Origin of the sequence: Pectobacterium betavasculorum (assembly GCF_000749845.1) — a bacterium.
Lineage (GTDB): Bacteria > Pseudomonadota > Gammaproteobacteria > Enterobacterales > Enterobacteriaceae > Pectobacterium > Pectobacterium betavasculorum.
In genome coordinates, this window is record NZ_JQHM01000001.1 from 403699 (window position 1) to 461369 (window position 57671).

General features: G+C 53.2%; 43 protein-coding genes and 2 pseudogenes (1 of these 45 running past the window's edge). 20 read left to right on the forward strand and 25 right to left on the reverse strand.

Annotated features, from left to right (window positions below; genetic code table 11):
* Together KP22_RS01805 and fdhF are read right to left on the reverse strand one after the other, a co-directional pair.
* A protein-coding gene (locus tag KP22_RS01805) for a CitMHS family transporter (RefSeq protein ID WP_039322036.1) crosses the window boundary here: on the reverse strand, positions 1 to 308 show its beginning. Its footprint begins 1006 nt before the window's first position; the window shows 308 of its 1314 coding nt (coding positions 1-308); the start codon lies at positions 306 to 308; its stop codon lies off the left edge, out of view.
* 895 nt (positions 309 to 1203) lie between these two features.
* Complete coding sequence (gene fdhF / locus KP22_RS01810) at positions 1204 to 3354, reverse strand: formate dehydrogenase subunit alpha (protein ID WP_039322038.1); 2151 nt, start codon at positions 3352 to 3354, stop codon at positions 1204 to 1206.
* Between the two features lie 536 nt (positions 3355 to 3890).
* On the opposite strand from fdhF, the gene KP22_RS01815 reads away from it, so the two are divergent.
* The 8 genes from KP22_RS01815 to KP22_RS01850 all read left to right on the forward strand — a co-directional run bounded on the left by KP22_RS01815 (position 3891) and on the right by KP22_RS01850 (position 13827).
* A complete protein-coding gene (locus KP22_RS01815) occupies positions 3891 to 5570 on the forward strand; it encodes a methyl-accepting chemotaxis protein (RefSeq protein ID WP_039322040.1) in 1680 nt (559 codons plus the stop codon).
* Positions 5571 to 6093: 523 nt separating this feature from the next.
* A complete protein-coding gene (locus KP22_RS01820) occupies positions 6094 to 7998 on the forward strand; it encodes an FTR1 family iron permease (RefSeq protein ID WP_039322044.1) in 1905 nt (634 codons plus the stop codon).
* A gap of 120 nt (positions 7999 to 8118) precedes the next feature.
* Positions 8119 to 8646 carry an iron transporter gene (locus tag KP22_RS01825; RefSeq protein ID WP_025918878.1) on the forward strand — a complete coding sequence of 176 codons (528 nt, stop codon included), beginning with the start codon at positions 8119 to 8121 and terminating at the stop codon, positions 8644 to 8646.
* A 157-nt stretch (positions 8647 to 8803) separates the two neighbouring features.
* The gene (locus KP22_RS01830) at positions 8804 to 10201 is read left to right on the forward strand and encodes a Fe-S-containing protein (RefSeq protein WP_039322047.1); all 1398 of its coding nucleotides are present in this window, start codon (positions 8804 to 8806) and stop codon (positions 10199 to 10201) included.
* Positions 10202 to 10203: 2 nt separating this feature from the next.
* Positions 10204 to 11493 (forward strand): ABC transporter permease, encoded by a 1290-nt coding sequence (locus KP22_RS01835; protein WP_039322050.1) that lies wholly within the window; start codon positions 10204 to 10206, stop codon positions 11491 to 11493.
* Positions 11483 to 12622: an ABC transporter permease gene (locus tag KP22_RS01840; RefSeq protein WP_039307460.1), complete on the forward strand. Its 1140-nt coding sequence runs from the start codon at positions 11483 to 11485 to the stop codon at positions 12620 to 12622. The genes KP22_RS01835 and KP22_RS01840 overlap by 11 nt, the downstream gene beginning before the upstream one ends.
* Before the next feature lie 4 nt (positions 12623 to 12626).
* The gene (locus tag KP22_RS01845; RefSeq protein WP_039307461.1) at positions 12627 to 13343 is read left to right on the forward strand and encodes an ABC transporter ATP-binding protein; all 717 of its coding nucleotides are present in this window, start codon (positions 12627 to 12629) and stop codon (positions 13341 to 13343) included.
* The gene (locus KP22_RS01850) at positions 13330 to 13827 is read left to right on the forward strand and encodes a TlpA family protein disulfide reductase (RefSeq protein WP_039307463.1); all 498 of its coding nucleotides are present in this window, start codon (positions 13330 to 13332) and stop codon (positions 13825 to 13827) included. The genes KP22_RS01845 and KP22_RS01850 overlap by 14 nt, the downstream gene beginning before the upstream one ends.
* A 51-nt stretch (positions 13828 to 13878) precedes the next feature.
* Here KP22_RS01850 and KP22_RS01855 read toward each other — a convergent pair whose 3' ends face one another.
* Positions 13879 to 14856, reverse strand: coding sequence for a DMT family transporter (locus KP22_RS01855; RefSeq protein WP_039307464.1), 978 nt, complete (start codon positions 14854 to 14856; stop codon positions 13879 to 13881).
* Between the two features lie 394 nt (positions 14857 to 15250).
* Here KP22_RS01855 and cbl point away from each other — a divergent pair, with 394 nt between their 5' ends.
* Positions 15251 to 16204: an HTH-type transcriptional regulator Cbl gene (gene cbl, locus KP22_RS01860; protein ID WP_039307465.1), complete on the forward strand. Its 954-nt coding sequence runs from the start codon at positions 15251 to 15253 to the stop codon at positions 16202 to 16204.
* A 422-nt stretch (positions 16205 to 16626) separates the two neighbouring features.
* Positions 16627 to 17943, forward strand: a complete 1317-nt coding sequence (gene gltP / locus KP22_RS01865) for a glutamate/aspartate:proton symporter GltP (RefSeq protein WP_039307466.1) — start codon at positions 16627 to 16629, stop codon at positions 17941 to 17943.
* 83 nt (positions 17944 to 18026) lie between these two features.
* On the opposite strand, the gene KP22_RS01870 is transcribed toward gltP, so the two are convergent.
* From KP22_RS01870 to KP22_RS01885, 4 genes are all read right to left on the reverse strand, one after another.
* A complete protein-coding gene (locus tag KP22_RS01870) occupies positions 18027 to 19130 on the reverse strand; it encodes an iron-containing alcohol dehydrogenase family protein (RefSeq protein WP_039322053.1) in 1104 nt (367 codons plus the stop codon).
* Positions 19131 to 19247: 117 nt separating this feature from the next.
* Positions 19248 to 20114 carry an ABC transporter permease gene (locus KP22_RS01875; RefSeq protein ID WP_039322056.1) on the reverse strand — a complete coding sequence of 289 codons (867 nt, stop codon included), beginning with the start codon at positions 20112 to 20114 and terminating at the stop codon, positions 19248 to 19250.
* Positions 20074 to 20940, reverse strand: coding sequence for an ABC transporter ATP-binding protein (locus KP22_RS01880; RefSeq protein WP_039322058.1), 867 nt, complete (start codon positions 20938 to 20940; stop codon positions 20074 to 20076). Before KP22_RS01880 ends, KP22_RS01875 begins: the two co-directional genes overlap by 41 nt.
* 57 nt (positions 20941 to 20997) lie before the next feature.
* A complete protein-coding gene (locus tag KP22_RS01885; RefSeq protein WP_039322061.1) occupies positions 20998 to 22020 on the reverse strand; it encodes an ABC transporter substrate-binding protein in 1023 nt (340 codons plus the stop codon).
* 314 nt (positions 22021 to 22334) lie between these two features.
* On the opposite strand from KP22_RS01885, the gene KP22_RS01890 reads away from it, so the two are divergent.
* The 4 genes and pseudogenes from KP22_RS01890 to cuyB all read left to right on the forward strand — a co-directional run bounded on the left by KP22_RS01890 (position 22335) and on the right by cuyB (position 25440).
* Positions 22335 to 23357: a malate/lactate/ureidoglycolate dehydrogenase gene (locus tag KP22_RS01890; protein WP_039322063.1), complete on the forward strand. Its 1023-nt coding sequence runs from the start codon at positions 22335 to 22337 to the stop codon at positions 23355 to 23357.
* Between the two features lie 58 nt (positions 23358 to 23415).
* Positions 23416 to 23689, forward strand: a pseudogene (locus KP22_RS01895) (taurine ABC transporter substrate-binding protein); the annotation flags it as partial.
* A 24-nt stretch (positions 23690 to 23713) separates the two neighbouring features.
* Entirely contained in the window at positions 23714 to 24727 is a 1014-nt protein-coding gene (gene cuyA, locus KP22_RS01900; protein ID WP_039307478.1) for a D-cysteate sulfo-lyase, read from the forward strand.
* A complete protein-coding gene (gene cuyB, locus KP22_RS01905) occupies positions 24724 to 25440 on the forward strand; it encodes a cysteate racemase (protein ID WP_039322071.1) in 717 nt (238 codons plus the stop codon). The genes cuyA and cuyB overlap by 4 nt, the downstream gene beginning before the upstream one ends.
* Positions 25441 to 25670: 230 nt before the next feature.
* Here cuyB and KP22_RS01910 read toward each other — a convergent pair whose 3' ends face one another.
* Positions 25671 to 27011 (reverse strand): anaerobic C4-dicarboxylate transporter, encoded by a 1341-nt coding sequence (locus KP22_RS01910; protein WP_039322075.1) that lies wholly within the window; start codon positions 27009 to 27011, stop codon positions 25671 to 25673.
* A gap of 1116 nt (positions 27012 to 28127) precedes the next feature.
* On the opposite strand from KP22_RS01910, the gene KP22_RS22310 reads away from it, so the two are divergent.
* From KP22_RS22310 to ygjG, 3 genes are all read left to right on the forward strand, one after another.
* The gene (locus KP22_RS22310) at positions 28128 to 28295 is read left to right on the forward strand and encodes a hypothetical protein (protein ID WP_156103764.1); all 168 of its coding nucleotides are present in this window, start codon (positions 28128 to 28130) and stop codon (positions 28293 to 28295) included.
* A gap of 112 nt (positions 28296 to 28407) precedes the next feature.
* Positions 28408 to 29832, forward strand: a complete 1425-nt coding sequence (gene patD, locus KP22_RS01915; protein ID WP_039307486.1) for an aminobutyraldehyde dehydrogenase — start codon at positions 28408 to 28410, stop codon at positions 29830 to 29832.
* 330 nt (positions 29833 to 30162) lie between these two features.
* Positions 30163 to 31569, forward strand: a complete 1407-nt coding sequence (gene ygjG / locus KP22_RS01920) for a putrescine aminotransferase (RefSeq protein ID WP_197061591.1) — start codon at positions 30163 to 30165, stop codon at positions 31567 to 31569.
* A 97-nt stretch (positions 31570 to 31666) separates the two neighbouring features.
* Here the strand turns inward: ygjG and KP22_RS01925 are convergent, their stop codons facing one another.
* Positions 31667 to 32653, reverse strand: a complete 987-nt coding sequence (locus KP22_RS01925) for a class I SAM-dependent methyltransferase (protein WP_039307490.1) — start codon at positions 32651 to 32653, stop codon at positions 31667 to 31669.
* A gap of 119 nt (positions 32654 to 32772) precedes the next feature.
* Here KP22_RS01925 and KP22_RS01930 point away from each other — a divergent pair, with 119 nt between their 5' ends.
* The gene (locus KP22_RS01930; RefSeq protein ID WP_231566891.1) at positions 32773 to 33711 is read left to right on the forward strand and encodes an AraC family transcriptional regulator; all 939 of its coding nucleotides are present in this window, start codon (positions 32773 to 32775) and stop codon (positions 33709 to 33711) included.
* Between the two features lie 286 nt (positions 33712 to 33997).
* Entirely contained in the window at positions 33998 to 35500 is a 1503-nt protein-coding gene (gene proP / locus KP22_RS01935; RefSeq protein ID WP_039307496.1) for a glycine betaine/L-proline transporter ProP, read from the forward strand.
* A 112-nt stretch (positions 35501 to 35612) separates the two neighbouring features.
* Here the strand turns inward: proP and KP22_RS01940 are convergent, their stop codons facing one another.
* The 10 genes and pseudogenes from KP22_RS01940 to KP22_RS01985 form a co-directional block, all read right to left on the reverse strand.
* Positions 35613 to 37073, reverse strand: a complete 1461-nt coding sequence (locus KP22_RS01940; protein WP_039322079.1) for an AMP nucleosidase — start codon at positions 37071 to 37073, stop codon at positions 35613 to 35615.
* Positions 37074 to 37191: 118 nt separating this feature from the next.
* Positions 37192 to 38970 (reverse strand): ABC transporter permease subunit, encoded by a 1779-nt coding sequence (locus KP22_RS01945; RefSeq protein WP_039322081.1) that lies wholly within the window; start codon positions 38968 to 38970, stop codon positions 37192 to 37194.
* A gap of 37 nt (positions 38971 to 39007) precedes the next feature.
* The gene (locus tag KP22_RS01950; RefSeq protein WP_039322085.1) at positions 39008 to 40519 is read right to left on the reverse strand and encodes an ABC transporter substrate-binding protein; all 1512 of its coding nucleotides are present in this window, start codon (positions 40517 to 40519) and stop codon (positions 39008 to 39010) included.
* Between the two features lie 10 nt (positions 40520 to 40529).
* Positions 40530 to 41777, reverse strand: coding sequence for an MDR family MFS transporter (locus KP22_RS01955; protein ID WP_039322088.1), 1248 nt, complete (start codon positions 41775 to 41777; stop codon positions 40530 to 40532).
* A gap of 295 nt (positions 41778 to 42072) precedes the next feature.
* Positions 42073 to 42900 (reverse strand): ABC transporter ATP-binding protein, encoded by an 828-nt coding sequence (locus KP22_RS01960; protein ID WP_039322092.1) that lies wholly within the window; start codon positions 42898 to 42900, stop codon positions 42073 to 42075.
* The gene (locus tag KP22_RS01965) at positions 42897 to 43751 is read right to left on the reverse strand and encodes an ATP-binding cassette domain-containing protein (RefSeq protein WP_156103765.1); all 855 of its coding nucleotides are present in this window, start codon (positions 43749 to 43751) and stop codon (positions 42897 to 42899) included. Before KP22_RS01965 ends, KP22_RS01960 begins: the two co-directional genes overlap by 4 nt.
* A 182-nt stretch (positions 43752 to 43933) precedes the next feature.
* A pseudogene (locus tag KP22_RS01970) lies at positions 43934 to 44329 on the reverse strand (RpnC/YadD family protein); the annotation flags it as partial.
* Positions 44330 to 44723: 394 nt separating this feature from the next.
* Positions 44724 to 46517: an aryl-sulfate sulfotransferase gene (locus KP22_RS01975; protein WP_039307508.1), complete on the reverse strand. Its 1794-nt coding sequence runs from the start codon at positions 46515 to 46517 to the stop codon at positions 44724 to 44726.
* A 16-nt stretch (positions 46518 to 46533) separates the two neighbouring features.
* Positions 46534 to 47343: an ABC transporter ATP-binding protein gene (locus KP22_RS01980; RefSeq protein WP_039307509.1), complete on the reverse strand. Its 810-nt coding sequence runs from the start codon at positions 47341 to 47343 to the stop codon at positions 46534 to 46536.
* A complete protein-coding gene (locus tag KP22_RS01985; protein ID WP_039322095.1) occupies positions 47340 to 48917 on the reverse strand; it encodes an ABC transporter permease in 1578 nt (525 codons plus the stop codon). The genes KP22_RS01980 and KP22_RS01985 overlap by 4 nt, the downstream gene beginning before the upstream one ends.
* 237 nt (positions 48918 to 49154) lie before the next feature.
* Here KP22_RS01985 and KP22_RS01990 point away from each other — a divergent pair, with 237 nt between their 5' ends.
* Entirely contained in the window at positions 49155 to 50285 is a 1131-nt protein-coding gene (locus KP22_RS01990) for an ABC transporter substrate-binding protein (RefSeq protein ID WP_039322098.1), read from the forward strand.
* Positions 50286 to 50297: 12 nt separating this feature from the next.
* On the opposite strand, the gene KP22_RS01995 is transcribed toward KP22_RS01990, so the two are convergent.
* The 6 genes from KP22_RS01995 to KP22_RS02020 form a co-directional block, all read right to left on the reverse strand.
* Positions 50298 to 51236, reverse strand: a complete 939-nt coding sequence (locus KP22_RS01995) for a LysR family transcriptional regulator (RefSeq protein ID WP_039322101.1) — start codon at positions 51234 to 51236, stop codon at positions 50298 to 50300.
* Positions 51237 to 51381: 145 nt separating this feature from the next.
* A complete protein-coding gene (locus KP22_RS02000; RefSeq protein WP_039322104.1) occupies positions 51382 to 52131 on the reverse strand; it encodes a CDP-diacylglycerol diphosphatase in 750 nt (249 codons plus the stop codon).
* A 225-nt stretch (positions 52132 to 52356) separates the two neighbouring features.
* Positions 52357 to 53973: an ABC transporter ATP-binding protein gene (locus KP22_RS02005; RefSeq protein ID WP_039322108.1), complete on the reverse strand. Its 1617-nt coding sequence runs from the start codon at positions 53971 to 53973 to the stop codon at positions 52357 to 52359.
* On the reverse strand, positions 53970 to 54803 hold the full coding sequence (locus KP22_RS02010) for an ABC transporter permease (RefSeq protein ID WP_039307523.1): 834 nt from the start codon (positions 54801 to 54803) through the stop codon (positions 53970 to 53972). Before KP22_RS02010 ends, KP22_RS02005 begins: the two co-directional genes overlap by 4 nt.
* Positions 54804 to 54866: 63 nt before the next feature.
* A complete protein-coding gene (locus tag KP22_RS02015) occupies positions 54867 to 55841 on the reverse strand; it encodes an ABC transporter permease (RefSeq protein WP_039322111.1) in 975 nt (324 codons plus the stop codon).
* A gap of 6 nt (positions 55842 to 55847) precedes the next feature.
* Positions 55848 to 57476, reverse strand: a complete 1629-nt coding sequence (locus KP22_RS02020; RefSeq protein ID WP_039322114.1) for an ABC transporter substrate-binding protein — start codon at positions 57474 to 57476, stop codon at positions 55848 to 55850.
* Between the last annotated feature and the right edge of the window lie 195 nt (positions 57477 to 57671).

The following is a 57671-nucleotide window of genomic DNA, read 5'->3' on the forward strand; positions in this document are numbered from 1 at the left end:
ACGGCGGTGCCGACCAAGACTTTTAGCGGATCGCCCTTAACCAAACGGAGAATGAAGCGCACTAGCGGATTGAACAGCCCTGCATCGATCATAATGCCGAAGTAGAGAATAGAAAACGTCAGCATAACGCCAGTGGGTGCCAGCGTTTTGATACCGTCTAGCATCATCGCGCCCAGCCCCTGATAGAAACCCGCTGCCAGTGCAAACAGCGTAGGGACAAGAATCAGCGCGATAAGCGCAGACATTCGTTTGGTCATGATCAGGTACATAAAGCAGATGACCATAGAGAAACCGAGAATAGTGAGCACAATACCTCTCCTGTTTTTTATTATTTTCCAAATAATTTACCGCCTTTCTCTATGGCGAATTGACGGTGCAAAAAGCCATGCAGTTTTTATAACCGCATATCGAAAGGTATCAGGTCTGGCTATTTCCCAACGTCAGAGACGTTAGTGAGAATACGAATGAAAGGAGAAGGTTAACTTCCGGGGTCAATACGAATAATAAATGACAGATAATGAGGGCACGATAAGGTAACGGTAATCGGTAACATAAATGACCTCTATGCGAGCAATAATAACATTCCTTCTATCCCCGTTAACAGCCATGTAACCGATTGTTTAGTCATGACTTTAAGTGTAATGCAGATGATTTAATAATCACGGCTAACAGGGGCTCTTTTTGTTAAAAACAAATTAAAGTATTGTAAAATGAAACGCAAATTGCGCTAAATTGGAATAAAAAACAATTGAACGATGGGAAGGTCAGCGATAACCAACATAATTTTAAAAGATAAACAGAGATGTGAAAGTTTAATTTCTGCGTAGAAATTTATTAGCGATTAATGAAAATTCATCCGTTTTCATTAATAAATATTTACAAGATGAGGAGGTGAATAAAGACATTATCGGTGAGGAAGGTTAAACGGTGTCTAAACCATCTATACTCGTCATACTTCAAGTTGCATGTGCGTTGGCTACGTTCACTCACCCGAATCACTTACCTGAGTAAGCTCATCGGGATTCCTTCGCTTGCCGCGTTACGATGCTCATGGCTGAGCATCGCCCTAAAGGGCTAACGCTTCGCGTTGTTCAAAACGTTAACGTTTTGTCCTGAAACTCGAATTATTTAGAGTATGTATTTCCTCAGCCGCCACGGCTTTTACCTGACGGCTGAGGTTCGCGACGGCTTAGGTAAGGGAGATTAGCTGACGTTTTCTGCGGTGGTACGCAGGCGATCTTTCAACTGGCTGTATTCCTGCTGAACGTAATTCTCCGCTGCCTGTTGATCGTCAATGGCTTCCAGCTTTACGGCGCAGTGTTTGTATTCCGGCGTTTTGGATACAGGGTCGAGATGATCCAGCGTCAGCTCATTGCAGGCACCGATCCACCACTGGTAAGTCATATAGACGGCACCTTTATTGATACGCTCGCTGACGGCAACGCGAGAAATAACCTTGCCGCGCCGCGATGAGATCCAAACCAGTTGCTGATCGTCTATGCCTAAACGTTCAGCGTCATGCGGGCTAACCTGTACGTAGCCGGGTTCATCCGCCAGCGTTTGTAATGCGGCGCAGTTGCCTGTCATGGAGCGGCAGGAGTAATGGCCGACTTCGCGCACGGTGCACAATACCAGCGGGTAATCCTCATCGACCAGCTCCATCGGCGGCCGCCATTCTGCTGTTAATAGCAGGCCTTTCCCGCTGGGGCGATCGAAGTGGTTGCCTGCGTATAGCCACGGGGTGCCGGGGCTGTCTTCTGTCGGGCACGGCCATGGCACATAGCCCAGTCCGGCCATCTTCTCGTAAGTTGCGCCGTAATACAGTGGGCAGAGCTGTCGCAGTTCGTCCCAGATTTCCTGTGTATTGTTGTAGTGCATCGGATAACCGAGAGCGGTCGCCATCAGGCTGATGATTTCCCAATCGGGTTTGACATCGCCCTGCGGTTCCACGGCTTTATAAAAACGTTGGAATCCCCGGTCAGCAGCGGTATAGACCCCTTCGTGCTCACCCCAGGATGTTGCTGGTAAAATGACATCGGCAATCGCGGCGGTTTTGGTCATGAAGATGTCTTGTACGATCAGTAACTCCAGTTCGTTGAATGCATCACGCAGCATCGACAGATCCGGCTCGGTTTGCAGTGGATCTTCGCCCATCACGTAATTGGCTCTGATTTTCCCTTCTTTTATTTTGTGTGGGAGATCAGTCAGCGAGTAGCCAATTTTGTCAGAGAGTTCAGGCACGCCCCAGGCATCGGCAAATTTCGCCAGTACCGCCTTATCCGTGACGTGTTGATAACCGGGGAACATATTGGGCAGCGCACCCATATCGCAGGCACCTTGCACATTGTTTTGTCCACGCACCGGCCCGACGCCAACGTTCGGACGTCCCAGATTACCGGTCAGCAGTGCCAGGCCGGACAGCCCTTTGACCACATCAACGCCTTGGCCCCACTGTGTTACACCCATTCCCCACAGGATGGTGGCGGAGGGCGCGGCGGCATATATCCGCATCGCGTCTCGAATTAATTTCGGTGATAAACCGGTAATATCGGCGACATACTCCGGCGTGTATTTCGCGACGGTCTGGCTGAATTCCTCGAAGCCTTCGGTATGACGGGAGACGTAAGCTTTATCGTAGTGGCCTTCGTTAATCAGCACGTTAGCAAACGCGTTAACCAGCGCCATGTTGGAGCCATTTTTCAACGGCAGCCACAGATCGGCGATACGCACGGTTTCGATACGGCGTGGATCGCACACGATGATTTTTGCCCCGCGCGCTTTGGCCTTCAGGATCCGGCGCGCCACGATAGGGTGCGAGTCTGCGGCGTTGTAGCCAAAAATCAGAATGCAGTCGGTCTTTTCGATTTCACAGATGGAGTTACTCATTGCACCGTTGCCCAGCGTGACCTGTAGCCCGGCAACCGAAGGGCCGTGGCAGAGGCGGGCACAACAGTCGACGTTGTTATTGCCGGTTACCGCTCGGGCAAATTTCTGCATCACGTAGTTGGTTTCATTACCGGGGCCGCGAGACGATCCTGTATGCATGATCGATTCGGCGCCGTACTTCTCTTTGATGGCTTCTAGTCGAGAGCTGGCGAAGCCGATGGCTTCATCCCAGGAGACCGCCTCAAAGGGGGCGCCTTTTTGACGGCGGATCAGCGGCTGTTTCAACCGTGGGGTGAGAAGCTTGGTGTCGTTGAGAAAATCCCAGCCGTAGTAGCCTTTCAGGCAAAGCTCACCTTCGTTGGTGACGCCGTTTGCCCCTTCTGCACCAACCACTTTGCCGTTCTCTACCAGCAGGTTAATTTTGCAGCCTGACCCGCAATACGGGCAGACGGTAAGCACTTTCTGCATGATTGTTCTCCAACGCCGAGTCTTGGATCGTAAGAACTGCATTCTTGCGGCAGGCTGTTGATGCAGTTATTTAACCTTCGATAATCGCCGATAAAGAAAATTAATTTACTGATCGTGGTCATGCTCAGCGCGTGACAAATTGTCCTAACGCCTTGAGCGTCACGACCTTTTTCCATAGGACATTTGTCTGGAAAATAACGTGCTGGCGTACTCCTCCTCTTTATCTGTTAATGCCTATACTGTTTTTGACGATACTAACTCTATGTGCCACCGACTAGGCTGATGTATTCATGCCCATCGGCTGTTTAAAACAACGGAAACTGGCCTTTCAAGGAAGATAACGCATTCTGTTCGTTAATTTTTCGAGCATAACTTCCCATGTAATGGGCACTGAATCAGGGAATTCCAGAACGTCAGTCAGATTGCGCGGGATAAGGGCGTGATCCGACGGACGGCACCGTCATGAGCAAAAAAGTAAATACTTTCCCGACAGCGCGGGCGGGCGGGAAATATTTTTTAACGTCGCGGAGTGCATTATGGAATTTCTAAGAAATGTCAGCATAAAAATGATGGTGCTGGCCATTGTGGCTACCCTGCTAGTGGCGTGGGGAGCGGCATCCGGGTTAAGTCTTTACTCGCTTTATCAGGTCACCCATTTGCTTGATAAAAGCGAGACTCAGCGCAAAACGTATTCCCACTTGGTTTATGGCACCGATCAATATTTTCGGGCCGTAACGCGCATGGAAAGAACCATGGACTATTTGCAGCGTAACGAGCCAGAAAACGCCAGACAGACGTTGGAAATGGCACAGCGTGCAATCCAAAACACCAAGGACTCGCTGGAAAAATTCCAGACGGCGGAGCACGTCGGTGTCAATCAGGCAACGGTTGATGCAGTAAAAAACACCTGGAACACCCTGATATCCTCTTCTATCGATCCGATGAATTCAGCATTGCAACGCAACGACCCTGAAGCATTCCGGCAAATTTTCCGATCCGTTTACCCTCCCGTCAGTCTGACATTCGGGGATGATATCAAACGTTATTCAGATGGCATTACCGCCTCATCGTTGATTCCAAGTGTGAATGAACACAATGACAAAAACCGCAATGCACTCATTGTGGTTATGTTGATTGGGATCATCGTGCTGATTTTTACCGAGTATTATCTAAGAAATTATCTGGTGATACCGATTGCCGTACTTAAATCGCACCTGTCGCAACTGACAGCTGGTCGTTTAGGCTGTGAACTGGCGGAGTTCGGCAAAAACTGTGCAGGGCGATTGATTCCCGATATCAAGAAGTTGCAGAAAAGTTTGCGCGATACGGTGAGCGTCATCCGGCAAAGCACGACGGAAATCAACAATGGGACGTCCAACATTAAGGATGGCAACGATAATCTCTCTAGCCGCACAGAGCAGCAGGCGGCGGCATTACAGGAAACCGCCGCCAGTATGGAAGAGATTAGCTCCACGGTGCGACAGACTACCGATCACGTGCATCAGGTACGCCAACTGGCGAAGGATGCGGCTGAAATGGCGCAAAAAGGCGGAAATATCAGCACCAACGTGATGACGACGATGGATGGCATCAGTGCCAGTTCGCGACAAATTTCCGATATCACCTCGGTGATTAACAGCATTGCGTTCCAGACCAATATTCTGGCGCTGAATGCGGCTGTTGAGGCGGCGCGTGCGGGGGAGCAAGGGCGAGGTTTTGCCGTCGTGGCTGGGGAAGTTCGAACGTTGGCGCAGCGAAGTGCGCAGGCAGCGAAAGAGATCGAGGCGCTGATTGCGGAATCCGTTTCACGGGTTGAAACCGGTGCAGGGCAGGTTAAGCAGTCCGGCGAGGCAATGACGGCAATTATCGCCTCTATTTCACATGTCAACGATCTGATTGGTGAAATTGCGGCGGCCACGGATGAGCAAACGCGCGGTATCACCCAGATTAGCCAGGCGGTGCATGAAATGGACAGCGTCACGCAGCAGAATGCATCATTGGTGATGCAATCGGCTGAAGCGGCTGCCCGTCTGGATGAACAAACCAGCGAGTTGTCTGCCGTGGTTGACGTTTTCGATCTGGATTCGGAATGCGATCCGGCAAACTCTTTCTCCCGTCGTATGGTCACTTCCGATGTTCACCGGTCTGTTGGCCAGAGCACTACGCCGCTGTTGTCGGTGCATGGCCGCCAGGGTGAGGGGTGGGAGAAATTCTGATCCCGCACGTTCAACGTGCGGCAGAGGTTAGGTTCGAGATAGCCAACGAGGCTGATAACAAATAGGGCGGAAAGGAGTCTGCCTATTTCCCTTGGTATCGGGGTATTGAGTGAGGGGGTGGGCTATTGACTAAAAATCTCGACAAAAATCGTTAACGGCAACATGTCTAATACCTTGGATTACAGAAGGAAAATAGCATTTTATTCTGTAAATCTGACTGTGGTAGTGTAAAGAAATACCGTATTGAGACTTGGGTCTCTAGAGTTAAGGCTATTTATTTTAAATTTAGGCATGATTATTGCTGGGTTTTGGGAAATGAATTTTGCCGTTTTTGCGATCAAAAAGCCGTATTTTTCCAAAGGTATAAAGAGAGAATGGGGTTTTTGATGTTAAATAGATGACTGAAACTATTTGTTACATACTAAAGTCTTTATTGCTTATGTTTTCGTGACGTAAATCAAGACAGATTACGACTTCAAAGTGATAATAAGAATAAATATCATTTGTGCTTCACCACACGCTTATGTCTATCTGGCAAAAAACGCTCCTGTTGTTGTGTTGGTTGTTTAGCTGTTCAGTGGCAGTTGCCGCGACCGATTACGCCTCATTCATTCAAGATATCGAAACCAGGCTGGATAAAACGGCTCAGCTCTATGAGCAGCAAAAGCCGGATGACGCCCGTACTGAAGTTCAGATGGCCTATTTTGAGGTATTTGAAAACCTCGAAGGCCCCATCCGCATCAATATCTCCGCGCAAAAAAGCTATCAGCTAGAAGCGACTTTCGGTGAAATTCGCCGCATGATTGGCGAAGGAAAACCGCAGGCCGACGTGCAGGCAAAAATCTCATGGCTGAAGGGCGAGCTGGATGCCGTTTTGCCGGTGCTGTCGGAAGGGCACAAGCTGGTTGCGCAAGAGCAGCACGGTGCTTATGACAATGCTGAGATTGCGCCGTACTGGCAGCAGAGTTTTAAAATCATCGATGATCAGCTCGCGCTGGCCGTGACTGAATATCAGGCCGGTGATTACAAAAAGTCCAGCCAGAGCGTGCAGCAGGCGCACTATCAGGGTTTTAAGAACTCTGAAATGGAAATGTCGGTCAGACAGAATCGCTCGGCGCAGCAGGCCGCTTCCATTAATCAACAATTCTCCGCGCTGATTACGTTAGCCAGCCAGCCCGATCAACTGACGGACGTTGCTTATCGGGTCACCACGCTGTTGCAGGATATCGAGGATGCCTTGCCGGGATTACCGACAACGCGAGATAGCCAGCAGGCGACGGCAACACCTGATGCAAACGCCGATACTAGTGCTGTGCCGGATGCGAACTGGGCGAAAGTCTCCGACGATATCAATCAGGCTATTGCCGCCGCTATCGCACAATACCGCGAGGGTCAGATCAAACCCGCCATCATGGCGGTGCAGGACACCTACTTTGATCTGTTTGAAGCGACGGGCATGGAGAACAAAGTCGGTTCTCGTGATGCGGCGTTCAAATCGACGCTGGAAGGGTATTTCACCCGTCTGGTGAGCATGATGAATGCCAAACAGCCTGTGGATCAACTGCAAGGGCAGGCCGACGCGTTGCAGCAGGAACTGGCGAAAGCGGTCACCATGCTGGGCGACGGCGGCGAAACGCACTGGAGCCTGTTGATATACAGCCTGATGATTATTGTGCGTGAAGGGTTGGAAGCTTTGCTGATTGTGGCGGCGATCGTGGCCTATCTGGTGAAAAACAATCAGCAGGACAAACTGCCGCTGATTCGCCAGTCCGTTTACGTCGCGCTGCTGTGCAGCGTGATTACCGCGGTCATTTTCCAACTCGTATTCACCAATTCCGGCGCCAGTCGTGAGCTGCTGGAAGGCATTACGATGCTGATCGCCGTAGTGATGCTGTTCTTCATGAGCTACTGGCTATTGTCCAAAGTGGAGGCGCGGCACTGGAAGGCTTATCTGGAAGGTAAGCTGTCCCATTCGCTGAACAGCGGTTCCATGATTGGTCTGTGGCTAACCAGCTTTCTGGCTGTGTACCGCGAAGGTGCGGAGACCGTATTGTTCTACTACGCGCTGGTGGGTGATGCCAACAATATGGCGGGGCACCTCTCCATTCTGGCTGGGTTTGCCATCGGCTGTGTGATCTTACTGATCGCTTACTTTGTGATGCGCTACACCATCGTCAAATTACCGCTTAAGCCGTTCTTCATGTTTACCGGCTGCTTTATGTACCTGATGGCGTTCGTGTTTGCGGGTAAAGGCGTGTTGGAACTGATTGAAGGCAAACTGTTTGAACCGACGTTGTTGACTAGCGTACCGGAAATCAGCTGGCTGGGTATTTATCCGTATGTGGAAACACTGATCCCACAAGTTGTGCTGGTTGCCGCGGCTTTACTCGCCCTGTGGGTGATGCGGCGCAGAGCGTCAGCCGTCTGATAAAGCATGAATTCGACATTAATTTAATACTGAAAGCAATAAGAGCAGAAAATAACCATAACAACCCCAATCGCTTAGAGAATTAAGTGAGTAGGGACGACTGAGATGAGGATAGGTTTGATGAATATGCAAAAAAGTCTGATTGCGGGTGCCGTTATTGCTGGTATTTTCACCGCGCCTGCTGCACTGGCGTTTAAAGAATACCCAGCGGGTGAACCTGTTTCCCTGAACGAAATGGAAATTGCTGCCGTTTATCTGCAACCTATCGACATGGAACCGCGCGGGATGGGGCTGCCTGCTGCTAAAGCGGATATCCATCTGGAAGCGGATATTCATGCTGCTGAAGGCAACAAGAACGGTTTTGGCGCCGGTGAGTGGATGCCGTTCCTGACGATTGCTTACACCCTGACCAACACCGATACGGGTGCGAAGCAGGAAGGTACCTTCATGCCGATGGTTGCCAGCGATGGCCCACACTATGGCGCGAACATCAAGATGATGGGCGTGGGCAACTATAAAGTGACTTACCACATCGATCCGCCATCAAAAGCCGGTATGCACCGTCACACCGATGGTGAAACGGGCGTAGGCCGCTGGTGGAAACCGTTTGATGTCAGCTTTGACTTCAAATACGTCGGCTTAGAATAAGGTCTTCTGTCCGCGATGCGCTGTCGCGGCAATATTCACGCCTCTGTGCTGAGATCGTTGTTGCTCACAGAGGCGTCGATTTTCTGGTTAGTGTACTGATGCCACCAGACATCATGATTAATCAATGCACCTGTAACTTGAAAGGTGACGGGTATATATGAATTATTTCTTTATCACGACACTCCAATCCTTCCTGCCGATTGCACTATTGCTGGGGCTGAACTGGAGCCATCGTTCTACGCCAACGATCGGGCCGCTCGGCTGGGTCACGCTACTGGCGCTGTGTGCCGGTACGTTTATTGGCGTTCACTTTCCTAATGGACAAGTGTTTCTGCTTGGATTTACGGCACTTCAAGCGCTTGCCTTGTTCCTGTTTCTTGCCTGTCAGTGTTTTTCCCATCCGCGCCTAGGCTATCTGTGGCAGGCGCTGTTAGTGGCAGGCGCGGCGGTGCAGTGGGGCAGCGATCCCAATCTGACCGCGTTGACAAGCACGCATGTTGTGAATACCGATCTGCTGCTGAATTTCAGCGCTGTGGTGCTGGCATTTGGCTGGCTGGTATTTTGCGCCGCGCTGTGCGGCATGATTGTGCGTCGCATTCGTTTACTGCGTTGGCCACTTTTGGCCTTGCTGGTCGCACTTTTGCTGTTGCCGATAAGCGGCAATCTGCTGCTGTTATTGATGAAATTACAGGCGCTAGGGTTAACCAAACCGCGCCTTAGCTATGTAGCTCACGTCACCAATAGCGCCTATTTATTGAATTATCTCAGTGCGTTAGCTATGACGATTTTAGCCGCCAGTCTGGTTTGGCCGCTATTGCATGCTCGGCGTGAGATGTTGGCCACGCACGAGGCGATTGAAAAACGCAAAGCGACGGCAGGCTATCGAAATGTGCGCCGTACACTGCTGGCGACGATAGTGGGGCTGTTGGTGGTTGTCTTCGCTCAGCTCTATTGGGACAAGGTGGCGTCACAACCGCCTCGCCTGTCGGAAGCCCAGCCAGTGACGCTGGCGGCTGATGGCAAAGTGCATATTCCGATTGAGCAGGTACGTGATGGCAAGCTGCATCGCTTCGTCTGGATTGCCGATGATGGCAAGGCGGTGCGCTTTTTCATCATTAACCGCTATCCCGATCGCCTGCGTCTGGGCGTGGTATTTGATGCCTGTCTGCTGTGTGGCGATCAGGGCTACGTGATGGAAGGCAATCAGGTAATTTGTGTCGCCTGCGGTGTGCATATTTTCATTCCTTCTATCGGAAAAGCGGGCGGCTGCAATCCGGTGCCGATTGAAGGATGGAGCAACGACGATAATGAACTGGTGATTGGACGTGCTTCGCTGGCGGCGGGCACTAACTACTTCTCGACGGTGGTATCGATGGAAGTGATCGATCCGGTTGATGGTTCCAGGCTGACCAACGTGAACGCAGAGCATAAATATCGCTACGGCGGTAAAACCTACTTCTTCTCGTCGGAAGCGAACTATAACCGCTTCCGCGAAAGTCCCGCGAAATTTGCCACGGCCAAAGCGGCGGCTGGCGACCCGGCGGAGGAGGAATAATCATGCTGTGGCGACTATTACGCCAGTCCTGGCGTAGAAATATTCGGCGCAAATCGCTGGCGGTGTTGACCGTATTTTTGGCCGCGGGGTTGATCTCCGCGCTGCTGGCGGTGTCCATCGATATCGGCGACAAAATGGCGCGTGAGCTGAAGTCCTACGGTGCGAATATTTTGATTGAACCTGCTGGTCAGGCGGCGTTGCCCGCGCTGTTTGGCGAGCGCAGTAATCCGCTGGAAGGGCAGGATTTTCTTGATGAAGCCGAGCTGCCTAATATCAAAGATATCTTCTGGCGCAATAATATTGTCGGTTTCGCACCGCTGCTAAGCGGCGATGTCGAGATCAAGGGTCAGTCCGTTGCCGTATTGGGCACGTTCTTTTCTCAGCCTGTCGCCGTGCCGGATGAGGAAGATTATCGCACCGGGCAAATGACGGTTAGCCCTTACTGGCAGGTGGCAGGACAGTGGCCGCAGGAGCCGGTGACGACGGAAAATGTGGCGCAGGCGCTGGTGGGGAAACAGCTGGCGACCCAAACGGGCTGGAAAGTGGGGGATAAACTCGCGTTGCACGGTTCGAAAGGGGATGCGACGGTAGAAATTAGCGGCATTCTGAACAGCGGTGGTGATGAAGAAAGCCGGCTGGTAATGCCGCTGGCAACGGTGCAGTCGCTGCTAGGGCTGGCGGGTAAAATTCAGGCCATTCGCGTGTCGGCACTGACTGTGCCGGAAAATGAACTGTCGCGGCGGGCGCGTGAAAATCTGGAAGCGCTTAATGCCGAAGAATATGATCTCTGGTACTGCACCGCATACGTGTCTTCGATTGCACACCAGTTGGAAGAAGCGATTTCCGGTTCGGTCGTGCGCCCGATTTGGCAGGTGGCTGCATCGGAAGGTGTGGTGATCGACAAGATTCAACTGCTATTGGCGGTGGTGACTTTTGCGGCGCTGGTGGCTTCTGCGATGGGGATTGCTTCGCTGATGACCAGCACCATCATGGAACGCGCCAAAGAAATCGGGCTGATGAAAGCGCTGGGTGCTCGCCAGTGGCAAATCATGCTGCTGTTTTATCTCGAAGCGGCCCTGGGCGGGTTGGTGGGCGGTATCGCGGGCTGTATTGCTGGCTGGGGGCTGGCGAAAGCGATTGGCCTGATGCTGTTCGGTGTACCGCTGAGCTTCGCGTGGATCGTTATCCCCTGTGTGCTGGTGATCTCGATGTTGATCGCCATCATCGGAACGTGGTTCCCAGCGCGGAAAATTGCCAAACTGTATCCGGTGGAGGTGCTGTATGGGCGCTAATAGCTGGATGAACAGTATGTTCTGGCGTTTGGTGTTCCGCGCGCTGCGGCTCCGTATGCAGCGCGTCAGCGTGGTGTTTGCTGCACTGACGGTAGGGGCGGCGATTGTGACGGCAATGTCTGCCGTCTATTTTGATATCAACGCCAAGATGAGTCAGGAACTGCGCACCTTTGGCGCAAATTTTTACATTGGCCCTGCGCGTGGCAACACGGTTCCACAAAGTACGTTTCAGCCGATTATCGACAACGCACCAACAGGGTTAATCAATGCAGCCAGCCCTTATCTGTATGGCATGGCGCGTACGGAGTTAGAGAAAGTGGTGCTGATGGGCGTCTGGTTCGAATCACTGCGCCAGTTAGCACCGTACTGGCAGGTCACGGGCAACTGGATCGGCGTCAGTTTCGACGATCGTAATGCCATGATCGGAGTGAAGCTGGCGGAACGGTTGAACGTTAAAGTCGGCGACAGCATTACGTTAGTAGACGGCGGCGAGAAGCAGCGGTTACAGATTAAAGGCATCGTGGAATCTGGCGATGCGACAGACAACATGCTGATTGTGAATCTGGATTTGGCGCAAAAGTGGCTGGATAAAGAAGGCGCGATCAGTAATGCCTTGCTCAGTGTTAGCAACGATCTGGGGCAGGTCGATCGTTTCGCTGCCCAACTCCAGCAGCAGTATCCGCAACTGGAAATCCGCCCGATTCTGAAAGTGTCGGCGTCGGAAGGTCAGGTGCTGAATAAAATAAAAGGGCTGATGGGGTTGGTCTCGGCGGTGATCCTCGTCTTGTCCTCACTGTGTGTGAACACCACGCTGATGGCGATTGTCGGCGAACGCGCGCGCGAGTTTGCGCTACAGAAAGCGCTGGGTGCGAGTGGACGAGATATCATCCGGCAGATGCTGGCAGAAACCGGCATTATCGCACTGGCGGCCGTGGTGTGTGGTTCGCTGCTGGGTTACTTGCTGGCACAGGTGTTGGGGATGGCGGTATTCAACGCGACCATTTCGCTGCGCTTGCCGGTGTTCCCGCTCACGCTGGGGCTGTCTTTACTGGTTGCGGCGGTTGCGGCAGTGGTTCCTACCCGGCGGGCGATTTACGTCGAACCAGCCAAAGTCTTGAAAGGAGAGTAGTGCGATGTCTGTAGAGGTAAACGTGCAGGAAAAGGCGCAGGCAACGGAGGCGGTGATTGAAACTCGCCAGCTCTATAAACGCTTTGGTCAGGTTACCGCGTTGGAAGATATCAATATCCGCATCGCACGCGGTGAGTTTGTCGCCATCATGGGCGCGTCCGGTTCCGGTAAAACTACGCTAATGAACATTCTCACCTGTCTGGACACGGTAAGCGAAGGGCAGGTGTTGCTGGACGGTGTCGATGCTGCGGCGCTGGATGAGGAAGGGCGACGTCAGTTCCGTGCCGATAAAATCGGGCTGGTATTCCAGCAGTTTCACCTGATTCCGTTTTTGACTGCGCTGGAAAACGTGATGCTGGCGCAACATTACCACAGCGTGGTGGATGAAGCCGCAGCGCAGCGGGTACTTGAGCAGGTTGGGCTGGTGCATCGTGTGGATCACTTACCCAGTCAGCTTTCTGGCGGTGAACAGCAGCGCGTCTGTATCGCTCGTGCATTGGTGAATGAGCCTCCCGTGATTTTCGCCGATGAACCGACGGGAAATCTGGATGAAGAGAACGAACAGCGAGTGCTGGATCTGCTGAAAGATCTGCATCGGCAGGGGCGAACCATTGTCATGGTGACGCATAATCCTGAGCTGGGGCGATTTGCTGACCGCATTATCCGCCTGCAACACGGTAAGTATTTCGGTGAAGAGGTGAATCATCATGAAATGGCATAACGGTATTACAGTGCTTTGCCTGCTAGGCGTAGTGGCGCTGAGTGGCTGTAAGGAAGAGCAGGTAAGCGTCGGGGCGCAGGCACCTGCGCTGGCAGCCTACGATTTAGCGGGGCAGCAGGTGGAGTTGTCACGCTGGCAGGGGAAGAGCGTGTACCTGAATTTCTGGTCTTCTGGCTGTGGCGGCTGCATGGTTGAAATGGGCGCGCTGGAGAAGCTAAGCAAGGAATATGGCGATAAAGTGGTCGTCGTGGCGGTCAACACCGATCCGGATGGCGTAGATATCACCTCAATGTTGGCGCATCACAGCGTGACTTATCCGGTGGTACGAGATCAGTTAGGTATTACCAAAGAGCGCTATCAGGTTAGCGGTACACCGACCTCATTTATCATTGATGCTAACGGCAAGGTGACAGATCAGCATCAGGGCGTAAGGGACGAAGCGCAACTGACTGAACTGTTTCAGAAACTGGCAAGCCGGACATAACGACCGGCTTGTTCCACATCTTATTTTTATCACATCTTTCGCGGTGCACGTTTATTCTGCCCGTGAAACCGGCACCTGCACTTCCACCACTACAGGTTCCGGTTTCACCCGCATAGCGTAGATCACGCCGCCAATCAGGCAGGTGATGCCGCAAAGCGTCAACAGCGGCGGCCAGGATTGCCGAATAATAAAGGCATAGGTGAGTCCCGCCAGCGTTTCAAACACAATCAATGGCCCTACCAACACTGTCGGCAGGCGCTGGCTTGCCTCGTTCCAGAATAGCGTGCCGATCCACGAGCAAAAAAGCCCAATTGCAATCATCAACGGGATGAAAACCTCAGGTCGTGGGCCGAACGGCTGCGTAAACGTTTCATCCGTCAGCGCCAGATGACCACACACCAGAATGTAACCCACCAGTGCCAGCGGTAGCGTGACCAGGCCTTGTGCGGTGGCCCAGGTCATCGGCGTATTACTTTTGTGGTCGCGTAGCCAGCGGGCATTGCGCATCGGATACCAGGTCCAGCAAATGACCGCGCAAAACGCCATCGCAATACCGCTGGTGTAACGCCATACATCGAATGTGTCCGTATTGCCTTTCAGCTCGGCAATATTGACGCAGATCAGTCCGGCGGCAATCAACAGCAGCGAAGGGAGAAGTCGACGCCAGGCCACACGGCCGTCATGCTTGCTGTACAACACATTCGCGGTCACGGAAATCACGACGGGCAGCGTGCCGATAATCATCGTTGATATCGGCGCCCCGGTGCGTTGAATCGCGCTGGCGAGCAGAAAGTAGTACAGCAGGTTGCCGATAACGGTGAGCTTCATGGCTTCCAGCCAGTCGCTGCGGTTGAGCTTGCGCAGGCGGCGGCGATCGAGCCAGGCCAGCGGCAGGGCAATCAGCCCAAAAGCCAGATAGCGTCCAGTGGACTGCAACGCGGCAGAATAGTCCGGTACGAGCAGCGGCCCAACGAAAATCAGCCCCCACATCAACCCGGCGGCAAGCGCAAAGAAAACACCTATCAGCATGATAAACCTTGTTTTTCACATTATGCAATTGCATCAGGGCAAAGCGTACCGTCTTTGATCCCGCCCCTATCTTAGCAGCGATAGCGCTACAGCCTAAAATCGAACGCGCTCTTTCACGGGGGAATATACCGACTGTCGTCAAAAACGGCGATGCAGATAGACCAGAAAGGCATAAATCATAGCAAAATGGTTGATTGGCGTTGCTTGAGACATAAAAATGATTTTATCTAACTTTTTGATTTTACTATTTATATTTATTGCTTGTTAGGTAATCTATCGCGGCAGACATACCGTTAGCATAAAAAAATATAATCAACTCCATTTGCTTATTTGTTCTGCCTCTCATTACTTGGATCAATGTTGTTATCTGTAATAAAGAACGAGGGAGTGAAAGGTGAACTTTCAGCAACTGAAGATTATTCGTGAATCAGCACGGTGCAACTACAACCTGACCGAGGTAGCGAATACGCTGTTTACCTCTCAATCCGGCGTGAGTCGCCACATCCGCGAGCTGGAAGAAGAGCTGGGGATAGAAATTTTTATCCGTCGCGGTAAGCGCCTGTTAGGGATGACCGAGCCAGGAAAAGAGCTGCTGGTAGTGGCAGAGCGTATTTTGAATGACGCCAGTAACATTCGTCGTTTAGCGAATGTTTTCACCAATAATGACACCGGGCAACTGGTCATTGCAACCACGCATACGCAGGCGCGTTACAGCCTGCCACCCGTGATCAAGGCTTTCCGCTCACTGTATCCACAGGTGCGTTTAGTGCTTAACCAGGGGACGCCGGATGAAATCGTCGCGATGCTTCATTCAGGCGAAGCCGATATCGGTATTGCCAGTGAGCAATTGATTAACGATCCTTCGTTGGCGGCATTCTCCTATTATCGCTGGCACCATTCGGTCATTGTGCCAGAGCACCATGCGCTGACACAGGAGCCGGTTATTACGCTGGAAATGCTCAATGCAGAACCACTGATTACCTATCGACAGGGGATCACGGGGCGTTCGCGCCTGGATCGTGCGTTTCAGGCGGTGGGCATGTCGCCGGATATTACGCTCAGCGCGCAGGATTCGGATGTGATTAAAACCTATGTTGAACTGGGGCTCGGCGTCGGGATTGTCGCCGATATGTCATACGACCCCGTGCGTGACAAAGGTCTGGTGCGGTTGAATGCCGAGCACTTGTTTGAAGCGAACACGGTCTGGCTGGGGCTCAAAAAGGGTCAGTTACAACGTAACTATGCCTGGAAGTTTATTCAGTTGTGCAATACAGAACTGTCGCTGGATGATATTAAGGACAAGGTATTCTCTGATAACGATGAAGCAGTGATTGATTACCAAATCTGAGTGATTGCACGCTTTCCTAACCTGATGCCCAGCCAGCGTTTTTTCTGACTGGGCAGGCATTTTCTTTTCTAGTTTGTTGCGATTTCTTGTATCGCGATGCCCGCCATTTTTTGTACTCAATTCAGCATAAATATGGTTTATCGCACCGATAATCTGCTTGATCTGATCGTGGTGGAATAGTAACATTCCTGCCATAACAATGAGTTATGTGTTTGTTTTTGTTAAGCGATACAAATGGTTGGGCGTTTTTATTGAATAATTATGTTAACGAATTTTGTGTCGTAGTAGAAAAATAACGATAGCAACCAATCAGATATTCTTACTAGTCAAACACCTCCACGTTGATTTTTTCGGTTCGTATTGCGCCGGAGTCGCGCTAGCGCCATGTTTGTGGTGGCGGGGAGTTAAAACGGAAAATGACGATGAAAAAACAAAAAATCAGCCTGGCCTGGCAAATTCTTATCGCGCTGGTTCTTGGTATTGCACTCGGAGCCGTGCTGCATGAACAGCAGGAAAGCCGTCAGTGGCTCATCAGCAATATTCTTAGCCCAGCGGGCGATATCTTTATCCGCCTGATTAAAATGATTGTTGTCCCTATCGTTATCGCCACGCTGGTTGTTGGGATTGCGGGTGTGGGAGATGCCAAAAAGCTTGGGCGTATTGGCTTCAAAACTATCCTCTATTTTGAAATCATCACGACGGTGGCGATTATCCTTGGCATCACGCTGGCCAATATCTTCCAGCCGGGTCACGGCATCGATATGTCGACGCTGACTGCTGTTGATATTTCTCAATATCAAAAGACTACCGAGCAGGTGCAGAGCGGCTCGCATAGTCTGGTGGGGACGGTGTTGTCGCTGATTCCGCCGAATATCTTCGCGGCGATGGCACACGGTGAAATGCTGCCGATCATCTTCTTCTCGGTGCTGTTTGGTCTTGGTTTATCTTCGTTGCCCAAAGAACACCGTGACCCGCTGCTGAGCGTCTTTCGCGGCGTATCAGAAACCATGTTCAAAGTGACGCACATGATCATGCGCTATGCGCCGGTTGGGGTGTTTGCGTTGATTTCCGTCACGGTGGCCAACTTCGGTTTTGCGTCGCTGTGGCCGCTGGCCAAGCTGGTGATGCTGGTGTACGCCGCAATCTTCTTCTTTGCGTTGGTGGTGCTGGGCGCGGTCGCACGGCTGTGTAAACTGCGAATCACGATGCTGATCCGAATTCTAAAAGATGAGCTGATTCTGGCGTACTCCACCGCCAGTTCAGAAACTGTGCTGCCGCGCATCATCGAAAAAATGGAAGCCTATGGTGCACCGAAGTCGATTACCAGCTTCGTGGTGCCGACTGGTTATTCCTTTAACCTCGATGGCTCTACGCTATATCAGAGTATCGCGGCGATATTCATTGCGCAGCTTTACGGTATTGAACTGTCGATTGGGCAGGAAATCGTGCTGGTGCTGACGCTGATGCTGACCTCCAAAGGTATTGCAGGTGTCCCTGGCGTGTCGTTTGTTGTACTGCTTGCCACGCTGGGCAGCGTTGGTATTCCGTTGGAAGGTCTGGCGTTTATTGCGGGGGTAGACCGTATCCTCGATATGGCGCGTACTGCGCTTAACGTGGTGGGAAATGCGCTGGCGGTGCTAGTGATTGCGAAGTGGGAACACCAGTTCGATGAGAAGAAAGCACAGGCCTACGAGCGTGAAATAAGAGGCATCAGTACACACCCTGCTCAACAGGGATAATCTCATCACATTTCCAATGTCATGTGTAACGGGCGCATCGAATAATCGATGCGCCCGTTTCTATTTTACAGGGTGATTATCAACTATGCTGCGTGGCTGTTTATCACATGCCCATCCAGCGTTTGCGTACGCCACAGCGCTTGTTGAATCCGTTCGGCATCCGTTGCGAACGGCAGGCGGGCAGCAATTTTTGGAGCGATTTTCACGTTCTGCGCGATGCTTTCGACCAACAATGGGCGTTCGCTCAGACCAAGGGCGCTTAGCGTGATCGGGCTACCGTAGCGGCGCAACTGGGCGAACAGTTCTTCGCGGTCAGCGTCGTTATCGTGTTCCAGAAAAGCCTGTGCAGCCAGACCAAAACCCACTTTCTCTCCGTGCAGCCAGTCATGCAGTTCAGGCAGGCGCGTCATGCTATTGTGAATCGCATGCGCGACGCCAATGCGTGGCACGTCATCTTTCATGCTGTTCGCGACGCCAGCCAGTGCGATAACGGCATCGATCACACGGCGCAGTGCTGGTGTGACCAAACCTTGCTCATTATCCGCAATGGCCTGTGCGCCATAAGTATTAAACGTTTCTACGGCCAGCTTTGCCGCCTGTGCTTTGAGCGCTAACGCCAGCCCATCATCGCCGTGGCGCAAATACGGTTGAAATTCGTACCACTTTGCCAGCGCATCCACGATACCGGCTTTGAGATAACGTGAAGGGCTATGGGCGATGATTTCACTGTCTACCAGTACCCACACCGGTAAACGTGTTAGTGGAAAGGGGCCGTTGTGCGCGCCGCTATCGCTGTAAATCACGCTGATCGGTGACCAGGCGGCGCAGGTAGCGGCAACGGTAGGAACGGCGATGACGGGAAGCTGCCCCAGAATGTCACCGACGGCTTTGGCGACATCGAGTACGCGCCCGCCACCAATGCCTAAAATCAGTTCTGCGCTGAATGCGCGCGCCTGTGCAGTTAGCGTCTCAATTGCAGGTTTGGTGCAATCGCCCGGTAAGAATTCGACCTGATAGCGTAAGCCGTGTTCATTGAGGCTGCGTTCGACGGCATCCGCCGTCGTTTTCCATGCCTGAGGGCTGGTAATAATCAGTATTGTGCTGGCGTAAGGAGCCGCGTATTCGCCGACAGAACGAATGACGCCATCACGATTCAGATAGGTTTGTGGCGCTTGTATTGCAATCATGTTCGCGATCTCTCATCTCTGTGGGAAAAGACCAATCAGTTGTAACAGTGATATCGAACGCCGCAAAAGAACAATTCTGGTTATGAATGGGTAAATTTCGCATAACCAGAATGACGTTTAGCGCTGCATTCCCCAGCGTTTCACCGTGAGCTTTTCGATGGTAGAAAACACCAGCCCTTCAACCAGCAGCCCGATGATGATGACGGAAGCCAGCCCGGCAAAAACACGATCGGTGTAAAGCTCGTTACGGTTCTGGAAGATGTACCAACCCAAACCGCCATTGCCGCTTGATGCGCCGAACACCAGCTCAGCGGCGATCAGGGTGCGCCAGGCAAATGCCCAGCCGATCTTCAGGCCGGAGATAATCGATGGCAGCGCCGCAGGGATCAGGATCGCACTAATGTAGCGAAAGCCGGTCAGGCCGTAGTTGCGACCCGCCATACGTAGCGTTTCTGAAACGCCGAGAAAGCCAGAGTAGGTGTTCAGCGCCATCGGCCACATCACAGAGTGGACGAGCACGAATACCAGACTCTTTTCTCCCAGCCCAAACCACAGCAGCGCTAACGGCAGTAACGCAATCGCGGGCAGCGGGTTGAACATGGAGGTCAAGGTGCCTAAGAGATCGCGCCCGAAACGGGTGGACACCGCCAACGCACTGAGCGCCAGCGCGAGCAGGCTGCCGATAATATAGCCTTTTAGCAGCGTACCGAGTGAAACCACCATCTTGTGTGGTAGCTCACCGCTGGCGACATCGTCGCGAAAGGCCTGAAACGTTTGCAGGAAGCTGGGCAGCATCAGGTCGTTATTTTGCCAGCGAGCGCCTATTTCCCACAGCAATAGCAGCCCGGCCAGTAGCACCAGCTTGCGAATCCAGGTCTGATTCCACAGACGGGTTGCCAGTGGCAGAGGTTGGGCGAGGGTAAAATCTTTCAGCGGTGCCAGTTCACGCTGATACTCGGGCCGCACGGGGGGCTGGATGCTCATAAGTTTTACCTTGCGTGGATGTGACGGGTGACGGCACGTCGACATCGGTTGGAAAAAGAAGATGGTGGATGCGCTGTGCCGTGCTCTGAAAGGCTTCGCTGCCCTGATCGTTTAGCGCGAACTGATGGCAGTTGATTTCCGCCCTCACGCGACCCGGATGCGGTGAGAGCAGCAAAACTCGACTGCCGACGATCAGCGCTTCCTCAATCGAGTGGGTGACAAACAGCAGCGTGAAGCGCACCTCTTCCCACAGCGTCAGCAATTCTTCCTGCATTTTGCGGCGGGTCAGCGCATCCAGTGCGGCGAATGGCTCATCCATAAGCAGCACTTTCGGCTGCATGGTCAGCGCCCGCGCGATGGCAACACGCTGTTTCATCCCGCCGGATAAGGTATGCGGATAGGCATCGGCAAACTTCGCTAGCCCGACCTTATCGAGAAAATAACGGGCGCGTTCTTCTGCTTCGGCTCGCGTTGCCTGACGGCTGGCAACCAGCGGAAACAGCGTATTTTCCAGCACGGTTTTCCACGGCGGCAACTGGTCAAACTCCTGAAAGACCATGATGCGATCGGGGCCTGGCCGTGTGACGCGCTGGCCGTCCAGGCGAATTTCACCGTCTACCGGAGACAAAAAGCCGCCGATGGATTTGAGCAAGCTAGACTTGCCGCAGCCGGAAGGCCCTAATAGCACAAACCGTTCGGCGGGAAAGACGTCAAAACTGACATCATGGGTGGCGCGTACCAGACTGCGCCGCGTGCGGTATTCCAGCCCGACGCCGTCCACCTGCAACAGCGGCTGGCCGACAGTGTCATGAGAGTCTTGTGTCATGCTTGTTCTCCTGCGTGGCGACAACGATGATCGGCAAATGAGCCTGACTCTGGCCGTTTAGCTACCCGGCTGGTCGTGGATTTCAGCAAAGAAATAGTCCTTCCAGGAGGCGGCTTTGTTTTTCAACACGCCGAGCTGTTGCAGCTTTTCGGCATAAACATAGGTGCGCTCTGGGGTGATGGTAAAATCGATCTCGGGATCGGCAACGATGCGTTTCACCAGTTCAGGATCCAGCTTCGATTTCTCTACCCGAATATAGGTGGTGGCCGCTGCGGCTTTATCTGCTTTGATGATCTGCGAGGCTTCTTTTAGGGCTTCATAGAAGGCACGGTAGGTTTTCGGATTCTCATCATGGAATTTCTGTGTGGTGTACAGCACGTTGAACGTCGCCTGGCCGCCCAGCACATCATAAGAGCTCAGAATTTTGTGCACATTGGCATGTTCCAACGCCTGATATTGGAAAGGTGGGCTGGAGAAATGGGCGTTAATTTCGGAACCGCCCGCGATAAGTGCCGCGCTGGCATCGGGATGCGGCAGACTGACAGAAATCTTATCGAAGCGTTTGAAATCCTCTGCGCCGTACAGTTTCGCCGTTTCGATTTGCAGCGTGCGTGACTGGAATCCGACGCCTGCGGCAGGTACGGCGATACGATCTTTATCGCTCAGGTCGCGGATGGATTTCACCGCTGGGTTATTGCTGAGTAAATAGTTGGGCATGGAACCGAGTGAGGCGATGGCTTTTACGTTCTGGCGACCCTGCGTGCGATCCCATACCGTCAGCATGGGGGGGACACCTGCGGAAGCCACATCCAGTGCGCCGGATAGCAGCGCTTCGTTAATCGCCGTCGCGCCAGAAAGCGTGCGCCAGTCGACCTTGATATCCAGCCCTTGCTGCTTACCGTGCTTTTCTATCAGGCTCTGGTCACGCACGACATCCAGAATCAGATAACCAATGCCAAATTGCTGCGCAATGCTAATGCTGCCTTCCGCATTAGCACCGAATGCCGTTAACGTCAGACCGATCATGGCGGCAAGGCATGTAAAACGCGTCGATTTTTTCGCGGGGCGTGGGCGATTCATTATCGTTGTCTCATGATTAATAGGAACGGAAATAAATAAAGAACATAGCCATGATTTTTTATTTCAATAAATAACGCGTGAAAATACCGTATAGCAGCATGCATCCTATTTTCTTGATGTGTTGCTGATAAATTGTTTTTTGGAATAAGTTAGAATAAAGGTTGATTTATTCGTAGATGCAGAAGGAAAAACAAGTAAATAACCGCTTTAGCTAAATATTCGCTATAGATAGTCTTATTTGTCAGTTATGGATAAAAATCTGCGCGTTATAGTGGGGATAATATTCATTATTATCATGGTATACCGAGAAAAATATGCCTGTTTTTACTCATCATTATTTGCGTGATTATTTACGCGACCGATTGACAGAAAATGACGTGGGCGCGGAAATTGCAGGAATCGTGGCGGATAATCTTGTCGAATCCAGCCTGAAAGGGCATGACTCGCACGGCGTGAGTATGCTGCCGCGCTACATCGATGCGATTCGAGAAGGTGGGCTGTCGCCTCATGCGCAGGCAGAAAAAACGCTGGATTTCGGCCCGTTAGTTTCGTTTGACGGTCAGCAAGGATTCGGGCAAGTGGTGGCCAGGCAGGCGCTGTCTGAAGGCATTGTGCGCGCGCAAACGCATGGTCTGGCGGTAGTGAGTTTAGCCAATGCTCACCATCTTGGGCGTATTGGTGCATGGGCGGAACAGGCCGCAGAGGTTGGGCTGGTGTCGCTGCACTTTGCTAACGTGTATACCAAACCGGTGGTGCTGCCGTGGCAGGGCCAACAGGCGCGTTTCGGGACCAACCCGTTTTGTGCCGGTATTCCGGTTGAACACGACGAACCGGTGATTCTGGATTTTGCTACCAGCGTGATTGCCGGTAATAAAGCCCGTATCGCGTGGAATGAGGGGAAATCGGTTGCGCCGGGTTGCATTGTTGATAACGAAGGTAACCCGACAGTGGATCCGCGTTGGTTGATGGAACAGCCTTTAGGAGCACTGCTACCGTTCGGCGAACATAAAGGCTCGGGGTTGTCGCTGGTTTGCTCTCTGCTTGGTGCCGCGTTAACTGGCGGTAAAACCGAACGCACGGCGAAAGGTGAGGGTAAGCAGATCATTAACAGCATGCTGTCGATTTTAATCGATCCGCAGAAATTAGGCGGTGCAACAACCTATCAGCAGGAAATTCCAGCCTTATTAGAATGGGTGCGTCAATCCCGCGATGATAACGGATTATTATTGCCGGGCGATAAAGAAAAACAAACCTATCGCCAGCGGTTAGATAACGGAATTTTTGTCGATGATGTGAGTTGGGGGCAATTGTCTTATTTAAATAACAACGTAGCCTGATGAATTAATTTATTAACTTATTTAAATTTTTACTGATTTAACATCATAGGAAAAAGCAATGAAAAATATATTGAGTGCGGTCGGTGTCGGTGGCTTGTTATTAATGACAACATCCGTACTGGCGGCGGAAAGCAACGCTCCTGAAAAGCATCCTGATGAAGTTCGTGTGGCCTACAGCGGTGGTTCACAGGTATTAGTCTTAGCCAAAGCCGACGGTTCTCTGCAAAAAGCAGTGGGTGCAGTTTGCTTCTGGTGCTGATGCGCTGAATTATTTCGCCAGTAATGCGATAGATATCGCCAACTTTGGTTCCAGCTCGGCGACACTTAATCTGTAATCCGAATTTCAGGAGAATATTATGCATCTTGCTCGATTCCCCCGTTTGACACTGGGTCATTTTCCTACGCCGCTTGAGGTGTTGCCGAATCTGTCTGCCTATCTGGGCGGACCAACGATTTATATCAAACGCGACGATGCCACAGGGCTGGCGACCGGCGGGAATAAAACCCGCAAGCTGGAGTTTCTGTTAGCCGATGCGCAGCAGCAGGGTGCGGACGTCATCATCACGCAGGGGGCGACACAGTCTAACCATGTGCGACAAACCATTGCGGCAGCGGCAAAACTGGGGCTGAAAACCAAAGTGCTGCTGGAAAAGCGCGTGGAGGATTACGGTGAAGATTATCAGCGTTCAGGCAATGTGCTGCTGGATAATCTGCTCGGCGGTGACATTATCGATCACCTTCCTGCGGGTACGGATATGCAGCAGGCAATGGAAACGCTGGCGGCATCGCTGCGCAAAGAAGGGTTTAAGCCCTATGTTATCCCTGGCGGTGGCTCCAGTCCGGTAGGCGCGTTGGGTTACGTCGCCTGTGCGGAAGAGCTCTTGTTTCAGTCAAGCCAGCAGCGCCTGCGCATCGATCATATTGTGCATGCAACGGGCAGCACGGGCACGCAGGCGGGATTAGTCACCGGGCTGGCGGCAACACACAGCCAGATTCCGCTGTTAGGCATCAGCGTCAGAGCGCCTAAAGCGAAGCAGGAAGAGAATGTTTATGCGTTAGCGCAGCGCACCTGGCAACTGCTTGGGATTCCGGGCGAACTGCCGCGCAGCGCCGTGCAGGTGAACAGCGACTATGTCGGTAAAGGATACGGCATTCCAACGGAAGGAACGCTGGAGGCGCTCAGGCTGTTGGCGCAGTTGGAAGGGATTTTGCTCGATCCGGTCTATTCAGGAAAAGGGATGGCGGGACTGATCGATCTGATCCGTCAGGGACATTTTCGCGCTGATGAAAACGTTGTATTTATTCATACCGGTGGCTCAGCGGGGCTGTTTGGCTACCGCCAACTGTTCGAACAAACGGCAGCACAATGAGCACACCGCTGATTGGCGTGCTGGGGGGCATGGGGCCGCTGGCAACGGTCGATCTGTTGCATAAAATCGTTGAGGAAACGCCTGCCAGCCGCGATCAGGATCATGTGCCGGTGATTACGTGGAATGTGCCGCAGATTCCCGACCGTCAGCAGGCGCTGGCAGGCACCGGAGAATCACCGTTGCCGACGCTATTGTATGCTGTCCGGCAGCTTAATCACTTGTCGGTTAGTCATATTGTGGTGCCGTGTAATACGGCGCACCACTGGTTTGACGCCTTGTCTGAAGCAAGTCATGCGCCGCTGGTGCATATTGCCGATGCCACGCTGCACGCTATCATGCAGCCTGCGGAGGCAAAGAAAACACTGCAAAAAATCGGGCTGATCGCGACTCATGGGACGCTAAAAGCCGGATGGTATCAGCAGCGTTTTGCCGCACAGTTAGGTGTTGAAACGGTGGTGCCGGACGAGCAGGAAATGACAACGCTCTTCGTGCCGGGGTGCTATGCGGTAAAACGCGGTGAACTTCAGCACGGTGGTCGCTTGCTTGAACAGCTCGCGGCACAACTCGTGGATCGAGGTGCTGAGCGTCTGGTGCTGGCCTGTACGGAAGTCCCCCCTGCGCTGGAGGCGGTGGCGCCACGCTGGCAGGATATTAGCATCGATCCAACACGAGCATTGGCACAGGCCTGTGTTCGCATCTGGCAACAGAGATAAAAAGCCGCCCATTGCTGGGCGGCTCAGACCATTGACAAACCTATTTACTGAATGAAAACGGGAGTAACGGAATAAAAGAGTAAAGCGTTTGCGCCAGGGATGGCGCAAGCCGAGCGTACAAGGATGTATTCACAGCGTCTTTACGATCTACCCGTTACTCTCGCTCTACGGGCTTTTTCAGCAACCTCAGCCGCCCATTGCTGGGCGGCTTTTAGGTACAAAGAACAGAATTACAGGAAGCCGTACATTGCGGCGAACACCCAACCAAAGACGCAGGAGGTGCTCACACCGATCAAGCCAGGAAGAATGAAGCTGTGGTTGATAACGAAACGGCCGATTTTGGTGGTGCCGGAGCGGTCGAACTGGATAGCAGCCAGATCGCTTGGGTAGGTTGGCAGAATGTAGTAACCATAGCAGGCGGGTGCCGATGCCACGATATACGCGGGATCCACGCCGATAGCCAGTGCAACAGGGACAATCGCCGCCAGCGCTGCCGCCTGTGAGTTAACGAACTTGGACACGAGCAACAGGATAATGGCGTATGCCCACGGATAGACTTTCACCAACGACCCGAGCGTGGCTTTGATCTCGTCCAGATGCGCACCGAACATGGTTTCCGCCATCCAGGCGATACCGTATACCGCGACGATGGCAATCATCCCTGAACGGAACACTTCATTCTTCGAGATTGATGAAGGATTAGTTTTGGTCGCGATAATGATGATGGCGCCGGAGAGCAGCATAAACATTTGAATCACCAGCACCATCGACAGCGGCTTGCCGGCGAAAACAGGGCGCCATTCTTCAACCGCTCCCAGAATCGCTACCGCACCGATGGTTGCCAGGAATATCCACATGGCGACCCAGTTGCTGCGTGGCAATTTTCTGTCCAGCAGCGTGGCGGTATCGCCATATACATACTGCTTGTTTTCTGGATCGGCGATGAATTTCTGGAAATCGGCATCCTTGTCCAGATCCTTACCGCGGAACCAACTGAAAATCCCTATCGCCAGAATACCCAACAGGGTCGAGGGGATGGTGATAGATAACAGATCGAGGAACCCCAGATGCTTACCCTGGAAGGTGAAGTTCGCGAGCATGGCAACCAGCGAGACAACCGCAACAGAAACCGGGCTGGCAATAATCCCCATCTGTGCGCCGATTGAACTGGCAGCCATCGGCCTTTCAGGACGAATATTATTCTTGATGGCGACATCATAAATAATCGGCAGGATGGTATAGACCACATGGCCTGTACCGCACAGGATAGTCAGAATACAGGTGACAAACGGTGCGATAATTGAAACGTATTTCGGGTTACGTCGCAGCATACGCTCTGCGAGTTGTAGCATGACATCCAGCCCGCCCGATGCCTGAAGCGTTGCCGATGCGGCTACCACGGCAATGATAACCAGCATGACGTCAACGGGTGGTTTACCCGGTTGCAGTTTAAAGATAAAGACCAGAATAACGAGTCCGACCCCGCCTAATAAACCCAGCGCGATCCCGCCTTTTCTTGCCCCGTAAAAAAGGCAGATAAGGACAATGACTAATTGAATGATGAAATCCATAGTAGCCCCATTGCATTGCTTTATAAGATGAATTGATTAGTTAGAATTAAAATAAGTGAATTTTTACTGCGGGTACTATATGGACGGGTTGTTATTTGTTTTCTTGATCTAAATCTATTAATTTTTATCTTTGTCTTATTTCCTGAAAATAAAAGATCTCGCTCGCAATAATTACGATTTTTTGATTTATTTAGTTTTTTAAGTATAATTTAAATTTATTAATAATCGGTTCACATCTTGGTTAGCGAAGTTGTTAACGAGGGGCGGGATTTTTTTAAAAGAGATTAAATCATTGTTCTTATTTTGTTGTGATTGATGCTGTTTTATTTTTTATTTTCGTTAACGATTACCGAAAAAAATCATGCCTTAATGTCATTGCAACTACCTCTAATGAGGTAGTTTTACATACTCTATTGTTTTTAAATGATTAGTTTTAAAAACGATAAAATGAATCCCTTTTTGGTAATGAAGTCAACGTCAGGTCTCTGAGGGATTATCGAAAAATAAAAATGGCATCAGATTGGCAATATTCACGTCAGGAATACAGCTGGATTGTTTACTGCCAGTTTTACATCTGATGTGAAGAAAAATACCTTTTATAGTGTGATTTGTTATTAATATAAAGATTTTTATGATTTTTTTAGAATATATGAATAGGATTTATTTTCTTTGCTACATATACTCTAAATAATTCGAGTTTCAGGCAGGCGGCAAGAGAAGGAGTCCCGATGAGCTTACTCAAGTAAGTGATTCGGGTGACAAATCTGCCAGGAGCAGATTTGAACGCTGCTTGCAGCGGCCCTCAGCACATCAAGATTCACGCGCTCTCCACCCTGAACGCTCTTTTGGGTCGCGCAGTTTATGATTGAGATAGCGTTCTAACCGCTCTGCATAGTGGTTGAACAGCATTCTGAGTTCAGACTCTGACATGCCAACGTCCGGTCAGGTGACCTTCCTGCCGTCTCTGCGGCAAATTTAGGGTATAAACGTGATGTAATTGATAATTATTATCACATATGGTGAGTGGGAAAGCAGCGTTAAATCTTCTTCAGATATTGGCGGATTTTTACCGTCGACTACACTTATCTTTGTTGGCGTATTATTTGATTGAGAGGAATGATGATGACGACGAAGGACGATCCCAAAGAGGTGACGGTCAGCGAAGGGCTGGCAAAGGTGCATGAAGCCTCAGAACAATTGACGGAAGAAGAGATTGAAGCACTCGCCGAGGAAGCCAGGCTGGCTGCTACGCAGGCGAAGAAGGAGTCAGGTAACACGCCCTGATGTGATTTGCAGTACGGGTTGATTATCAAACATAAAGTGGCAGGTTTTTTGCACAGACATTTTGCAGATAGTGATGAAAAACACGAGCTTTTTCTCTCTGTAAGGAAAATGTATGCATGACAAATTACTGATAGAAGGCAAGCTGGTCGCGGGAAACGGCGAGACACTGGCAATATTCAATCCCGCAACGGGAGAGCAGATTGCTGCCATTGCTCAGGCTGATTTGCACCAGGTTGATGCAGCCGTTCTGGCTGCGGAGTCCGCTTTTGCACATTGGGGGCAGACCACACCGAAAACGCGCGCGACGCTGCTGCTAAGCATTGCCGATGCCATCGAGGAAAATGCCGAGACGTTCGCCGAACTGGAATCACTGAACTGTGGCAAGCCCTATCATGCGGCGCTGAATGATGAAGTGCCTGCGGTGGCGGATGTCTTTCGCTTTTTTGCCGGCGCGGCACGCTGCCTGAGTGGTTCGGCTGCGGGAGAATATCTGGAAGGGCACACCTCCATGATACGGCGCGATCCGGTTGGCGTCGTGGCGTCCATCGCTCCGTGGAATTATCCGCTGATGATGGCGTCATGGAAGCTGGCACCCGCGCTGGCGGCAGGAAACTGCGTAGTACTGAAACCGGCGGAGCAAACCCCGCTAACGACATTCTATCTGGCACACTTGCTGGCTGAGATACTCCCTGCTGGTGTAGTAAATATCGTGTTCGGGCGCGGTGCAGACATCGGTGATGCGCTGACAGGGCATGAGAAAGTGAACATGGTGTCGCTGACTGGTTCGATTGCGACCGGTGCGAATATCCTTGCGCATACCGCTGCGAGCGTAAAACGGACGCATATGGAGCTGGGTGGCAAAGCGCCAGTGATTGTGTTCGACGATGCCGATATCGATCAGGTGGTTGATGGGATTCGTAGCTTCGGTTTCTACAACGCGGGGCAAGATTGTACCGCTGCCTGTCGGCTGTATGTGCAGCGTGCTGTCTACGATAACGTTGTGGAGGCATTAGGAAAAGCGGTGGCGACGCTGAAAATTGGCGATCCACATGATGAAACGACCGAGCTAGGGCCGCTGATTACCGAGCCGCAGCTTGAACGCGTGATGGGGTTTGTCGAACGCGCCAAAGCGCTGCCGCACATCACGGTAGTGACCGGGGGCGAACGCGTGAAAGGGCAGGGATTCTACTTCCAGCCTACGGTACTGGCGGGGGCGAAGCAGGAGGATGAAATCGTCCAGAAAGAGGTGTTTGGCCCGGTAATCTCCATCACACCGTTCGACGATGAAGCGCAGGTGATTGGCTGGGCGAATGCCTCGAATTACGGGCTGGCGTCGTCGGTCTGGACGCGCGATATCGGGCGGGCGCACCGCCTGGCAGCATGCCTTCAGTACGGCTGTACCTGGGTGAACACCCACTTCATGTTAGTCAGCGAAATGCCGCACGGCGGACAGAAGCTGTCCGGCTACGGCAAGGATATGTCGATGTATGGGCTGGAGGATTACACCATCGTGCGACATATCATGATCCGACACTGAGGCTATTCACTCTGGTACAGGAATCTCGCTAGTCCTGAAAGATAAATCGGGTAATGAGATAGCGAGTTTGTCCAACCTTGGCGCGCTCCAAAAGAGGGCGTGCTGAGCAAAAGCGGGGCAGTGCGAAAGGGGTTGACCACCTTCGCGCTGGCGTTCACACAGTCGTTTGGTGATTAATTTCAAATATTATTATTTAGTTCAAATTATCTGCTGGTTTTTTGGTTTATATCACGTTTTTATATTTTATTCTGATTTTTGGCGGGCGGCTGGCGTGTTATGTGCATTAATTAAAATTGGCATCGCGTGATGTCCGTTTTCAAGGAGCGCATTTTGTCCAGATCACCTGCCCACCTTAACCCGCTAGAGTGTACTCAGCAGGCACTGCATTGGATTCATAGTGACACGCTATCCCCAGATGACATGGCGGCACTGAATCAGGAAGTCTTGAGTTGTTTTCGTGAATACGTCAACCCCGGTTTTCTGGAGTACAGAAAATCTGTCACTACCGGCGGCGATTACGGCGCAGTCGAATGGCGCGCCAGCGGCCCCAATACGCTGATTGATACCCAAGGAAATGAATATCTGGACTGTCTGGGTGGTTACGGCATTTTTAACGTTGGGCACCGTAACCCTAACGTGATTGCTGCCGTTGAAAGCCAGCTTGCCAGACAACCGCTACATAGCCAGGAGTTGCTCGATCCACTACGGGGGCTGTTGGCAAAAACGCTGGCGGCACTGACGCCGGGTAATCTGAAATACAGTTTCTTCTGCAATAGCGGAACGGAATCGGTTGAAGCTGCCCTGAAATTGGCGAAGGCCTACCAATCGCCGCGTGGTAAATATACCTTTATCGCCGCGACAGGGGCGTTCCATGGGAAATCGCTAGGCGCGCTTTCCGCCACCGCCAAGCCCGCGTTTCGTCGTCCTTTTATGCCGCTGTTACCCGGCTTCCATCATGTTGCTTTTGGCGATATCAGTGCCATGCGCAAGCAGGTTCAGCAATGCCAGAAGACCGGCGATGACGTTGCTGCCATCATCCTTGAACCCATTCAGGGAGAAGGTGGTGTGATTGTGCCACCAGAAAATTACTTGCCTGCCGTCAGAGCATTGTGCGATGAGATTGGCGCATTGCTGATTCTGGATGAGGTACAAACGGGAATGGGGCGCACGGGCAAGATGTTCGCCTGTGAGCATTATGGCGTGCAGCCTGACATTCTGTGTCTGGCGAAGGCGTTGGGCGGCGGTGTGATGCCGATTGGCGCAACGGTGGCAACGGAAGCCGTATTCTCTGTGCTATTTGAGAATCCGTTCCTGCACACCACCACGTTTGGTGGCAATCCGCTGGCCTGCGCGGCAGCGCTGGCGACCGTCAATGAACTGCTGACAAAAAATCTGCCAGAGCAGGCAGCAACCCAAGGGGCATTTCTGTTACAGGGCTTACAGCAACTGGCGGCCGAGTATCCTCAACTAATTATCGAAGCTCGGGGAATGGGGCTATTACAGGCTATCGAGTTCAGGAAAAACGAGATCGGGTATGCCTTCGCGAAAGAACTGTTCCAGCGTAACGTTCTGGTCGCGGGCACCCTGAACAATGCCAAATCGGTCAGGATTGAGCCACCGCTTACTATCACGCACGAGCAATGTGCCCGAGTATTGAAGGAAGCGAAGGATGTGCTAAAAAAGCTCAATGGCACAATGCCTGACGAAAATAAAATGAAGGAATATGCGGTAGAGTGAAAAACGAGACCGAAACACGCAGCACCCGATTAGCTTCACCACGAAAGCCAGTCAGCATTCACTGGCTGGCTTTTTTTTATCCGGTTTTCGACACGACTTAATGGCCTTTACAGGCAATCAGCACATTTAGCGGTGCCATGGGAAATGCCTGATGACGTCGGGTTTCGACAGAGGTAAAACCTGCTTCCAATAGCCACTGTGCTAGTTGTCCTTCCTGTGTGACGTGGCGCCCACTCATTTGCATTGGCAGATAGAACGGCAGAACCGGCGCGGCATCGCCAGCCTCTGCGGCAATCTCTGCTTGCGCCAGAACCACCGTACCTGTCTGCGTTAGCGCGTTGTGAAGCGTGGCTAACATGGTAGGAATATCCTCGACAAAATGCAGGAATGAGGAACTCCAGATCAGATCGTATTTTTCGCTGGGAAACGCGCCACTTTGTGCGGACAATCTGGCGGATAACCCGGCGGCATCGATATTGCGCTGTGCTACGGCAGCGGTTTTCGGCAGGTCATAGACGGTGCCGGAGAGCTCAGCATGTCGCAGCGCCAGCGTAATCGCTACCCAGCCGGGGCCACCTCCCAGATCGAGAATGTGCCTGATTTGCGGGAAATCTGGCAGACCGGAGAGCAGTTGATCGGCAAGGTCTGCGGTTATCGATCGCTGCTCCTGTGCGATTTGCTGTTCTGCCGCACTGGCCCACGCGGCATCACGAGGTAATTCGCTTAACTGGGCAAGCAACGGCTGGTGCATTCCGTCGCTGAGTCCCAGACCAAACTGGCGCAGGCTGGCGAGGCGAAAACGCCAGGCGTCACCGAGAAAACGTGAGCTATTGCGACAAAGCACGGCAGCGCTGGTGGATGCTGTACGATAACCGTCCTTATGGCGCGTCAAAAGCTGCATACTCCATAGGATCTCAAGTAGAAACCGGGTTTTCTCCGGCTGCCAGCCTAGCGCTTCCGCCAGTTGTTCCGTTGTAGTGACATTCTCCAATCGATCGAAAATCTGCTGTTCCAGCGCCAGATATAACGCGTCTGCTTTCACACTGCTGGCGGCAAGCTGCCATAATGTTTCTAGTGGGCTCATTAGCGGCCTTTCTCGTTGATGGTCAGTCGATAGGGAATATGCTATCTATAAATGAGAATAGTTATTATGTTCATTGTTATGCGAGACGGCGTTTTTCATATGCGAAACGGCGAAGGAAGATGATGCAAAAACAGCGGCAGAGGCGAAGTGAGAAACCAGCAGGCGATCGGTGTTGTGCGAATGACGCTAATATTTCAGGCTCACGCCGTACTTTGCCAGATGGCATCGGTGAATGCTGGTCTGATTTCAGCCGTATTGATGCCGATTTGTCGTTAGCTCGTTCTCAGTATCGTCCGCGTAGAACGTTGGTGGAGGAAACGCACAGCCCACATTCACAGCCGATGCTGGTCATGACGTTTGCACTGGCAGGAGAGTCGATTTATTACGATAGCGGTGGTTCACAGATCTGGTTTCGTCAACAGCATGTCACTATCACGACGTTTGGTGCCAGCGTGGGCGAACGTCATTATCAGGCTCAGAAGCAGGTCGATCAGCTACGGCTGCTGGTGGGGAAGGCAGCGGCTACCCGATATTTGGGCGTGGAGTGTACGGGAGCGCTGTTTAGCGATGATGGGCTACAGCAGCGAGCATTTACGTCTGTTTCTGCGGCCAGCCAGATTCATGTGAATGCGCTGTGCGGCGACGCCGATCCACTGAATCGCCATATCCACGTCTTAAGCCTGTTATCGCTGCACCGACATCTTCTGCAACCGAAGGGCGAACGGAGCGGTATTCATCTACAGGAACGGCAGCAGTTGGAGCGGGTATGCCATTGGATGCGTGAGCATCTGGCTGAACCGCTGACGCTAGCCTGTATTGCAGCGCAATCAGGGATGAGTGAATCCAGACTCAAACTTGGATTTCGTCGCTGCTTTGCGACCACACCCGGTCAAATGCTATTGCGGATGCGGATGGAACGGGCACACCAGCTATTGGAACAAGGGTTTCAGGTGGCGCAGACTGCCTGGCAAGTTGGCTATCAACACCCGGCTAATTTCAGTTTGGCATTTACGCGCTATTTTAACCGTAACCCGAAAATGATTGCGTCACGCCAGTAAGGATACCTCACTGATGCCAGTGTGACGTTTTTGTCATATCTATTTACCATTATTTTCCTTTTGTTATATTTCCGTGCATTATTTAGACGACTGGCGTTATTCTGGGTCAGGAAATACAGTCTTTATGTAAATTATTCTATACTCCATTCAGCAACATTAACGTGTAATGAATATTGCGGCCAATAAGCTGTTTATTCTTCAATGTGCGGTCGGGTGGTTCCCTGTACATGAAATAGGCGGTTGTGTTTTTTAATAAATGGTCGATTTTTAAGCAAAGGAAAAAGGGATGAGATTAAGAAAGAAAAAAATTGAACCGATGAAAATTCAGGACATTACTATCATCGATAATGCCAGACTCAAAAAAGCCATTACCGCTGCCGCATTGGGTAACGCCATGGAATGGTTTGATTTTGGCGTATATGGTTTTGTGGCGTATGCACTTGGACAGGTCTTTTTCCCCGGAGCCGATCCGGGAGTGCAAATGATTGCGGCGCTGGCAACGTTCTCGGTTCCCTTTTTGGTTCGGCCGCTCGGCGGGATATTTTTTGGTGCGATGGGGGATAAATTTGGTCGCCAGAAAGTGTTGTCGGTCACCATTATTATCATGTCGGTGAGCACATTCTGTATCGGTTTGATTCCGTCCTATGAATCTATCGGTATTTGGGCGCCAGTATTGTTGCTGTTGGCGAAACTGGCGCAGGGTTTCTCCGTCGGGGGAGAATATACCGGTGCCGCTATTTTCGTTGCCGAATATTCCCCTGACAGGCGACGAGGCTTTTTAGGTAGCTGGCTGGATTTCGGCTCTATCGCCGGGTTCGTGACGGGTGCGGGCGTTGTGGTGCTCATTTCTTCCATCGTGGGAGAAGAAAACTTTCTGGATTGGGGATGGCGTATCCCGTTCTTTATTGCCGCGCCACTCGGGCTAATTGGGATTTATTTACGTCATGCGTTGGAAGAAACGCCGACGTTCCAGCAGCACGTGGACAATATTGATAAAGAATCGAAATACAGTATTCAATCTCCGCCGAAGATTTCTCTGCGTGAGATTGTGACCAAGCAATGGAAAGGTCTGTTGGTCTGTATTGGGATGGTGATTACCACCAATGTTACCTACTATATGCTGCTGACCTACATGCCGAGTTACCTCTCACACAACCTGAATTATTCTGAAGATCATGGCGTGATGATTATCATCGCCGTTATGCTCGGGATGTTGTTTGTACAGCCAGTGATGGGGCTGATGAGCGACCGTTACGGACGTAAACCGTTTATTATTTGTGGCAGTATCGGACTGCTGCTGCTGTCAGTGCCCAGCTTTATCTTGATTAACAGCGGTGTGATTGGGCTGATTTTCTGCGGATTATTGATGTTGGCTGTACTGCTGAATTCGTTCACCGGAGTGATGGCGTCAACACTTCCCGCACTGTTCCCTACACATATTCGTTATAGCGCGCTGGCGACGTCATTTAACGTTTCCGTGCTGGTGGCCGGTTTTACGCCAACGGCTGCGGCGTGGCTGGTGGAGTCGACCGGTAACCTGTTTATGCCAGCGTATTACCTGATGGTGATTGGACTGATCGGCCTGATTACCGGAATGTCGATGCGAGAAACTGCAAACCAGCCGCTGAAAGGTGCCACGCCTGCGGCGTCGGATCGGTCAGAAGCCAAAGAGCTATTGCAGGAACAGTACGACAATATTGAGCAGAAAATAGAAGACATTGATGAGCAAATTGCCGAACTGGAGAAGAAAAGAAAACGTCTGTCTGAACAGCATCCTGAAATTAACTAGTCTCGTCTTACTGTCTTAGGAAAGCGCCACGGAAGTGGCGCTTTTGCTGTGTAGCATTCTGCCAGATCAGGCGACTACACGAATGGGGTCGCCTGTCCAAACTGTCATTCAATTAGCGGAACGGGGGCTCGTTAAAGGTGCGTAGCTTGCGCGAATGCAGCTTGTCGCTTTCCGCCCGCAGCAGATCGATAGCGCAGATGCCAATCTGTAAATGCTCTGAAATCGCCCCTTCATAGAAACGGTTCGCCTGTCCTGGCAGCTTAATCTCACCGTGCAATGGCTTATCCGAGACGCACAGCAGCGTACCGTAAGGCACGCGAAAGCGATAACCCTGTGCGGCAATCGTCGCGCTTTCCATATCGACTGCGACAGCGCGGCTGAGGTTAAACCGCAGAGCGGAAGCCGCATAGCGCAATTCCCAGTTACGGTCATCGGTGGTGACAACGGTGCCGGTACGCAGGCGCTGCTTAACTTCTTCTCCCGGCATCCCGCTAACCATCTTGGTGGCGTCATACAGCGCACGTTGTACTTCTGCGATGCTGGGAATCGGGATATCCGGCGGCAAAACAGCATCCAGAACGTGGTCGTCACGCAGGTAAGCGTGTGCCAGCACGTAATCGCCAATGGACTGACTTTCGCGCAGGCCGCCGCAGTGGCCGATCATCAGCCAGGCATGCGGGCGCATGACGGCGAGATGATCGCAGATGGTTTTGGCGTTGGATGGCCCGACACCGATATTGACCATCGTAATCCCTTTACCCTGACGAGGAATCAGATGATAGGCAGGCATCTGGTGGTTCTTCCACGCCAGATCGGAAACCGCCTGCTCGGGGTTAGGCGTGTCGGCGGTGATATAGATGCCGCCAGCGCAGGACAGCGCCTCATAGGGGCTATCGGGGTCGGCTATCTGCGCACAAGCCCAGCGCACAAACTCATCGACATAGCGGGTGTAGTTGGTGAAGAGAATGAACGGCTGAATATGTTCTACTGGCGTACCGGTATAGTGGCGAAGCCGCGCCAGCGAAAAATCGGTGCGCAGCGCGTCGAAGTGCGACAGCGGCGACATAGTAGTGGCGTGAAACAGGCCATCTGCCGTCTCATCCCCGATCTGCGACAGCTCCGTCGTTGGAAAGTGTTTAGCGATGCCCGCGCTCATCGAGCGGTCAAGAATCAGGTCGGAACCGTCGAGGACGTAGGGAAACGGAATTTCCTGCTGAGACGGGCTGACTTCAATACTGACGTCATAATCTCCTTCCAGCAGCGCCAGCTGTTCCGCCAGATAAGCTCGCAGGAATGCGGGGCGGGTGACGGTGGTGGAATAACTACCGGGATGGGTAAAACGGCCATAGGCGCGATGGCGAGGATGAGCGGTCGAATTGCCGCTCCAGCTAACGCGCAGGGTCGGGTAGGAAAATAATCCCGCCGCACGCGCATTGGCATCGGGCAGCGTGCCATCATTGATGAAGTCCCCGATGGCGTCGCGCAGTGCCGAGACGGCATCATCATACAACGCTTCCAGTTTATCCAGAGTCTGAGTGACGGTAAGACTGACGTGGGATCCGCTGTTATGCATGTTCTCTCCTTTTAATCACATTCTGTATTTCGGCAGAGGTTAGCTCACAGCGTAACTGAAGATGTGCAGCCCCGCCATCGTGAAATCTGGCGGGGCTGCGATCGTGAAGAGAAGAGTACTAGTGCTTGTGGCGACCAGAGAGGTTTGCCGCACTTACAGCCAGTATCGATAGCACGCCGAGCGCGGCAGCCGGTGCCAACACGCCCCAGAACGCGCGTTCGATGTACGGCATACCTTCAGCCAGTACGCGTCCCCATTCTGGCGTCGGCGGTGATGCGCCCAGACCTAAAAAGCCGAGCGATGCCAGCGCCAGCGCGATGCCGGGCAGTCGCAGCATGGCGTGACGAAAGAGCGGGCCAATCAGCGCGGGTAAAACATAGAACAGGCTGCGGCGTATCGGCCCTACGCCGAGTATCGGCAACATCCGAATATAAGGGCGCGAGTTGATTTCGGCGACCAGCGCTGCCGTGTGGGCAGCAAGTGGTGCCCAACTGACGGCAATCACGGCAATCGCCGCCCCCGTTGCCGTTGGGCCGTTGACGGCGGCAACTAACAGTCCGGCAATCACTGGCGGCAGGGCGTTAGTCACTTCGATAGGGCCGGTGAGCAGACGCGGGAACAATCCAACTAACAGGCCAATCGCCAGACAGGCTAGCGACACCGCCAGCGCCAACAGACAGGTATTTAACGTACCGTGCGCGACACGCGCCAGCAAATCACGCCCCATTGCATCAGCGCCAAAAGGTAGGGCGAATGACGGCGATTGCAGGCGTAGAAAGGCGGAGGTGTAGGGATCGCGCGGCAAGCCAGCCAGCAATAAAAGCACTAGCAGCAGTACGCAGATAATTGGTAGCCAGATGGCATGACGAGAGACGGAATTATCACGCTCTTCCGGCACTGGCATCGCGCCGCTGTGCAGTGCGCGTCCGAGAATCAGCAGCCGTACGCCGCTTGCTGCCATACCCGCTAGTGAGGCGATGAGTAAGAGAATCAACACGCCGACCTGCAAGGCGGGCAGATCCTGCGCGGCTGCCGCGCCCAACGTTGCGCGTCCCAGACCGGGAATGGCGAACACTTTTTCGACGGCAATCGCACCGCCGGTTAACGATACCAACACTAGCCCGACGAGCGGCATCACGCTGGGTAACGTGCGTTTCAGCACTGCCAGCGCGATATGACGACGGTTCACTCCTGCAACGCTCCAGGTCGTTAACCAATTCTCGCTAAAGGTGGCAGCGAGCGCATCGGCAACAATCCTGCCAAGATAACCACCTGCCGGGATACCCAGAGCCAGCGACGGCAGCACCGCATAGTGCAAGCCCAGCCAGCCATAGGGTGGGAACCACTGTAGCCAGACAGCACCGACAATCAGTAGAAAGGACGCCAGTAGAAATTCGGGCAATGCGGTAAATAAGGCAGCGAACAGGCCGCCTGAACGGTGAACCTGACCTCGCAATCCCTGCCGAAAGGTTGAAGCACACAGCACGGCAGCCAGCGTGAAGGCCACCAGCGCCGAGGAGGCCATCAGCGTGAGCGATACCCCCGCCGCCTGCAACATACCTGGGAGCACGGGTCGGCCTGAAACCCAGGAATTGCCCGCATCGCCGTGCAACAGGCCCGTCAACCAGTTCAACAGCAACTGCAAGGGGCCTTGATCCAGCCCGAGAGAATGGCGAATCGCATTTAGCGTTTCAGCTGTCGCTTCCTGCTCGCCGGAACGAGCACGTAGCAGCGCCAGTGCCGGATCCTGACCGGATAACCACGGCAGCATACCAATCAGTACCACAATCCCCGCCAGCGTCAGCAGCCGCGAAAATAATGGGATCAGCACGCCGTATCGCGGACGTTGTGTCTGGCTGATGGTCGCGCAGGTGCGGCAATATAGCGATTCGCTCATAAACTCGTCATCTTTCTGGTTGCAGGTGCGTTACCTGTTATTTCGTACCGGCAGCAATATGCGTGGCGGCGTTAATCAACGTGCGTTCACGCGGATCACGCAGTGCGTCTTTCACCTGTGCGCTTTCACCTTGGATGACGCGCTCATGCAGCATCGGGATTGCCGCATCGCTAGCCAGGATCAGGTTCTCTGCTTGCATAATGGCCTGACGACGTGCCTCCCCTGCGGGAATGGCGGACGCCTTTTGCAGCGCCCGATCGATTTCCGGTCGGCACAGTTGGGCGATATTGAACGACCCTTCACAGGCAAAATCGCTGTACAAATAAGCCACCGGATCGCCGGAATCCAGCACGGTGGCGCGGGACAAAATAAAGGCGTCAAACTTGCCAGCCAGCGCGTCGGATTCGATCTGCGCATATTCACGTACCACTTGCTTCACCGTAAACCCGGCGGCGGTGAGTTGCTGTGCCAGATAGACCGCGACTTCAGGCAGTTCAGCGCGATCGCTAAAGGTTGCCAGCGTGATGGTCGCGCCAGCGGGTGTACCGGCCTTAACCGGATTTGCCACAGGCTGGCGCAGCGTCGCCGCCCACGATAGTGCTGGTCCCAACAGACCTTGGGCGACATCGGCACGCTTCTCATACACGTTATCCACCAACTGCTGACGATTGATGGCATCACGTACGGCAGCACGCATGGCGGGGTCTTGCATTACGCCATGACGCGTATTCAGATACAGCGTGTTGGTGCGCGGCATTGGCACTTCATGGACCAGCGATTGATCCAGCAGCGGTGCCTGGGAAACAGGAATGGCTTCGACAATGTCTGCCGTACCAGTGCGCAGTGCAGCGGCACGTGCCGCGCCGTCGGACACAAAGCTGACGTCGATACCGCTGGCCTGTGCTTTCTCGCCCCAATACCCGTCGAATCTGTCCAATACTGCGCTGCTGGTGCCCGTGACGGTGCGCAGAACGAATGGACCGCTCCCAGTATTGATCGGGTTAACGACGCCATTCTTACCGTATGCCGTGGTGGAAAGAATCGCTAACTGCGGGCTGGATAAACGCTGCGGTAGCAGCGGATCTACGTTGGCGGTGGAGACAATGACGGCGTTATCGCCATCGGCTTTGACCGTTAACTGCACGCCATCCAGAATTCGAGGTTTAGGTGAGGCGGTAGAGGCCACCGTAAGCGCATTGACCACCGTGGCGGCGTTTAACGTGGTGTTATCGTGAAAATGGACATTTGGGCGCAGTTCAAAACGCCATGATTTATCATCGATCTGCTGCCATTTCGTTGCCAGCGCGGGCTGGGCTTCACCGAGTTTATCAAGCACCACCAGCGTTTCTGCCGTACTCCAGCGCGACAGTTTAAAGGCGTCATCGCTCAGCGGCGTCAGACCGGAACGCGGTGGCTGGAGCATCGCCAGCTTGATTCGACCGTCATGATGCGAGGTGTGGTTTTCTTCAGGCTCATTAAAGCAGCCTGAAAGCAGCAGCGTGGCTGAGAGCAGACCGGAAATAGGCCACAGGGTATTACGCATATTCATCAGTCTGTCCTTATTCATTCACGGTTGAAGCGGATTTAAACGGGCGGCAGATGATTATCATTGCCAGTGAGCTACACAGCGGTACGGCGGCGAGCAACACCCACGGAATCGCGGCCTGTGGCGATGGCGTCAGCGCACGATCGAGCTGGCTGCCGAGTATAAAGTTACCGACCAGCACGGCGATACCGCCCATTGACGCTAGCGCGCCATAGTGCGCACCCAGATTTTTGTTGTTGGCAAAGCGAGGGATGAGGTCCATCCCGACAGGGACGATTAGCATCTGTCCCAGTGTCAGCAGAGTAATCAATGAGATCGCGGGGAGCAGGCGCAGCCAGCCTTCCGGCGGTGTGGTGGAGGCAAACAGCGCGACGCTAAAGAAGGATGCAGACAGCAGCGCGAAACCCAATGGCAGCATGCGTGCCGCACCAACCCGACGAGCAAAACGCGCCAGCGGGAGCTGTAATCCGATCACCAGCAGAGAGGCCAGCACAAACAGCGGGCCGAGATCTTTCTCGCTGCTGCCGGAGCGATGCAGTTCTACCGGTAGCGCCAGATAGAGCTGGTTATAGCTAAACAGGTAAGCGCTGTAGGCGATGATGAAGGCGACAAAGCGCCGCTGGCGGAAGGTCTCCCACCACGGAGCGATGTGCAATTCGCCTTGATTTCGCTGTGTTGGCGGCAGGCTGAAAAACAGGACGATGAGCGCGATGACAAATACGCCAGCACCCGCTAATGCCACGCGCTGGAATCCGTATCCGGCTAGCACCGAACCGAGCAATGGCCCCAGCACCGCACCCAACTCGCCGCAAATCGCAAATAGGGCGAACCACTCGGAGCGGCTACGTTTTCCCTCTTTTTCACTTTGCGTACCGGCCTGTGCCATCAGCGCTTCAATAGCAGGAGAGAACAGGGCACCGCCGACACCGGTCAGGCAGGCACCGAGGATTATCGGCCATAGCGAGTCGCCCAGTGCCAGCAGGAGATAGCCGCTGATACGCACGACACAACCGCACAGGATAATCACGCGTGGGCCGAAGCGATCGGCCAGCGCGCCGCCGACTAAAAACATGCCCTGTTGAGAGAAGGTACGTAAGCCAATGACCAGCCCGATAGCCCAGCCGGAAAGCAGCATGTCGTCGCGCAGGAAAATAGCCAGGAACGGCACGACGGCATAAAAGCCAATGTTGAAAACAAGCTGGCTACCCAGAAGCAACGGGGGATAGGGCCGTGGGGCGCGGTTGGCGGTAAGGTCTGACATTGAATCATCCGTTATAAAAAAGTCGCGATATACTCGTCATACTTCAAGTTGCATGTGCGTTGGCTGCGTTCACTCACCCGAATCACTTACCTGAGTAAGCTCATCGGGATTCCTTCCCTTGCCGCGTTATTCGGCCTTATGGCCTCACCCCTTTGGGGTCAGCGCAAGCGCTGTTCAAAAACGCCTTGCCGTTTTTGTCCTGAAACTCGAATTATTTAGAGTATAGAAAAATTACGTTATGGCTTAATAAACTATTAAAACAGTCAGCTATTGTAAGAAACGCGTTTTCGGCGAGCTAATAGCCGGAGGCAGACAGCCCAGGCACGGCCTGCAATAAACGGGCGGTATGCGCCTGTTCTGGCGAGGCCAGCACCTCGGCGGTGGGACGATCTTCAATGATGCGCCCGCTATCCATGACCAGCATCCTGTCGCACAGCCCTGCGAGCATGGAAATATCGTGCGATACCATCAGTAATCCCATCTTGTTTTGTTCCGTGACTTGTTGAAGCAGGGCTTTAATCTGCTCACGCAGCGGCAAATCCAGACCGCTGACGGGCTCGTCTGCCAATAAAAACGCAGGGCGAACAATGAGTGCTCGCGCCAGCGCAACACGCTGTGCTTGCCCACCGGAAAGCTGCCCGGCGACCTTGTCCAGAAGCGAAACGCTTAGCCCAACTTGATCCATAACGTCATGCAAATTCTTTTCACTAGCGCGATGGCTCTCATCGGGACGGAGCCGCTTCAGTGGCTCAGCGAGGAGATCGGCGACGCGCTGGCGTGGGGCGAGCGAGCCTGCCGGATCCTGCGGAATATATTGAACGCGGCGTCGATACCACAGGAGTGAACGCACCGAACCGAGCTTAATCAGGTTGCCGTCACAGTACACCGCGCCACTCTCAGGCGCTTCAAGCGCAAGCAGGGTTTTTAGCAGCGTAGATTTGCCACAGCCTGAAGCGCCGACCAGACCGACGCGTTCGTGCTGTTGCAAATCCAGCGACAGGTTGTGAAAAATGGCGCTGGCAGGATCGGCCTTTTTCCACGGCAAACGTGGCGTCTGGCGATAGCGGCTGACGTGCTCAAGACGTAAAAACGGTGAAGACACCGCATGCAGATGGTGATTCATCCGGCAAGTGCTCCGGCAACGGCGGTGGGGAACACATGGCTGGATAGAACATTGCTGGATAAGGCACTGGTTGATAAAAAATTGTCAACGCGACGCGCGGCAGCGACCAGACTACGTGTATAGGGATGCTGTGGTGCATTCAGGAGTTGCCGCATACTGCCGGATTCAACGATCTGACCGTTTTCCATCACCAGACCGCGCTGGCAGAGTTGGGCGGCGACGGCAATATCATGCGTAATAAATAACAGGGCAGGCGCATCCGGCTGCGCGCTACGTTCCTGTAACACCTGCAATACCTGCTGCTGGGTGATGACATCAAGTGCGGTTGTGGGTTCGTCCGCGACCAGCAAGCGAGTTTTGCCAAGCAGCGCGAGGGTAATACAAATACGCTGGCGCTGACCACCGGATAGTTCGGCAGGATAGCGTTGCAGCAGATTGGGAATATCATCCAGCTTCATGGCAGCCAGGAGCACAGAAAGCTCAGCGGAAGAGGGAGCTTTCAACGCCAGAGAGAGCTGTTTTCCTAACGGCATGAGGGGATTAAGGGCTGTTGCAGAATCCTGAAAAACGGCAGAGACGCGGCTGGTATGAGGGCGTGCCAGTGCTTTCAACTGACCTACCTCTTCACCATTGACCCGAATATTGCCGCTAATCTGGCACCCAGCAGGTGGGGTGCCGATTACCGCTTTGGCAGTAAGAGATTTACCCGAACCGGATGCGCCGAGTAAACAGACACGTTCACCTGCGAATAACGTAAAGCTGATATCGCTGACTTTGGTTTCACCACCAATAGACAGGCTCAGGTTTTCTACCTGAAGAATGGCGTCTGTATGTCTGTTCCAGTTAATCATGGCTAACGTATAGGGTCAGTGTAAGTCGATATGTAATAACATAACAAATTAAGGCGAAATGATGCAAAGGAAATGTGACACAGAGCGAATAAATCACTCTATCGACGCAGCCTTAACCGCTTGCGTCGATGATGAGAAAGGGGGGGAGTAAATCGTCGGGAAACGCGGCGTATCTTGAGTGGTTACTCGTTAGGTTCATTACTGAGTTGTGCCAGTTCTGCTGCGCTCAACTGAGTAATCTGACAAACCTGATCCGGTTCCATGCCGCTTAACAGGAGTTGGCGAGCAATGTGGCGAGCACTGGTTTTTATACCTTGCTCCATACCCCGTTGCATTCCTTGCTGCATGCCATGTTTGATGCCTTTTTCAAACCCAATTTTCTCAAGCTGTTGTGCGATGGTCATGATTGCCTCCCGATCCGTTGACAGAGATTGCGCGACGGCCTCAATAAAGTCTGCTGGCCTTGACGTGTTACCGCTTCGTGCGATGTAAAACAGAATTGCTCTTTTTTGCGGTAGCGGCACCTGCCAGCGTTCAAATAATAGCCCGATATCCTGCGCCAGTTCTAGCATATCTCGGTGTACTGTTGTCTCTTTGTCGTATGTCTATGAATATTCAGGAGTGGTTTCGTGCGTATTAACACCACCATTCATATACAGTACCGTACATACGCCCGACTCAGGGCGCTCAATTGCCGCCGCCCTGAGAACCCAGGCTTCCGGCTAAATTATGCCGCTTCGCGGTACCATCGGTGTTCATGACCGCTAGTCGAGCCGCCAGTGACGCGCTCCTGACGCGGCACTGGCTTTCGCGACGTCCTGTCGCTCACTCGGCGGTCATGCCCACCGCTGCATAATTTTTTAAGCCGGATGATTGAGAAACCATCATAAGTTGTGGCATGTGCGTAGAAATCCATGTGGATGGATAGAAGCGATCTCACTGGAAGCGAGATCGCTTTAGGTGTCGTGGGGTTTAGGCTTGCTGCTCTGCCAGCCATTGGCGCAGTCGTTCGGGCTGTTGTGCACCACTTAGGCGAGCCTGTTCTTCACCGTTTTCAATCCATAGCAAAGTCGGTAGTGTTCTTACCGCCAGTTTCTCCGCCAGTGTAATGTGATGATCGGCGTCCAGATAATGGCTCGACAACTGGCGGTATTCCTCGTTATCCAGAATCGTTTCCAACTGGCGATAGAGGCTCTTACAGTGGACGCAGCGCTCGGCACCGACCAGCAACAGCTGTGGTTCAGTTTGTGCTGCCCGTTCTGTCCAGTCGTCGACGGTAAGCGGAGCAAAGCGCTCTCGGTTGACGGCAAAGAGTTTTGGGCTGCGCTTGAGATCTTCGCTGTCGGTCGCGACACACAGGGCATCGCCGCTCTTTTTATAGGGGCGGGTGCCGTCAATACGAATCACGCTAGCGAAGCCGGGGGCGGTGGCTCCGGGCTGGCGTAGCTGAGTGTTATCCGGAGCGATCACCGGTGTTTCCTGTGGGCGAGGCAACTGTGGCACCCACTCATAGGGAACGCGGTAGGCGCGATACAGCATGTTGGTATTCACCGTCTTGCCCCAGTAGGGGGAAATAAACTCCCAGACAATTTCGTGATCGACGGTGACTTCAAATAGCCGACCGTTAGCTCCTTCATTGATCAACGTATTGCCGTTCGGCAGGCGCTGGATATTGCTGATGTACGGGCTGTAAAAACGGAAGGCGTCGGTTGGGTGTGGAATGCCCGCTTCATAAGGTGAATAGCGCCACACAATATCCAGCGTTACCGGATTGATCTCTAACACGCGGGAATAGTCACGCCAGGCGTTTTTTACCCCATCGGGTGATGCCGGATTGGGCGCGCCGTAGCCTGCCCAGCCGCCGTTATCAAACACCAGAATATTGCCAGCGCCCGGCAACCCCGCAGGGATCATATGCGCGTGGTGCTGGCCGATAATCCAGCCGATATGTTTGAGTTCGGGCGTATTGTAATGGGGGCCAAGCTGCCAGACGATGTTACCGCTCTGCTTGTCGATGATGGCGATAATGTTGGATTCGCGGGCGTCCCAGATGATGTTATCGGGGTGGAAACGGGTATCGCCCTGATCGAACCACGGATTGGGGCCGAGTGCCGACATCGAGTTGATATGCATCCAGTCGCCCATCCCGCCACCGCTCTTGCGCAGATTGGGATTATTGTACAGCGCGGTTTTGGCATCGTCGTCAAAACCCAGTTCGTCGAAATGGTCGCTGCATCGCCACTCCCATAAAATATTACCCTGCCAGTCCACCTCAATGATGGTGTCATCAAGCAGCAACTTATCGCTGATGCGTTCATTGTGCAGGTTGGTATGCGCCAGTAATAGCGTATTGCCGCCAATCGACTGCGGTTCTTGCCCCGGTGCGTAATAGCCGACCGGATTGCCGCTGCGCTGGTAATCATGATGGACGCGCGCCATCCATTCGGGCGGAAGGTCTGGATCGGTAATGTGTTCATAACCGTTGAATTTCCAGACGACGTTGCCATCCCAGTCCACCTGAATCAGATCGACCATGTCCTGCATGCCGTAGCGCGAATCACGTTCGCCGCTGTGTCCGAGGATGTAACCGCCGGGCAGAATTTTGTTGGGGAAACCGTGCAGGCCTTCCCACAGGCGCAGTTCGGTGCCGTTCATATCCACCAGCACTGCGCCGCGCTCCAGCGCCTGAAAGACGGTGTAGCCGCCCCAGGCTTTTTCCGGGTTGTAAATTGTCGTGCCGGTTGGGTAGACGGAAGGGTGTCCCATGATGGTGCTCCAGTATTTACGTGTTCAGAGAAGAGAGGGCGGTAGCCGTGTCGGCAGGCTGTGTCAGTAGCGCAAGCAGAGCGCTGCACTGCTGGTGAAAAGCCTGGCTGTCACGCTGGCGTGGATGCGGCAGCGAAATGGTTGCAATCTGGCGGATACGGCCCGGTCGCGGTGCCAGCACGACAACGCGGTCGGCAAGATAGACCGCTTCTTCGACGTCGTGTGTCACCAGCAGCGTGGTGGTGCCTTCTTCCTGATGAATACGACGCAGCTCCTGTTGCATCTGCTGCCGGGTCAAGGCGTCTAATGCGCCAAAAGGTTCATCCAGCATCAGGATGCGTGGATTGCCGACAAGCCCGCGCGCGATAGCCACGCGCTGCGCCATACCGCCGGAAAGCTGTGCGGGCAGGGCGTCGGCAAAATCCTGCAAATGCACTAGCTGAATGAAGTGGTCGATCAGGCGTTTGCGCTCTTTTTCGCTGATTGACTCATTCGCCAGCCCGAGAGCGATGTTTTGCCGCACCGTCAGCCACGGAAACAGGCGTGGTTCCTGAAACACCATGCCGCGCTCACGTCCGATGCCGCGCACGGTTTTTCCTTCGACCAGCACGCGCCCCTGATAGTCGTTGTCTAACCCGACCAACATGCGCAGTAGTGTGGATTTGCCACAGCCGCTGCTGCCGACAATTGCCACCAGCTCACCGCTGTGAATCGACAGAGAAAAATCCTCAATCACCGTCAGCGCCTCGCCCTGTACGCGAAACTGCTTGCGCAAATGGTCGAACTGCACCACTGGCGGTGGCACATCAGGGGTTATGGATGTCATACGATTTCTCCTGCGGAACGCCAGCGCGTCATCCGCTGTTCCAGACCTAATCCGACGCGGTCGAGCGCCGCGCCCGTTAAGCCAATCAATAACATGCCGCTGATAATCAGAGGCATATCCAGCAACTGCTGAGCGTTGATCATCAGGCTGCCGATTCCGGTGCCGGATGACATGAAATATTCTGCGCCGATGGTGCCAAGCCAGGCGTAAATCAGCGACAGGCGTAAACCCGCGAAGATGGCAGGTGCAGCACCCGGTAAAATCAGAACCCGTAGGCGGGTCGATAAACGCAGTTGCAGTACCTGTGCGACTTCTTGTAGGGCCTGCGAACGCTGGCGAATGCCGCGATGGCTGGCCACCAGCATGGGAAAGAAGGACGCGAGTGCGACAAACGTGATTTTTCCAGCCTCATCGTTACCGACCCAGGCGGTCAGCAGCGGCAGCCAGGCAAACAGCGCAATCTGGCGTAGCGTCGCGACCGTGGGCGTGAAGAGGGCGTCGCTGGTGGTGTTTAGTCCCAGCAGCACGCCGCCTACGAGACCCGCGACAATGCCGCATACCGCGCCGGCGAGCGCGCGCGTCAGACTGGCCTGCATCGCTTCAGTGAGTGAACCATCGCGGATGCCTTGTAGCAGCATGTGCCACACGTCTGCGGGTGGGGGAAGCAAGAGAGGATCGATCCAGCCGAAGCGGCTGGCCTGCTGCCATAACAGCAGAAGCAGAAACGGTAAAACCAGTGCCGATAGTTTGCGAGACGGCGTTGTGGTTAATTGGCTGAGTGGCGGATGCGGCCAGAAGACCAGACGGCGTTCCAGTTGATTGATCAGCCACTCCATCGTCAGCCCAGCCAGCCCGATGACGGCGATGCAGACAAACACGATGTCTAGCTGAAACAGTTGACGTCCCCATACCAGCAGATAGCCGATGCCCTGAGACGATGCCAGCAGTTCCACCACAATCAGCGACACCCACGCCTGCGAAAGCGCGAGCCGTAAGCCAGTTAGCCAGGTCGGGAAGGCGGCAGGCAGCGTTAATTTGATGAGGCGCTGGTGCCACGGCAGGCGCAGGGTACGGGCAACTTCCTGTAGCGCATGCGGCACATTGCGTACGCCCGTTTGCGTATGCAACGCCACCGGAATAATGACGGCCTTGATGATGACCGCGAGCTTCAATGCGTCATCAATGCCAAACAGCACCATAAATAGCGGGATCCAGCCTAGCGTCGGGATCTGCGCCAGCGCGTACACCGTGGGATGCAGCAGGTGTTCGGCGCGGCGTGATGCTCCCATGAGTGCACCGAGCAATGTTCCTGCCAGTAAACCAGCCAGCAGACCGCTGACTAACCGTTGTAGGCTGATAAAGAGCTGTGGCAGAAGATCGTTATGCCAAAGTTCAACAGCGGTGTTGGCGACGACATTGGGTGCAGGAAGAATCTGGGCAGGCATCCAGCTGTAGTGGGTGCTGATGTACCACAGCACCAGCACCACCAGTGGCACGACAAGCGGATAGGCCAGCGCTATCGGCAGCGAAGGCCAGACAATCACGGTTTTTTTCAGCCCTATCGACTTATTCATTTTATTCCACGAAAGCATCACAGCTGGATGAATAAGTAATAAAAAACAGGTTTACATACTGAAGGCCAATGCAATAAAGCGATGGACGTCGTGCAATAAATGCATATGCGAACCTCGAGCCCACCAGCGCTGATTTATGCTTTTTTCCGCTGAACAAACCTATAAATGTTATTTAAGCCTGACGCCGACGGTTCGTTAGTTTTCATGGCAGATGAAACAGATTACTGAGGAACATCGATGCAGCACGCAACCCCTTTAAATTTGATAACCCCTTATTCTCGCTGGCGGATGGGAATGAATAAGATTCTTGGCCTGACGTTACTGATGAGTGCCGCGCTTGTTTCCGCAGTACAGGCGGACGATAGCGTAACGTCGGATGCACAGAAGCCGACGGCGATTCGTATCGGTTTGCCGGATCAAAGCGCAGGTAGCAAGCCCTTTATCCGCGGGCCTCTGGGGCTGGCGCATATTCAAAAGCAACTGGAAAAAGAATTTGAGCCGCAGGGCATCAAAATTCAGTGGTCGTTCTTTAAAGGAGCAGGACCGGCGGTGAATGAGGCACTGGCAAACAAACAGTTGGATGTGGTGTATCTGGGCGATCTGGCCGCCATTATTGGCCGTGCGGGAGGCCTACCGACGCGGGTGCTGGTGGGGTCGCGTGGTTCTAATTCTTATCTGGCGGCGACACCGGAATCGGACATTCAGCGCATTGAAGACCTACGCGGCAAGCGGATTGCGGTCTACAAAGGAACGGCCGATCAGCTGTCGTTTGAACGGGCGCTTAAAAGCGTCGGGCTGAACGAGCGGGACGTGCGTGTGATTAATTTGGACTGGACGGCGGGCAAAGCGGCGCTGGCGGCCAGACGCGTTGATGCAGTGTGGGGCGGTGTTTCTCTGCTGGCGTTGCGTAAGCAGGGCATCAATATTGTCACCACCAGCCGGGCGCTGGGTTGGTCGAACACCACGCAGGCTGCGGTGCTGGCGACGCAGGATTTTATCGATCGCTATCCAGGCACGACGCAGCAACTGGTGAATGTGCTGGTGGACAATGCGCAGTGGATCGGCGATGCGCAACACCTGCCGGAATACACCGCGTTGATGGCTAAGCAGAGTCAGATTCCGCAGGCGATTTTTCAGGAAGAGCTGAAAGCGGAAGATCTCCCTTTCCAAAGCTCGCCGCGTCTCGATCCATTCCTGCTCAGTAGTTTGCAGGACAGTATCGAACGGGCGAAAGCGGCTGGGCTGATTCGCAACACGTTCTTGGCCAGCGACTGGTTTGCTGGCCAGTTTGCCGATCGGGCGCTAAAAGCAAAAGCGCTGGAGTCAAATTGGCCGGTGTATGATGCCAGCGGTAATCCGACGAAATAATCATCAAGGCGCTTACAGGGTCGGTAGTGCCGGAGCCGGTAAGCGCAGCCTGTCCTGCGCCAGTATGGTTTCAATCATCAGTTCAGCCAGCGGCGGCAGCGTGCTCTGCAAACAGGTGACAATGCCGAAGCGGGTTTGCATGTTTCCCCATTCCGGTGGTGTTCCCGTCAGCGGAATTTCTACTAGTTGATGGCTTAACCGTCCTAGCGCGAAGCCATCCTCGCTGGCGAAGCTGATAGCCTGCGTATGCCGCAGGATGCTGAAGACGGAATAGATATGGTCACACTGAATTTGCGGCCGATGGTCGGGCTGGCGCGTGAGGGCAGCCAGAACCTTGCGCATGCCGACAGGCATAAAGGGGGAGGCGAGGGGAAAGCGCAGCAGATCGTCCGGCGTCACGTTTGTCTGTTGTGCCAGCGGGTGTGAAGAGTGGCAAATAAAGAAGCAGCGCTGTTGACTTAATGGCTGTACATGGAGGTTGGTTTCCATTTCAGCCTGCCAGGTATCGGCAACAATGAAAGGCCACTCGTCGGCCAATAACCGCTCACGCAGGGACTGCCAGTTATCCACGCTGTAGGTCACTCTGGCCCGCGGGCGAAGGGCATGGAAATGCGCGACCGCTTTGGGGATCAGCGCGGTAGACGGCGCAGGGCCACAGCCGAATGTGAGTTCGCCTTCCTGCGCCTCACTGATCTGCCGCATGTCGGTCATCAACTCCCAGGACAGCTCCTGCATACGCCGCGCAAATGGCAGCAGCGTATTACCCTGCCACGTCAGCGCAAAGCGTCGGCTTTGACGATCGATAAGCGGATGTCCCATCGCTTGTTCCAGCGCCTGAATACTGCGGCTGAATGCCGACTGCGACAGACAGACAGCGTCTGCGGCCTGTACAAAACTCCCGTGTTCGGCCAGTGCAAGAAAATTGCGTAATTGCCGTAAATCCAGATGCATGTTGCGGCTACCTACCGTATCGATTTTCCCCACTTTTTAGGCGGAGGTTGGATAGCAACGCAATGAACAAAACGTTATAAGTTATAGCGAATTGATTGCTATCAACCTCCAGCAAGCGGAAGTGACCGTCTGGCGCGGTCAGCGGCTATTTCGCCAGCGCACAAGAAAAGTCCTGAATTTCTTCCACGGAGCCGAGGCTCATATTGAATACATCAAGGCTGCTGGCGAGCAGCACCTTTTCTCCTGTTGGCGTAGAAACCATTGCAAGGCCGTATTTGCCGATAGATTCATTTCGCTGCTGTGCGTAGCGATCTAAGGTTTTGAACGGATCGCTTTGCGTCAGTTCGTTCGCCGTGAGCGTTTTTGCCAGATAGATGTGCCCGTTAATTTTCACGGGCAGCGCTCTCCAGTCGCCAGAGAGCGTCGGGAACTGCTGATTCAACGTTTGATAAATTTCGGGACGCAGACAGGCAATGTGGATATGCAGTTGGTTTTGCGTACGACCATAGCGTGAGTTAATCGCCAGCGAAATATAATCATCTTTGATCGGTTTACCTGCTTCACGCGACAGATGGCTGCGCCGATCCCACGCCTGCATGAAGAAATTAGGCGTGTTTTGCTGCAAGAGTTCAGGACTCTCAATGCCGCTGATTTTAGCCGTTGGGAGTAGCAGGTCGTGATAAGGGCCTTTTCTGTCATCAAAGAGTACGTAGCCCTCTGCCAGATTGACCTCCAGACAGGGGGCCGGATTACTATTGCGCTGCTGGTTGGGTACGCACTGTTCGCTGGTGATTTCCCATAGCGCGTTACTGTTTCCCCTGCCGAACATCCACCAGCCAAGTGCAATGACCGCTGCGAGCGATAGCACTACACCGATGACACGTTTTTTCGACATGTTGAGGGTCTCCACCTGGATTGAAGATCAAGATAAAATGCCGCAAGCAAATTACCGTTAACGCTGCGGTGCGGCATCGACAACATACCGCGCTTATTTTCAGCGCCGTGTGCGGTGTCTATGACGGATAGCGCACCATACAAAAATGACAGGGCAATGACGATAGGAATATAGGGGAAATGAATGCAGTGAGATGCCACAGGCTGTGAGTCTGTGGCATCCCGATCAGGCTATTTTCGCCTGCCAGTCGCGACCAGGAATGGCGTTGATCAACTGCCGTGTGTAGGCGTGCTGTGGGTGTTGAAACAGTTGTTGTGTGCAACCTTGTTCTACGATCTTGCCGGCTTGCATGACAATCAGGCGGTCACATACCTGCGCGGCGACACGTAGATCGTGGGTGATGAAAATCATGGACAGCCCTAGTCGTTCGCGTAAATCGGCAAGAAGCGTCAATATCTGTGCCTGCACCGAAACATCCAGTGCGGAAACGGGTTCGTCAGCCACCAAAATGCGAGGTTCCAGCGCCAGCGCGCGCGCCAATCCGATGCGCTGGCGCTGCCCACCTGAGAATTCATGCGGATAGCGTTGTATCGACTGTTTATCCAGCCCCACCAGCGTGAACAGCGTTTTCACCTTCTCTAGCGCCTCTGCGCGAGGTATTCCCTGAATCAGCAATCCTTTTGCCACAATTTCTCCCACCTGTTGGCGAGGATTGAGCGATGAGTAAGGATCCTGAAATACCATTTGGATATGGCGGCGGTATCCGCGTAGCTCACGTCGTCCCAACTGTGTGAGGTTGCGCCCGTCAAACTCAATCTCCCCGGAATCTGGCTGATACAGCCGAACAATACAGCGTGCTAGCGTCGATTTTCCAGACCCGCTTTCGCCCACAATGCCCAGCGTGCTCCCTTGCGGCAGTGTCAGGCTGACGCCCTGTAGCGCCTTTTCTTCGCGTCTGTGGCGTAAAAACCAACCCGGTTGACGAAACGTTTTCACCACATTATTGAGCGTCAGGATCGGCGCATTATCTGCCACTGGGCGAGGCTGTGCCGGGTGTTGTGCGGGGATGGCGGCAATCAGAGAACGCGTATAAGGGTGTTGAGGAGCGTAAAGAATCTGCTGGATGTCACCTTGTTCTACCGGTTCACCCTGCCGCATCACGACAATACGGTCAGCGATGTCGGCAACCACGCCGAAATCGTGGGTGATAAAAAGCACGGAAGTGCCCTGACGTTGCTGAAGTTCACGGATCAGTTGCAGTATTTGTGCCTGAGTAGTGACATCTAGCGCGGTGGTTGGCTCATCGGCGATGAGCACCTTGGGTTCCAGCGCTAGCGCCATGGCAATGACTACGCGCTGACGTTGCCCACCGGATAACTGATGTGGATACGCCTGTGCCGCCGTCGCCGGGTCGGGAATATGCACGTCTGCCAGTAGCGCCTGCACACGTCGTTCTCGTTCACGACGCGGCAACGTGGGCTGATGGGTAATAAACATCTCTGCAATCTGGTCACCAATCTTTTGCAGCGGGTTTAGCGCGGTCATCGGATCCTGAAATATCATTCCGATACGTGCACCGCGTAACTGACGCATATCCTGCTCAGATAGCGTCAGCAAATCACGTTCCTCAAAAAGAATACGCCCTTGTGTGACGCTGACCTGATCGGGGAGTAACCCCATAATGGCACTGGCCGTCATGGATTTACCGGAACCACTTTCGCCAACGACGCACAGAATTTCGTTAGCATAAAGTTCAAGTGAAACGTCGCGGAGCGCCCATTGGCGGTCTCCGTCTTTGGGCAGAGCGACGCTGAGATTTTCTATGGATAACAATGGGCTCATGATTTTTTTAATCTCGGATTGAGTGCATCGTTCAGCCCTTGTCCCACCAACGACACGGAGAGCACGGTTAATAAGATGGCCACGCCGGGGATCGCGGACACATACCATTCCTGACGCAGGACACTGCGACCCGCACCGATTAAATTGCCCCATGAGGGCACATTGGGATCGGAGAGATTCAGGAAAGCTAAGGCACTTTCCAGCAGGATGGCGACGGCCATAATGACGCTGGCGTAGACGATGATAGGCGGCAGCGCGTTGGGCAATATTTCGCGGAACATGATGGGGATATCGCGCATGCCAAGCGAGCGAGCTGCCTGCACAAACTCCCGGTTACGCAGAGACAGAAATTCTGCACGCGTCAGGCGAGCAGCGGGTGGCCAGGACACAACGCCAATAGCCCAGATGACGGTATCCAGCGAGGAGCCAAATACGGCAATTAACACCAGCAGCAGGAGGAAGTTGGGTAGAACCTGAAACGCTTCGGTGAAACGCATCAACACGTCATCGACGATGCCGCCGTAGAAGCCCGATAATGCGCCAACGGCGATGCCAATAGCAATGGCGATGAAGGTAGCGATCAGGCCAATGGTTAGAGAAATGCGCGTGCCATGGAAAATTTGGGCCGCGATGTCTCGTCCTGTTTGGTCGGTTCCCAGTAGAAAACGGGGATTTTGTAACGGCCATTGCAGCGGTCGTCCCGCTAGCCGCAAAGGGTTGTCAGGAAAAAAGAGATCGGCGGTAAGCGCCATGGCTACCACCATTAATAATATCACCAGCCCGAGCAGCGCAGTGGGGTTGTGTGCGTAACGTTTACAAAAAAGAAGCATCGTGTTTTCCTGCCAGTCTCACATATTATTTATCCGATTTTTTTCGGGATCGTTTTGGCGAACTTATTCACGGATAATGCGCGGGTCGAGTCTGGCATAAAGCAGATCGACGAGAAAATTCAACGCAATAACCAGTAGCGCCGAGACAAAGACGACGCCAAGAAGTGTGTTGAGGTCGCGCTGCATAACGGACTCATACGCCAGACGGCCTAAACCCGGCAGCGAAAATACGCTTTCCACGACCACTGAGCCTCCCAGCATGGTACCTGCCTGCAAGCCGACCAACGTAATCAGCGGCAAGAGAGCATTACGAAGGATATGCCGAATAATGATGCGATTCTCTCTTACCCCTTTGGCGCGGGCGGTGCGCACAAAGTCCAGCGTGGCGACCTCTAACATGGCGGCGCGCATAATACGCAGGTAAATGGCGAGAAAAATGAGTGCCAGCGTCAGAGTTGGAAGCACCAAATGTCGGGCGATATCGAGCAGGCGATCGATGCCAGTCAGGCCGCTGGCGATGGTTTCAAATCCGCCGGAGGGGAGCCAGTCGAGATAAATAGAGAACAGAAAGATCCCCATCAATCCAAACCAAAATGACGGTGTGGAGTAAAACACCAGTCCCAGCAGAGAAATGAGCGTATCTGGCCAGCGATTCACCCGACGTGCCGCGATAATCCCCAGTACCATGCCTGCCGTGACGGCCAGAGCCAGAGAATTTGCCATCAGCAGCAGCGTGACGGGCAGACGTTCAATAATGACGTCAACAACCGGCTTACCGTAGATCGCCGACTGTCCCAAATCGAGGTGTACCAGTCGCCACATATAGTCACCGAGCCGCACGGCGGTAGACTGATCCAACGCGTAGTAGCGACGCAGTTCTTCGATCATAGTAGGATCGCCGCCGCCTATATGTGCGACCAACGCATCCACTGTGTCGCCGGGGGCAAACTGCAATAGCAGAAAAAGACCTGCCAGAATGATTAGCAGAGCAGGAATGGCCGCCGCCAGACGGCGGCAAGTAAGCAATAAGAATTTCATCCCGCTTTACGCCTCCAGCCAGGCGTCATGCCAACTGCTGGACGGCCAGCGTGCGTTGTTAAGGGCATTTTTTAGCTTTTTATTGACGACGGTATAGAACTGACGCTCGGTAACAAACCACACAGGGAACTGCTCATTGGCCTCTTTAACCAGCTCAGCATAGAGCGCGCGCCGTTTCGACGTGTCGATCTCGGATGCGGCATCGTCTATGAGTTTATCCACTACATCTGACTGCCAGCCGTACTGATTCGTCCAGGGTGAACCGGCCGGACTGCCGGATCGCAGCCATACCGTGGTGGATACGGCCGGATCGCCGCGATACTGATGCCAGCCAGTGGCGATATCGAAATTATGCTCTTTGTAAACGGCGGACAAGGAACCAGCATAGTCAAAGTTAGTGATGTCCACGCGTATGCCGATTTCCGCGAGCGATTGTTGGATAAAAGTAGCAAAAAGCGTGACATCTTCGCCGTTAGCGATCGGTACCAATTTCAGTGAAAACCGTTCTCCCTTGCCCTTGCGAGGATAGCCTGCCTCATCCAGCAGCGCGTTGGCCTTCTGGCGATCGAACGGGTAGGGCGGCTGGCTGTTTGCTGGGTAGAACGCGGTTGATGTCGACGGAATAATCCCTGTGGCGGGTTTGCCCTGGCCGTATAAAAAGTTCTCGATAAAGAACGGTACGTCAATGGCGTGGGCAATGGCACGTCTGACGCGTACATCGGCAATTTCTTTACGGCGGAAGTTGAATTCAAGCGTGTTGTTGAATACGTTAGCTTCAGATCCGCGTGCCGTGACCTCAAAGTCCGGATGCGTTTTCAGGCGATCCAGATCGGCAAGCGAAAGCTGCGAATAGGCGCTGAGTTGAATTTGCCCGGTTTCCAGTGCGGCCGTCGCGGCGGATTTATCGGTAATGATACGCCACACGATACGCTCGATATAGGGTTGATCCTGCCGCCAATAGTCTGGGTTACGAGTTGCGATGATGTACTGACCGCGTTCGTATTGAACAAACTTAAAGGGGCCGGTGCCGATAGGGGCATTATTGGCCGTATTTTCCAGTACGTTACTGTTTTCGTAAACATGACGAGGCACGACGTAGCCGAGATCGGCCAGCGCGCGCAGCAGCAGTTCGAGCGGCATAGGACGTGAGTAATGAAATATGGCGGTATGGTCATCCGGTGTGTCGACGCTTTCTAAATGCTGATGAAGTGCCGTGCCGTAGTTGAGCTGTTTCTTCCAGAGTTCGAGCGCGTTGTACTGTACGTCTTTGGAGGTGAAGGGTTTGCCATCATGCCATTTCACCTGTTCGCGCAGCGTAAACGTAATGGTTTTTCCGTCTGGAGAGCTTTGCCATGCAGTTGCCAACTGTGGAACGATACTGCCGCTGGCATCAAGATCGACCAACGATTCGATGATTTTACTGGTAACAATATACACGCCCGTAGACGCGCGAAGCGCCGGATTAAGAATGCGCTGCTCGGCAGCAATATGTACGCCGAGCGTGCCGCCTTTGACGGGGGTACCGGATAACACGCTGCCCTGACTGGCGTGTGCGGCTGATAAAAAGCTGGTGAAAGGCCATACCGCGGTCATTGCGGCAGAAGAGAGCAAAAGCCGTCTGCGTGAGATATTCATAAATAGTCCCTGTATAAGACGCTATCCTTTGCGCCATCAATTTGCTGGCGGTAATGGCGCGAAATAACGCTGGATAAAAAGAGAAAAACCAAAGAAATAAGAGCATAAAATCAATCATGATTATTAGTGAAATGACGATTTATGCTATTGCCTTGCATTATTGATATATATGAAACTCAAATTTTATATATTCAT

What these genes read in the sequence shown, in the direction of transcription:
- fdhF (WP_039322038.1), bottom strand. Translation starts at nt 3,354, where the DNA reads ATGCAGAAAGTGCTTACCGTCTGCCCGTATTGCGGGTCAGGCTGCAAA.
- KP22_RS01815 (WP_039322040.1), top strand. Translation starts at nt 3,891, where the DNA reads ATGGAATTTCTAAGAAATGTCAGCATAAAAATGATGGTGCTGGCCATT.
- KP22_RS01820 (WP_039322044.1), top strand. Translation starts at nt 6,094, where the DNA reads ATGTCTATCTGGCAAAAAACGCTCCTGTTGTTGTGTTGGTTGTTTAGC.
- KP22_RS01825 (WP_025918878.1), top strand. Translation starts at nt 8,119, where the DNA reads ATGAATATGCAAAAAAGTCTGATTGCGGGTGCCGTTATTGCTGGTATT.
- KP22_RS01830 (WP_039322047.1), top strand. Translation starts at nt 8,804, where the DNA reads ATGAATTATTTCTTTATCACGACACTCCAATCCTTCCTGCCGATTGCA.
- KP22_RS01835 (WP_039322050.1), top strand. Translation starts at nt 10,204, where the DNA reads ATGCTGTGGCGACTATTACGCCAGTCCTGGCGTAGAAATATTCGGCGC.
- KP22_RS01840 (WP_039307460.1), top strand. Translation starts at nt 11,483, where the DNA reads ATGGGCGCTAATAGCTGGATGAACAGTATGTTCTGGCGTTTGGTGTTC.
- KP22_RS01845 (WP_039307461.1), top strand. Translation starts at nt 12,627, where the DNA reads ATGTCTGTAGAGGTAAACGTGCAGGAAAAGGCGCAGGCAACGGAGGCG.
- KP22_RS01850 (WP_039307463.1), top strand. Translation starts at nt 13,330, where the DNA reads ATGAAATGGCATAACGGTATTACAGTGCTTTGCCTGCTAGGCGTAGTG.
- KP22_RS01855 (WP_039307464.1), bottom strand. Translation starts at nt 14,856, where the DNA reads ATGCTGATAGGTGTTTTCTTTGCGCTTGCCGCCGGGTTGATGTGGGGG.
- gltP (WP_039307466.1), top strand. Translation starts at nt 16,627, where the DNA reads ATGAAAAAACAAAAAATCAGCCTGGCCTGGCAAATTCTTATCGCGCTG.
- KP22_RS01870 (WP_039322053.1), bottom strand. Translation starts at nt 19,130, where the DNA reads ATGATTGCAATACAAGCGCCACAAACCTATCTGAATCGTGATGGCGTC.
- KP22_RS01875 (WP_039322056.1), bottom strand. Translation starts at nt 20,114, where the DNA reads ATGAGCATCCAGCCCCCCGTGCGGCCCGAGTATCAGCGTGAACTGGCA.
- KP22_RS01880 (WP_039322058.1), bottom strand. Translation starts at nt 20,940, where the DNA reads ATGACACAAGACTCTCATGACACTGTCGGCCAGCCGCTGTTGCAGGTG.
- KP22_RS01885 (WP_039322061.1), bottom strand. Translation starts at nt 22,020, where the DNA reads ATGAATCGCCCACGCCCCGCGAAAAAATCGACGCGTTTTACATGCCTT.
- KP22_RS01890 (WP_039322063.1), top strand. Translation starts at nt 22,335, where the DNA reads ATGCCTGTTTTTACTCATCATTATTTGCGTGATTATTTACGCGACCGA.
- cuyA (WP_039307478.1), top strand. Translation starts at nt 23,714, where the DNA reads ATGCATCTTGCTCGATTCCCCCGTTTGACACTGGGTCATTTTCCTACG.
- cuyB (WP_039322071.1), top strand. Translation starts at nt 24,724, where the DNA reads ATGAGCACACCGCTGATTGGCGTGCTGGGGGGCATGGGGCCGCTGGCA.
- KP22_RS01910 (WP_039322075.1), bottom strand. Translation starts at nt 27,011, where the DNA reads ATGGATTTCATCATTCAATTAGTCATTGTCCTTATCTGCCTTTTTTAC.
- KP22_RS22310 (WP_156103764.1), top strand. Translation starts at nt 28,128, where the DNA reads ATGATGATGACGACGAAGGACGATCCCAAAGAGGTGACGGTCAGCGAA.
- patD (WP_039307486.1), top strand. Translation starts at nt 28,408, where the DNA reads ATGCATGACAAATTACTGATAGAAGGCAAGCTGGTCGCGGGAAACGGC.
- KP22_RS01925 (WP_039307490.1), bottom strand. Translation starts at nt 32,653, where the DNA reads ATGAGCCCACTAGAAACATTATGGCAGCTTGCCGCCAGCAGTGTGAAA.
- KP22_RS01930 (WP_231566891.1), top strand. Translation starts at nt 32,773, where the DNA reads ATGATGCAAAAACAGCGGCAGAGGCGAAGTGAGAAACCAGCAGGCGAT.
- proP (WP_039307496.1), top strand. Translation starts at nt 33,998, where the DNA reads ATGAGATTAAGAAAGAAAAAAATTGAACCGATGAAAATTCAGGACATT.
- KP22_RS01940 (WP_039322079.1), bottom strand. Translation starts at nt 37,073, where the DNA reads ATGCATAACAGCGGATCCCACGTCAGTCTTACCGTCACTCAGACTCTG.
- KP22_RS01945 (WP_039322081.1), bottom strand. Translation starts at nt 38,970, where the DNA reads ATGAGCGAATCGCTATATTGCCGCACCTGCGCGACCATCAGCCAGACA.
- KP22_RS01950 (WP_039322085.1), bottom strand. Translation starts at nt 40,519, where the DNA reads ATGAATATGCGTAATACCCTGTGGCCTATTTCCGGTCTGCTCTCAGCC.
- KP22_RS01955 (WP_039322088.1), bottom strand. Translation starts at nt 41,777, where the DNA reads ATGTCAGACCTTACCGCCAACCGCGCCCCACGGCCCTATCCCCCGTTG.
- KP22_RS01960 (WP_039322092.1), bottom strand. Translation starts at nt 42,900, where the DNA reads ATGAATCACCATCTGCATGCGGTGTCTTCACCGTTTTTACGTCTTGAG.
- KP22_RS01965 (WP_156103765.1), bottom strand. Translation starts at nt 43,751, where the DNA reads ATGATTAACTGGAACAGACATACAGACGCCATTCTTCAGGTAGAAAAC.
- KP22_RS01975 (WP_039307508.1), bottom strand. Translation starts at nt 46,517, where the DNA reads ATGGGACACCCTTCCGTCTACCCAACCGGCACGACAATTTACAACCCG.
- KP22_RS01980 (WP_039307509.1), bottom strand. Translation starts at nt 47,343, where the DNA reads ATGACATCCATAACCCCTGATGTGCCACCGCCAGTGGTGCAGTTCGAC.
- KP22_RS01985 (WP_039322095.1), bottom strand. Translation starts at nt 48,917, where the DNA reads ATGAATAAGTCGATAGGGCTGAAAAAAACCGTGATTGTCTGGCCTTCG.
- KP22_RS01990 (WP_039322098.1), top strand. Translation starts at nt 49,155, where the DNA reads ATGCAGCACGCAACCCCTTTAAATTTGATAACCCCTTATTCTCGCTGG.
- KP22_RS01995 (WP_039322101.1), bottom strand. Translation starts at nt 51,236, where the DNA reads ATGCATCTGGATTTACGGCAATTACGCAATTTTCTTGCACTGGCCGAA.
- KP22_RS02000 (WP_039322104.1), bottom strand. Translation starts at nt 52,131, where the DNA reads ATGTCGAAAAAACGTGTCATCGGTGTAGTGCTATCGCTCGCAGCGGTC.
- KP22_RS02005 (WP_039322108.1), bottom strand. Translation starts at nt 53,973, where the DNA reads ATGAGCCCATTGTTATCCATAGAAAATCTCAGCGTCGCTCTGCCCAAA.
- KP22_RS02010 (WP_039307523.1), bottom strand. Translation starts at nt 54,803, where the DNA reads ATGCTTCTTTTTTGTAAACGTTACGCACACAACCCCACTGCGCTGCTC.
- KP22_RS02015 (WP_039322111.1), bottom strand. Translation starts at nt 55,841, where the DNA reads ATGAAATTCTTATTGCTTACTTGCCGCCGTCTGGCGGCGGCCATTCCT.
- KP22_RS02020 (WP_039322114.1), bottom strand. Translation starts at nt 57,476, where the DNA reads ATGAATATCTCACGCAGACGGCTTTTGCTCTCTTCTGCCGCAATGACC.